Annotated in this window: 45 protein-coding genes and 3 pseudogenes; 43 read left to right on the top strand and 5 right to left on the bottom strand. The window is 68.9% G+C overall.

Annotated elements, in window-relative coordinates:
- The 37 genes and pseudogenes from CITRI_RS19690 to rplQ form a co-directional block, all read left to right on the top strand.
- A pseudogene (locus CITRI_RS19690) lies at positions 1 to 828 on the top strand (ATP-grasp domain-containing protein); the annotation flags it as partial.
- A 236-nt stretch (positions 829 to 1,064) separates the two neighbouring features.
- Positions 1,065 to 1,439 carry a 30S ribosomal protein S12 gene (gene rpsL, locus CITRI_RS0113115; protein ID WP_010145326.1) on the top strand — a complete coding sequence of 125 codons (375 nt, stop codon included), beginning with the start codon at positions 1,065 to 1,067 and terminating at the stop codon, positions 1,437 to 1,439.
- Positions 1,439 to 1,909: a 30S ribosomal protein S7 gene (gene rpsG, locus CITRI_RS0113110; protein ID WP_010145325.1), complete on the top strand. Its 471-nt coding sequence runs from the start codon at positions 1,439 to 1,441 to the stop codon at positions 1,907 to 1,909. The genes rpsL and rpsG overlap by 1 nt, the downstream gene beginning before the upstream one ends.
- Positions 1,910 to 2,003: 94 nt before the next feature.
- Positions 2,004 to 4,118 (top strand): elongation factor G, encoded by a 2,115-nt coding sequence (gene fusA, locus CITRI_RS0113105; RefSeq protein WP_010145324.1) that lies wholly within the window; start codon positions 2,004 to 2,006, stop codon positions 4,116 to 4,118.
- Positions 4,119 to 4,406: 288 nt separating this feature from the next.
- Positions 4,407 to 5,597, top strand: coding sequence for an elongation factor Tu (gene tuf / locus CITRI_RS0113100; protein ID WP_010145323.1), 1,191 nt, complete (start codon positions 4,407 to 4,409; stop codon positions 5,595 to 5,597).
- 119 nt (positions 5,598 to 5,716) lie between these two features.
- Entirely contained in the window at positions 5,717 to 9,472 is a 3,756-nt protein-coding gene (locus tag CITRI_RS0113095; RefSeq protein ID WP_010145322.1) for a hypothetical protein, read from the top strand.
- A gap of 9 nt (positions 9,473 to 9,481) precedes the next feature.
- Entirely contained in the window at positions 9,482 to 9,610 is a 129-nt protein-coding gene (locus tag CITRI_RS20425) for a hypothetical protein (RefSeq protein ID WP_255347901.1), read from the top strand.
- A 3-nt stretch (positions 9,611 to 9,613) separates the two neighbouring features.
- Positions 9,614 to 10,132: a DUF3817 domain-containing protein gene (locus tag CITRI_RS0113085; protein WP_010145321.1), complete on the top strand. Its 519-nt coding sequence runs from the start codon at positions 9,614 to 9,616 to the stop codon at positions 10,130 to 10,132.
- A gap of 346 nt (positions 10,133 to 10,478) precedes the next feature.
- The gene (gene rpsJ, locus CITRI_RS0113080) at positions 10,479 to 10,787 is read left to right on the top strand and encodes a 30S ribosomal protein S10 (RefSeq protein ID WP_010145320.1); all 309 of its coding nucleotides are present in this window, start codon (positions 10,479 to 10,481) and stop codon (positions 10,785 to 10,787) included.
- A 20-nt stretch (positions 10,788 to 10,807) separates the two neighbouring features.
- Positions 10,808 to 11,458: a 50S ribosomal protein L3 gene (gene rplC, locus CITRI_RS0113075; RefSeq protein ID WP_010145319.1), complete on the top strand. Its 651-nt coding sequence runs from the start codon at positions 10,808 to 10,810 to the stop codon at positions 11,456 to 11,458.
- Positions 11,459 to 11,463: 5 nt separating this feature from the next.
- On the top strand, positions 11,464 to 12,099 hold the full coding sequence (gene rplD / locus CITRI_RS0113070; RefSeq protein WP_029139315.1) for a 50S ribosomal protein L4: 636 nt from the start codon (positions 11,464 to 11,466) through the stop codon (positions 12,097 to 12,099).
- Complete coding sequence (rplW, locus tag CITRI_RS0113065; RefSeq protein WP_010145317.1) at positions 12,096 to 12,401, top strand: 50S ribosomal protein L23; 306 nt, start codon at positions 12,096 to 12,098, stop codon at positions 12,399 to 12,401. Before rplD ends, rplW begins: the two co-directional genes overlap by 4 nt.
- Positions 12,402 to 12,437: 36 nt before the next feature.
- Entirely contained in the window at positions 12,438 to 13,277 is an 840-nt protein-coding gene (rplB, locus tag CITRI_RS0113060) for a 50S ribosomal protein L2 (protein ID WP_010145316.1), read from the top strand.
- 12 nt (positions 13,278 to 13,289) lie between these two features.
- Positions 13,290 to 13,571: a 30S ribosomal protein S19 gene (gene rpsS / locus CITRI_RS0113055; RefSeq protein WP_010145315.1), complete on the top strand. Its 282-nt coding sequence runs from the start codon at positions 13,290 to 13,292 to the stop codon at positions 13,569 to 13,571.
- A gap of 46 nt (positions 13,572 to 13,617) precedes the next feature.
- The gene (gene rplV, locus CITRI_RS0113050) at positions 13,618 to 13,980 is read left to right on the top strand and encodes a 50S ribosomal protein L22 (protein WP_029139314.1); all 363 of its coding nucleotides are present in this window, start codon (positions 13,618 to 13,620) and stop codon (positions 13,978 to 13,980) included.
- Positions 13,981 to 13,983: 3 nt separating this feature from the next.
- On the top strand, positions 13,984 to 14,796 hold the full coding sequence (gene rpsC / locus CITRI_RS0113045; protein WP_010145313.1) for a 30S ribosomal protein S3: 813 nt from the start codon (positions 13,984 to 13,986) through the stop codon (positions 14,794 to 14,796).
- A complete protein-coding gene (gene rplP, locus CITRI_RS0113040; protein WP_010145312.1) occupies positions 14,796 to 15,212 on the top strand; it encodes a 50S ribosomal protein L16 in 417 nt (138 codons plus the stop codon). The genes rpsC and rplP overlap by 1 nt, the downstream gene beginning before the upstream one ends.
- Before the next feature lie 2 nt (positions 15,213 to 15,214).
- Positions 15,215 to 15,535, top strand: a complete 321-nt coding sequence (rpmC, locus tag CITRI_RS0113035; RefSeq protein ID WP_029139313.1) for a 50S ribosomal protein L29 — start codon at positions 15,215 to 15,217, stop codon at positions 15,533 to 15,535.
- Positions 15,532 to 15,834 carry a 30S ribosomal protein S17 gene (rpsQ, locus tag CITRI_RS0113030; RefSeq protein ID WP_010145310.1) on the top strand — a complete coding sequence of 101 codons (303 nt, stop codon included), beginning with the start codon at positions 15,532 to 15,534 and terminating at the stop codon, positions 15,832 to 15,834. Before rpmC ends, rpsQ begins: the two co-directional genes overlap by 4 nt.
- A 334-nt stretch (positions 15,835 to 16,168) precedes the next feature.
- Positions 16,169 to 16,537, top strand: a complete 369-nt coding sequence (gene rplN, locus CITRI_RS0113025) for a 50S ribosomal protein L14 (protein WP_010145309.1) — start codon at positions 16,169 to 16,171, stop codon at positions 16,535 to 16,537.
- A gap of 5 nt (positions 16,538 to 16,542) precedes the next feature.
- Complete coding sequence (gene rplX / locus CITRI_RS0113020) at positions 16,543 to 16,884, top strand: 50S ribosomal protein L24 (RefSeq protein ID WP_010145308.1); 342 nt, start codon at positions 16,543 to 16,545, stop codon at positions 16,882 to 16,884.
- Positions 16,884 to 17,480 (top strand): 50S ribosomal protein L5, encoded by a 597-nt coding sequence (gene rplE / locus CITRI_RS0113015; RefSeq protein ID WP_010145307.1) that lies wholly within the window; start codon positions 16,884 to 16,886, stop codon positions 17,478 to 17,480. Before rplX ends, rplE begins: the two co-directional genes overlap by 1 nt.
- Positions 17,481 to 17,551: 71 nt before the next feature.
- Positions 17,552 to 17,950: a 30S ribosomal protein S8 gene (rpsH, locus tag CITRI_RS0113010; protein ID WP_029139312.1), complete on the top strand. Its 399-nt coding sequence runs from the start codon at positions 17,552 to 17,554 to the stop codon at positions 17,948 to 17,950.
- A gap of 28 nt (positions 17,951 to 17,978) precedes the next feature.
- Positions 17,979 to 18,512, top strand: coding sequence for a 50S ribosomal protein L6 (rplF, locus tag CITRI_RS0113005; protein WP_029139311.1), 534 nt, complete (start codon positions 17,979 to 17,981; stop codon positions 18,510 to 18,512).
- A complete protein-coding gene (gene rplR, locus CITRI_RS0113000) occupies positions 18,512 to 18,886 on the top strand; it encodes a 50S ribosomal protein L18 (RefSeq protein WP_010145304.1) in 375 nt (124 codons plus the stop codon). The genes rplF and rplR overlap by 1 nt, the downstream gene beginning before the upstream one ends.
- Complete coding sequence (gene rpsE / locus CITRI_RS0112995) at positions 18,883 to 19,665, top strand: 30S ribosomal protein S5 (protein WP_010145303.1); 783 nt, start codon at positions 18,883 to 18,885, stop codon at positions 19,663 to 19,665. The genes rplR and rpsE overlap by 4 nt, the downstream gene beginning before the upstream one ends.
- Positions 19,658 to 19,897 carry a 50S ribosomal protein L30 gene (gene rpmD / locus CITRI_RS0112990; protein WP_010145301.1) on the top strand — a complete coding sequence of 80 codons (240 nt, stop codon included), beginning with the start codon at positions 19,658 to 19,660 and terminating at the stop codon, positions 19,895 to 19,897. The genes rpsE and rpmD overlap by 8 nt, the downstream gene beginning before the upstream one ends.
- Positions 19,890 to 20,347: pseudogene (rplO, locus tag CITRI_RS0112985) on the top strand (50S ribosomal protein L15). Before rpmD ends, rplO begins: the two are co-directional and overlap by 8 nt.
- A 162-nt stretch (positions 20,348 to 20,509) precedes the next feature.
- A complete protein-coding gene (gene secY / locus CITRI_RS0112980) occupies positions 20,510 to 21,817 on the top strand; it encodes a preprotein translocase subunit SecY (RefSeq protein ID WP_010145298.1) in 1,308 nt (435 codons plus the stop codon).
- 99 nt (positions 21,818 to 21,916) lie between these two features.
- Complete coding sequence (locus tag CITRI_RS0112975) at positions 21,917 to 22,546, top strand: adenylate kinase (protein WP_029139309.1); 630 nt, start codon at positions 21,917 to 21,919, stop codon at positions 22,544 to 22,546.
- Between the two features lie 10 nt (positions 22,547 to 22,556).
- Positions 22,557 to 23,399: a type I methionyl aminopeptidase gene (map, locus tag CITRI_RS0112970; RefSeq protein WP_010145296.1), complete on the top strand. Its 843-nt coding sequence runs from the start codon at positions 22,557 to 22,559 to the stop codon at positions 23,397 to 23,399.
- A gap of 190 nt (positions 23,400 to 23,589) precedes the next feature.
- Complete coding sequence (infA, locus tag CITRI_RS0112965; RefSeq protein ID WP_010080397.1) at positions 23,590 to 23,811, top strand: translation initiation factor IF-1; 222 nt, start codon at positions 23,590 to 23,592, stop codon at positions 23,809 to 23,811.
- Positions 23,812 to 23,860: 49 nt separating this feature from the next.
- Positions 23,861 to 23,974, top strand: a complete 114-nt coding sequence (gene rpmJ, locus CITRI_RS0112960; RefSeq protein WP_010145295.1) for a 50S ribosomal protein L36 — start codon at positions 23,861 to 23,863, stop codon at positions 23,972 to 23,974.
- A gap of 290 nt (positions 23,975 to 24,264) precedes the next feature.
- Positions 24,265 to 24,633, top strand: coding sequence for a 30S ribosomal protein S13 (gene rpsM / locus CITRI_RS0112955; protein ID WP_010145294.1), 369 nt, complete (start codon positions 24,265 to 24,267; stop codon positions 24,631 to 24,633).
- Positions 24,634 to 24,737: 104 nt separating this feature from the next.
- A complete protein-coding gene (gene rpsK / locus CITRI_RS0112950) occupies positions 24,738 to 25,142 on the top strand; it encodes a 30S ribosomal protein S11 (RefSeq protein ID WP_010145293.1) in 405 nt (134 codons plus the stop codon).
- A gap of 161 nt (positions 25,143 to 25,303) precedes the next feature.
- Positions 25,304 to 26,305 (top strand): DNA-directed RNA polymerase subunit alpha, encoded by a 1,002-nt coding sequence (locus tag CITRI_RS0112945; protein ID WP_010145292.1) that lies wholly within the window; start codon positions 25,304 to 25,306, stop codon positions 26,303 to 26,305.
- Positions 26,306 to 26,375: 70 nt separating this feature from the next.
- Positions 26,376 to 26,957 carry a 50S ribosomal protein L17 gene (gene rplQ, locus CITRI_RS0112940; protein WP_010145291.1) on the top strand — a complete coding sequence of 194 codons (582 nt, stop codon included), beginning with the start codon at positions 26,376 to 26,378 and terminating at the stop codon, positions 26,955 to 26,957.
- 162 nt (positions 26,958 to 27,119) lie between these two features.
- Here rplQ and CITRI_RS0112935 read toward each other — a convergent pair whose 3' ends face one another.
- Entirely contained in the window at positions 27,120 to 27,947 is an 828-nt protein-coding gene (locus CITRI_RS0112935; RefSeq protein WP_010145290.1) for a CPBP family intramembrane glutamic endopeptidase, read from the bottom strand.
- A 58-nt stretch (positions 27,948 to 28,005) separates the two neighbouring features.
- On the opposite strand from CITRI_RS0112935, the gene truA reads away from it, so the two are divergent.
- Positions 28,006 to 28,977 carry a tRNA pseudouridine(38-40) synthase TruA gene (truA, locus tag CITRI_RS0112930; protein ID WP_010145288.1) on the top strand — a complete coding sequence of 324 codons (972 nt, stop codon included), beginning with the start codon at positions 28,006 to 28,008 and terminating at the stop codon, positions 28,975 to 28,977.
- 35 nt (positions 28,978 to 29,012) lie between these two features.
- On the opposite strand, the gene CITRI_RS17710 is transcribed toward truA, so the two are convergent.
- Positions 29,013 to 30,347 (bottom strand): HNH endonuclease signature motif containing protein, encoded by a 1,335-nt coding sequence (locus CITRI_RS17710; protein WP_237709066.1) that lies wholly within the window; start codon positions 30,345 to 30,347, stop codon positions 29,013 to 29,015.
- Between the two features lie 955 nt (positions 30,348 to 31,302).
- Here CITRI_RS17710 and rplM point away from each other — a divergent pair.
- Positions 31,303 to 31,746, top strand: coding sequence for a 50S ribosomal protein L13 (gene rplM / locus CITRI_RS0112920; RefSeq protein WP_010145286.1), 444 nt, complete (start codon positions 31,303 to 31,305; stop codon positions 31,744 to 31,746).
- Positions 31,747 to 31,781: 35 nt separating this feature from the next.
- On the top strand, positions 31,782 to 32,279 hold the full coding sequence (rpsI, locus tag CITRI_RS0112915; RefSeq protein WP_010145285.1) for a 30S ribosomal protein S9: 498 nt from the start codon (positions 31,782 to 31,784) through the stop codon (positions 32,277 to 32,279).
- Between the two features lie 306 nt (positions 32,280 to 32,585).
- On the opposite strand, the gene CITRI_RS0112910 is transcribed toward rpsI, so the two are convergent.
- The 3 genes from CITRI_RS0112910 to CITRI_RS0112900 all read right to left on the bottom strand — a co-directional run bounded on the left by CITRI_RS0112910 (position 32,586) and on the right by CITRI_RS0112900 (position 35,975).
- Positions 32,586 to 33,605 (bottom strand): siderophore-interacting protein, encoded by a 1,020-nt coding sequence (locus CITRI_RS0112910; RefSeq protein WP_010145284.1) that lies wholly within the window; start codon positions 33,603 to 33,605, stop codon positions 32,586 to 32,588.
- 106 nt (positions 33,606 to 33,711) lie between these two features.
- Entirely contained in the window at positions 33,712 to 34,488 is a 777-nt protein-coding gene (locus CITRI_RS0112905) for an amino acid ABC transporter ATP-binding protein (RefSeq protein WP_010145283.1), read from the bottom strand.
- The gene (locus tag CITRI_RS0112900; protein WP_010145282.1) at positions 34,485 to 35,975 is read right to left on the bottom strand and encodes an amino acid ABC transporter substrate-binding protein/permease; all 1,491 of its coding nucleotides are present in this window, start codon (positions 35,973 to 35,975) and stop codon (positions 34,485 to 34,487) included. Before CITRI_RS0112900 ends, CITRI_RS0112905 begins: the two co-directional genes overlap by 4 nt.
- Before the next feature lie 592 nt (positions 35,976 to 36,567).
- On the opposite strand from CITRI_RS0112900, the gene CITRI_RS0112895 reads away from it, so the two are divergent.
- The 3 genes and pseudogenes from CITRI_RS0112895 to CITRI_RS19820 all read left to right on the top strand — a co-directional run.
- A complete protein-coding gene (locus tag CITRI_RS0112895; protein ID WP_141566112.1) occupies positions 36,568 to 39,297 on the top strand; it encodes a helix-turn-helix domain-containing protein in 2,730 nt (909 codons plus the stop codon).
- Between the two features lie 185 nt (positions 39,298 to 39,482).
- Positions 39,483 to 40,658 (top strand): type III polyketide synthase, encoded by a 1,176-nt coding sequence (locus tag CITRI_RS0112890; protein ID WP_010145278.1) that lies wholly within the window; start codon positions 39,483 to 39,485, stop codon positions 40,656 to 40,658.
- A pseudogene (locus CITRI_RS19820) lies at positions 40,655 to 40,849 on the top strand (hypothetical protein); the annotation flags it as partial. The gene CITRI_RS0112890 and the pseudogene CITRI_RS19820, both read left to right, overlap by 4 nt.

Genomic DNA, 40,849 nt, shown 5'->3' with positions numbered 1-40,849 from the left:
GCCGCCCTCGCCGGGTTCCTGGCGGGGCTGGGGGAGGACGGGCCGGCGTTCCCGGTGATCCTCAAGGCCGGGGACGGCGGGGCCTGGGCGGACGTGCGCTTCACCGGGCGGCGCAAGGTGCACGTGGTGCACGAGGCGCGGGAGCTCGGTGAGTTGATCGGCCGGGCGAGCGGGGCCGGCTACCGCGGCTCGCTGATCGTGCAGGAACTCGTCCCGGGCCCGGACTCGCAACTGGGCATCGCCACCTTCTTCCGGGACGGGGCCGGGACCACCCGGCTGGTGTCCTACGGCGAGGTGATCGTGGAGGACCACGCCCCGGGGACCGAGGGCAACGCCCGTGCGGTGCTGGCCGGCGAGCACGAGACCGTGGCCCGCCAGGGGACCGCGCTGCTGGAGGCGCTGGACTGGCGCGGTTTCGCGATGTTCGACATCAAGGTCGACCCGCGCGACGACCGGGCCCAGTTCCTGGAGATGAACCCGCGGCTGGGACGCAATCACTACTACCTGACCGGCGCCGGGGCCAACCCGGCCCCGTACCTGCTGGCGGAGTACCTGCCGGAGGTCGCGGACGCCGTCGGGGGACCGGCGCCGGCCGCCGGACGGGTGACCACGGACGGCCCGGTGCTGACCACCACCGTCCCGCTGTCCCTCGTGCGCCGTCACGCCTCGGCGGACCAGCGCGAGGCGATCCGCCGCGCGGCCCGGGCCGGGCGCGTCATCCGGCCCTTCGAGTACCGCGCGGACGCGGACCTGCGCCGCCTGGCCGGACTGCGGCTGGCGGAGCTCAACAGCCTGCGGGCCTTCCGCCAGTACCCTCCGCAGTCCTGATTTCACCGCACGTTGCGCCGGGTGGTAGTCTTTACTCAATTGTTTTGTGTGGCACGAGGGACACGGTCCGGGCTGCGGGTTTCTTGCGCAGCGAATGCCACACTTTTGCACGCCTACGGTCGTTCTCGTTGAACCCCCTGGGTGCGTAAGAAACGACCACCAAGCAGTCCTGGTTGACGCGGGCGATGTCCTGTACGCCCGCCGGACTGGAAGCCAACACTACGGAGAGACCAAGAGTGCCTACGATTCAGCAGCTGGTCCGCAAGGGCCGCTCACCGAAGGTCAAGAAGACCGATTCCCCCGCACTGCGGGGCAACCCCATGCGTCGTGGCGTGTGCACCCGCGTGTACACCACCACCCCGAAGAAGCCGAACTCCGCCCTGCGCAAGGTCGCCCGTGTCCGCCTCAACGGCGGCGTCGAGGTCACGGCCTACATCCCGGGTGAGGGCCACAACCTGCAGGAGCACTCCATCGTGCTCGTGCGCGGTGGCGGCGTGAAGGACCTCCCGGGTGTCCGCTACAAGATCGTTCGCGGCGCCCTCGACACCCAGGGCGTCAAGGGCCGCGGCCAGGCCCGCAGCCGCTACGGCGCGAAGAAGGAGAAGAAGTAATGCCACGTAAGGGCCCCGCGCCGAAGCGCCCCCTCGTCGTCGACCCCGTCTACGGGTCCCCGCTGGTCACCCAGCTGATCAACAAGGTGCTCGTGGACGGCAAGAAGTCCACTGCCGAGCACATCGTCTACGGCGCCCTCGAGGGCACCCGTGAGAAGAGCGGCACCGATCCGGTGACCACCCTCAAGAAGGCCATGGACAACGTCCGCCCGGCCCTCGAGGTGAAGTCCCGCCGCGTCGGTGGCGCCACCTACCAGGTCCCGGTCGAGGTCAAGCCCGGCCGCGCGACCGCCCTGGCCCTGCGCTGGCTGGTGGGCTACTCCAAGGCTCGCCGCGAGAAGACGATGACCGAGCGTCTCATGAACGAGATCCTCGATGCCTCGAACGGCCTGGGTGCCGCGGTCAAGCGCCGCGAGGACACCCACAAGATGGCCGAGTCGAACAAGGCCTTCGCCCACTACCGCTGGTGAGTCACGAGCGCCCGGGAACCGTAGCAGTATGGTTTCCGGGCGCCGTGCCGCCCAGCAGCACTGGACCCACACACCAAACCCCAAGGGAGACACCGTGGCACAGGACGTGCTGACCGACCTCACCAAGGTCCGCAACATCGGCATCATGGCTCACATCGATGCCGGCAAGACCACCACCACCGAGCGCATCCTGTTCTACACGGGCGTCAGCCACAAGCTGGGCGAGACCCACGACGGTGCCTCCACCACCGACTGGATGGAGCAGGAGAAGGAACGCGGCATCACCATCACCTCCGCCGCGGTGACCTGCTTCTGGAACAACAACCAGATCAACATCATCGACACCCCGGGCCACGTGGACTTCACCGTCGAGGTGGAGCGCTCCCTGCGCGTCCTCGACGGCGCCGTCGCCGTCTTCGACGGCAAGGAGGGCGTGGAGCCCCAGTCCGAGACCGTGTGGCGCCAGGCCGACAAGTACAACGTCCCGCGCATCTGCTTCGTCAACAAGATGGACAAGCTGGGCGCCGACTTCTACTTCACCGTGGACACCATCATCAACCGCCTGGGTGCCAAGCCGCTGGTGATGCAGATCCCGATCGGCTCCGAGTCCGAGTTCGTCGGCGTCGTGGACCTGCTGACCATGAAGGCCCTCGTGTGGGAGGGCGATGCCAAGGGTGACGTCACCATGGGTGCCGCCTACCAGACCCAGGACATCCCGGCCGACCTCCAGGAGAAGGCCGAGCAGTACCGTGCCGAGCTCGTCGAGGCCGTCGCCGAGACCTCCGAGGAGCTCATGGAGAAGTACCTCGAGGGCGAGGAGCTCACCATCGAGGAGATCCAGGCCGGCGTGCGCCAGCTGACGATCAACGCCGAGGCCTACCCGGTCTTCTGCGGTTCCGCCTTCAAGAACCGCGGTGTGCAGCCGATGCTGGACGCCGTCGTGTCCTACCTGCCGAACCCGCTGGACGCCGGTGCCATCAAGGGCCACGCCGTCGGTGACGAGGAGAAGGAGCTGACCCGCGAGCCGGCCCTGGACGCCCCGTTCTCCGCCCTGGCCTTCAAGATCGCCGCGCACCCGTTCTTCGGCCAGCTGACCTACGTGCGTGTCTACTCCGGCAAGCTCTCCGCGGGCTCCCCGGTGCAGAACACCACCAAGGGCAAGAAGGAGCGCATCGGCAAGCTGTTCCAGATGCACGCCAACAAGGAGAACCCGGTCGAGGAGATGACCGCCGGCCACATCTACGCGGTCGTCGGCCTGAAGGACTCCACCACGGGTGACACCCTCTCCGACCCGGCCAACCCGATCATCCTCGAGTCGATGACCTTCCCGGAGCCCGTGATCTCCGTGGCCGTCGAGCCGAAGACGAAGGGCGACCAGGAGAAGCTCTCCACCGCCATCCAGAAGCTCTCCGCCGAGGATCCCACGTTCACCGTGCACCTTGACGAGGAGACCGGCCAGACCGTCATCGGCGGCATGGGCGAGCTGCACCTGGACATCCTCGTGGACCGCATGAAGCGCGAGTTCCGCGTCGAGGCCAACGTCGGCAAGCCGCAGGTGGCCTACCGCGAGACCATCAAGAAGAAGGTCGACAAGGTCGACTACACCCACAAGAAGCAGACCGGTGGTTCGGGCCAGTTCGCCAAGGTGCAGGTGTCCTTCGAGCCGATGGACACCTCCGAGGGCGAGTTCTACGAGTTCGAGAACGCCGTCACCGGTGGCCGCATCCCGCGCGAGTACATCCCGTCGGTGGACGCCGGAATCCAGGACGCCATGCAGCTGGGCGTGCTGGCCGGGTACCCGATGGTCGGCGTGAAGGCCACCCTGCTCGACGGCGCGTACCACGACGTCGACTCCTCGGAGATGGCGTTCAAGATCGCCGGCTCGATGGTCTTCAAGGAGGGCATCCGCAAGGCGAACCCGGTCCTGCTCGAGCCCCTGATGTCCGTGGAGGTCCGCACCCCGGAGGAGTACATGGGCGACGTCATCGGCGACCTGAACTCCCGCCGTGGCGCCATCCAGTCCATGGAGGACGCCCAGGGCGTGAAGGTCATCAAGGCCGGCGTCCCGCTGTCCGAGATGTTCGGCTACATCGGCGACCTGCGGTCCAAGACTCAGGGACGCGCCGTGTACTCGATGACGTTCGACTCCTACGCCGAGGTCCCGAAGGCCGTGGCGGACGAGATCATCCAGAAGAACAGCGGCGAGTGAGCCCCGTTCTCTAGCACCACACTTGTCCGGTGACGTGGCGGGATCCGCGAGGATCCCGCCACCGACCCGGACAGGTGGCCCGGCCGCACTCCGGAGGCCGGTAGCCACCACAGGACGGAAGGTCCGGTCCGCGGAAAAGGCGGTCCGGGTGGCCTGATCCAGGACCGGTCCTGACGTAAGCCGGAGGATTTATCACCATCAGCCAGATCGAAGTAGACTTTTCCAAGTTGTCAGCACGCCACCCGCGGCTGAGAAGTCTCTTCAGATGAACAGTTCTAGGAGGAACCTGTGTCGAAGGCAAAGTTCGAGCGGTCCAAGCCGCACGTCAACGTCGGTACCATCGGCCACGTCGACCACGGCAAGACCACGCTGACGGCCGCGATCTCGAAGGTCCTGTACGACAAGTACCCGGACCTCAACGAGCAGCGCGACTTCGCGACCATTGACTCCGCGCCGGAAGAGCGTCAGCGCGGCATCACCATCAACATCTCCCACGTGGAGTACCAGACCGAGAAGCGTCACTACGCCCACGTCGACGCCCCCGGTCACGCCGACTACATCAAGAACATGATCACCGGTGCTGCCCAGATGGACGGTGCCATCCTCGTGGTCGCCGCCACCGACGGCCCGATGGCCCAGACCCGCGAGCACGTTCTGCTGGCCCGCCAGGTCGGCGTTCCCGCCCTGCTGGTCGCCCTGAACAAGTCCGACATGGTCGAGGACGAGGAGCTCCTGGAGCTCGTCGAGATGGAGGTCCGCGAACTGCTGTCCTCCCAGGGCTTCGACGGTGACGACGCTCCGGTCATCCGCACCTCCGGCCTGAAGGCCCTCGAGGGCGACCCGAAGTGGGTCAAGTCCGTCGAGGACCTGATGGACGCCGTGGACTCCTACATCCCGGACCCGGTCCGCGACAAGGACAAGCCGTTCCTGATGCCGATCGAGGACGTCTTCACCATCACCGGTCGTGGCACCGTGGTGACCGGTCGCGCCGAGCGCGGCACCCTGAAGATCAACTCCGAGGTCGAGATCGTGGGCATCCGCGACCTGCAGAAGACCACCGTCACCGGTATCGAGATGTTCCACAAGCAGCTCGACGAGGCCTGGGCCGGCGAGAACTGTGGCCTGCTGCTGCGTGGCCTGAAGCGTGAGGACGTGGAGCGCGGCCAGGTCGTCGTGGCCCCGGGCTCCATCACCCCGCACACCAACTTCGAGGGCAACGTCTACATCCTGTCCAAGGACGAGGGCGGCCGCCACAACCCGTTCTACTCGAACTACCGCCCGCAGTTCTACTTCCGCACCACCGACGTCACCGGCGTCATCACGCTGCCCGAGGGCACCGAGATGGTCATGCCCGGCGACACCACCGAGATGACGGTCGAGCTGATCCAGCCGATCGCCATGGAGGAGGGCCTCGGCTTCGCCATCCGTGAGGGTGGCCGCACCGTGGGCTCCGGCCGCGTCACCAAGATCCTCAAGTGATCTGACGTACCGCACAGCGACGACCCCCTTCGGCTCCGGCCGGAGGGGGTCTCCGCGTTAACCGGGGGATCCTGGGGACAACTCCCGACTGACCCGGTGCGCTGGCCTACGCTGACGGGGTGGGGATCGTCATCGTGCTGGTCCTGGGGATCGCGCTGGGAGCCGTCCTCGGGTACGTCGTCGCGCGGTCGCGCTCCGCGAGGCCGCGCCCCGGGGATCCCGAGCCCGTCGCGCCGGCGATCGGCCGTGCGGACCTGGCCCGCGCCTGGCAACAGGGGTACGACGCCGGCGCGGCCGCCGCCCCGGGTGTGCAACCCACCACACCGGGGCCCGCCGGACCACATCTCCCACCGCCGTCGTCCGCACTCTCATCGCCCGCACTGTCACCGCCCGCACCGGCGCCAGTCCCGTCACCACCTGCCCCGGCACCCCTCTCGCGGCCCCATCCCCAGCCCCAGCCCCCGCGGCCCACGGCCGAGGAGCTGGCCGCCGCCAAGGAGCGGCGGGACCGGCGCAACGTCAACATCACCCTCTACACCGCCTGCCTGCTACTGGTGGCCGCCGCCTCGCTGTTCATCGGTGCCGCACTCCCGGTGACGGCCCGCGTGTCCGGGCTGGCCGTCGTCGTGGGACTGTTCTACGCCGGGGGGTTGGTGGTGCACGCGGTGGGCCGGACGCTCCGCCCCGCGGCCGTGGCCTTCACGGGCACGGGGCTGGCCCTGGTGCCGGTCCTCGGCGTGGCGCTCGACGTGCTCGTCCTGGACGACCCCGCCCGGTCCTGGCTGATCACCTCCGTGCTGGGCACCGTCCTGTTCGCGGTGGCCGCCGTCCGGCTCGACAGCGCGGTCGTCGCGTACCTCACGGTGCCCTTCCTGCTTTCCACCGTCATGGCCTCGGGCGCCGTGGTCCAACGGGGGATGGTCTGGGCGCTCATCGCCTGGATCGGGCTGGCGGTGCTGATGGCCTGGCTGAGCGCGGACGCCGGCGCCGCGGCCGCCCGGCGTGACCGCCGGCTGCCCGGACCGTTCCGGACGGCGATCGCCCACACGCACCAGTGGATCACCCCGGGCGCGGTGCTGGCGGCCGTCACCGTGGGGCTGTGGGTGGAGCCGGTGCAGATGTTCCTGTTGCTGCTCGCCGCCACCGCCTACTACGCGACGGTCGCGGTCATCGGTCCACCGCGCTTCCGGCTGGCGTCCTGCTACGCCGTCCGTGCCGGGATCCTGCTGGCCCTGGCCGCCTGGGCCGCGATGGTGGACTGGCCGCTGCCGTTCACGCTCACCGCGCTGGTGACCTGCCTCTGCCTCCAGGTGCCGCTGACGTGGTTCGGGCGCGGACGCGGCGGGTTCCTGCCGACCGGGGCGGCCGCTCACGTGGACCGGGTCGGTGCCCTCGCGGCGGCGTGGATCCTGACCGCCGCGGTCCAGGCCGGCCCCCTGTTCGACGCGGGCGGTCCCTGGGTGGCCGGGGGGCTCAGCTGGGCGCTGGCCGTCCTCGTGCTCACGACGGCGGTGCTCGCCGTGGCCTCGGTCCGCGCCACGTCCGATCCGTCCGCCGGGCTCGGCTGGCAGGCCGCCACGCCGCTGGCCCTGGTCCCGGCGGTACCGGGCCTGGCCGCGGTGGCCGGTGACGGACCCGGTCCGTGGCTGGGGGAGGCCTGCCTCGCGGCCGTCATCGTGGTCCAGCTGGTGATCACCGCGGTGCTGCGTCGCGGCGCCGATCGGGTGGCGCGCTGGGACGGGCTGGTCGCCCCGCACGGCGCCGCCCTGGCCGCGGTGGCCCTCGTGTACCTGCTGGCGGAACGCTGGGTGGCGTCCGCCGGCTGGGCGCCGTCCGTGGTGGCCGGGCTGGCGGCACTGGCCTGGGGGACCGTCACCGCGCTGGTGCAGCGTCCCGCCACGGGTGGCGTCCCCGCGGTGATACCGCCCCTCGCCTGGTCCGTGGCCGCCGTGCTGTGCCTGGCCCTGCTGGGCAGCGCGGACACCGTGGCCGGCTGGTACACGGTGCTCGCGGTGACCGGTGGCCTCGGGCTGTGGTGGCTGGCCGGCCGGCCGTCGGGGGCCGGCGAACGGATCGCGGTGCTGGCCGTGACCGGGACCGTCCTGGCGGGGGCGCTCATCCTGCTGGCCGGCGCGGTGTGGGCCTGGCACGCCGACATCGCCCTGGCCGCCCTGACCGCGTGGCTGGTCGCCGCCGCGGTCCTGACCCGGGACCGGCTGCCGCGGGGCGTGCGGGCCTCCCTGCTGCTCCTCGGACAGGCCGGCTCCGCCGTGCTGGTGGCCGATGTCGTCGGCGTCCTCGGCGGTGACGGATCCGCCGTGCGCGGGGCGGCGGCGGTCACCCTGGCCGCCGGGCTGGCGGTCCGGTCCCGGCTCGCCGGGCACCTGGAGGGCCTGGGATCCGGCATCGCACCGTCCTGGGCCGTCACCGCGGCACTGGGCGGGCTGTGGCTCGTGGAGGGGACCGTCGGAGCGGACCGGGCGGCGCTGATGATCATCGCCGCCTCGGTGATCGGGGCGGGGCTGGTCCTGCGCACCGACCGCGGCGGGCACTGGGCCGTGCTCGCCGGTGCCCTCGCCCTGGTGCTGCCGGCCTCACCGGTCCTGCGGCTGCGGGGCGGATGGCTCCCGGACGCCCTGGTCCCGGCATCCGTCGCGTCGGCCCTGCTGGTGCTCCTCGCCCTCGCGGTGGCCGGGCTGGAGATCGCCGCGTCCGTGGCCGGGACGAGGGAGAACCCAGGGCGAGGGATGGCCGACCTGGACGCCTTCCGGCCGGTCGCCCTCGCCGCGCTGTGGCTTGCGGCCGTCCTGGCCGGGTCGGTCGCCGGGCCGGACCGGGGTCCGCACCCCGGGGTCCTCGGGATCGCGGGCGCGGCCGCGGCCCTGCTGTGCTATCTCCTCGCCCGCACCCGCGGGATCCCCGCCCTGGTCGCGGGGACGGTGGCGGCGACCCCCGTCGCCACCGTGCTGCTGCTCCAGTGGTGGCGGGACCGCGGCCTCTGGGCCCCCGGCGAGGCGTGGCAGCTGCCGGTCGTCGCGGTGCTCTCGGCCGGGGTCCTGGGACTGTGGGCGCGGTTGGACGTCGCCGCCCTCGCACCGGGCGCGGGGGAGCGACGCCCCCGTGCCGCCCGGTTCCGTCCGGCGGCGCTGTGGCAGGGCGGCCTGGCCGTGGCACTCGTGCTGGCCACGGTGTCCCTGCTGCGGGTCCCGCTGCACGCCGGCCTGCCGGAGGACGCCGTCGTCTGGGTGAGCTGCGCGCTGCTCGCGGTCGCGTGTTGGCTCGCGGTCGATGCCGGCGGGCGGACGCTGCTGTGGGGCGGGCCCGCGGCGCAGGACGCCGCCCGCGCGTCGTGGCTGCTGAACGGCCGGGACGTCGCCGTGCTCGTCACCTACGCGGCCGCCGCCCGGGCCTGGTGGCAGACCGCGGACCCGGAGCACAGCGGCCGGGCGCTGTGGTGGACGGTGCAGGTGCTGGTGGTCCTGCTGGTCGCGCTGGGGCTGTGGCATGGATACGGGCGGCACGGCCACCGGTCCGGCGGGGGACCGCGGCCGGGCCGCCGGCTCGGCTTCCACGTGGCGGCGGCCGCCGTGTTCACCCTCGCCGCGTTCACCGTGCCAGCCCACGGAACCTCCCTGATGCAGCTGGTCGTCCTGGCGGGCTTCGGGGCGCTGGTGGTCCTCGGCCTCGTCCAGCGGCACCTGGTGCTCACGTGGTGGGGCGCGGCCGGCGTCGCGCTGTCCGTGCTCTGGTACCTGCGGGAGTACACCTACGTGTACCTGGCGCTGCTGGGCGCGGCCCTGATCGGGCTGGCCGTCTGGCAGCTGCGGCGGCGGGGGAGGGGACGGGACGCGGAGCGCGGTTACGCGGACCGGTAGGCTGGGGGCATGGAGTTCCTCATCGCCCTGGTCATCATCGCGGCCGCGGTCTTCGCCGTCGTGCGCCTGCGCCGGACGTTCGGCCGCGAGATCGACCGCGCCAAGCGCATCAAGCGCGCGAACGACAACGGGAACTGACGCGTGGCCACGACCAGCTCCGCGACCGCTCGCACCAGCGGCACGATCATGCCCGGCCCCCACGCCCTGTACCGCACCTTCGCCACGGCCGAGATGTTCACCTGGGCGCTGCTGATCCTGGCGATGATCCTCAAGTACACCGGCACCACCGAGGCCCTGATGCCCCTCGCCGGTGGCCTGCACGGCTTCGTCTTCCTCTGCTACGCGGTCGTGTCCGTGGGCGTGTGGATCAACCAGCGCTGGAGCGCCGGGCGGGGGATCGCCGCCGTCGTGCTCGCCGTGGTGCCCTTCGCCACGCTGCCCTTCGAGCGGCACCTGGCCCGGCGGGGCGAGCCGGACGCCACGTGGCGGCTGGCCGGCGCCACCGGCCGCCCGGCCGAGGCGCCGCGCGGGTTCTGGGAGCACCTCGAGGCGTGGGTGCTGCGCAACGTGGTCCTGGCCGCGGTGGTGACCCTCGCCGTGGTGGGCGCGGTCTTCCTGCTCCTGCTCCAGGCCGGCCCGCCGGACCAGTGGTTCGGCTAGGGTGACCGGCCTCATCCCGGGGTGAATTCGCGACTGGCGCGCTGATCTGTCATACTGGATCAGTTGCTCAAGCGTCTGGGCGTGCGCGGGGCTGTCACCAGCGCCGCCGCCCGGGACCAAATACAACACCATCCCCACTGTTGGATCGGCGTATGCGTGCGCCTGCCCGTGACTGCGGAGCAGAGTACGACACGCCCGACCGCGTGGGTCGATGTCCTGGCAGGGCGAGGAACCCGGTTCTCCGGATTCGGCCTGTGCGGGTGAACAAGAAGCGCGGGACCGGTTCGCCGGGCCCGTTGCACACAGGGACAGGTACGGACAACAAGTACGAAAGAGGCATGACGCCATGGCGGGACAGAAAATCCGCATCCGGCTGAAGTCGTATGACCACGAGGTCATCGATACTTCGGCTCGGAAGATCGTCGACACGGTCACGCGCGCAGGCGCAACGGTGGTGGGCCCGGTGCCGCTGCCGACTGAGAAGAACGTGTACGTCGTGATCCGCTCTCCCCACAAGTACAAGGACAGCCGCGAGCACTTCGAGATGCGCACGCACAAGCGGCTGATCGACATCATCGATCCGACGCCGAAGGCCGTGGACTCGCTCATGCGCCTCGACCTTCCGGCCGACGTCAACATCGAAATCAAGCTCTGAGAGGGAGGTGCTGAGAAACTATGACCATCATGCGTAATGTCAAGGGCCTGCTGGGCACGAAGCTCGGCATGACCCAGGTGTGGGATGCCGACAACAAGCTCATCCCCGTCACCGTCGTGCAGGCAGAACCGAACGTCGTCACCCAGCTGCGCAATGAGGATGCGGACGGCTACGCCGCCGTCCAGATCGCCTACGGGCAGATCGATCCGCGCAAGGTGACCAAGCCGCTGGCCGGCCACTTCGAGAAGGCCGGGGTCACCCCGCGCCGCCACGTGGTCGAGCTGCGCACCGCAGACACCGCCGAGTACACCCTCGGCCAGGACGTCACCGTCGAGGTCTTCGAGGCCGGCCAGAAGGTCGACGTCGTGGGCACCACCAAGGGCAAGGGCTTCGCCGGTGCCATGAAGCGCCACGGCTTCTCCGGTGTCGGTGCCTCCCACGGTGCCCACAAGAACCACCGCAAGCCGGGCTCCGTCGGTGGCGCCTCCACCCCGGGCCGCGTCTTCAAGGGCCAGCGCCTGCCGGGCCGCATGGGCGCCGTTCGCCAGACCACCCAGAACCTCACCCTCCACGGCATCGACGTGGAGAAGAACCTGCTGCTGATCAAGGGCGCCGTCCCCGGCCCCCGCGGACAGGTCGTCCTGGTTCGCACCGCAGTGAAGGGAGCATGAGCTTCATGGCTACGAACTCTGAAGCCAAGACCGTGAAGGTCGACCTGCCCGCCGAGATCTTCGACGTCCAGTCCAACGTGCCGCTGATGCACCAGGTCGTGGTGGCCCAGCTGGCCGCCGCGCGCCAGGGCACCCACAAGGTCAAGCGTCGCGGCGAGGTCTCCGGCGCCGGTCGCAAGCCGTTCAAGCAGAAGGGCACCGGCCGCGCCCGTCAGGGCTCGATCCGCGCGCCCCAGATGACCGGTGGTGGCGTCGTCCACGGCCCCGAGCCGCGTGACTACTCCCAGCGCACCCCCAAGAAGATGAAGGCCGCCGCCCTGCGCGGTGCCCTCTCCGACCGGGCCCGCAACGGCCGTGTCCACGTGATCGAGGAACTGGTCGCCGCCGGCGCCCCGTCCACGAAGAGCGCCAAGGCCGTCCTGTCCTCGCTGACCGCGGGCCGCAAGAACGTCCTGGTCGTCATCGACCGCGCGGACGACTCGGCTGCGCTGTCCGCCCGCAACCTGGAGTCGGTGCACACCCTGTACTTCGACCAGCTGAACACCTACGACGTCCTGGTCAGCGACGACGTGGTCTTCACCCAGGCCGCCTACGAGGGCTTCGTCCAGTCGGCTTCCGCGAAGAAGGAGGATGCCCAGTGAGCGGCTCCATCAACAAGAACCCCCGCGACGTGGTCATTGCCCCGGTCGTGTCGGAAAAGAGCTACGGCCTGATCGACGAGGGTAAGTACACCTTCCTGGTCGACCCGCGCTCGAACAAGACCGAGATCAAGCAGGCGGTGGAGGCCATCTTCTCCGTCAAGGTTGACTCGATCAACACCCTGAACCGTGCCGGTAAGCGCAAGCGCACCAAATTCGGCTGGGGCTCCCGCAAGGACACCAAGCGGGCAGTCATCACGCTGAAGGAAGGCACCATCGACATCTTCGGAGGTCCGCTCGCCTGAGGCGGAGCGGAGACCACTTAATCGAGGAAATGACACATGGCTATCCGTAAGTACAAGCCGACCACCCCGGGCCGTCGCGGCTCGTCCGTGGCCGACTTCGCAGAAATCACCCGGACCACCCCGGAGAAGTCGCTGCTCCGCCCGCTCTCCAAGAGCGGCGGCCGCAACAACTCCGGCAAGATCACCACTCGCCACAAGGGCGGTGGCCACAAGCGCCAGTACCGCGTCGTCGACTTCCGTCGTCACGACAAGGACGGCGTGCCGGCGAAGGTCGCTCACATCGAGTACGACCCGAACCGCACGGCCCGCATCGCCCTGCTCCACTACGTGGACGGCGCCAAGCGCTACATCCTGGCCCCGGCCAAGCTGAAGCAGGGGGACACGGTCGAGGCCGGTGCCACCGCGGACATCAAGCCCGGCAACAACCTGCCGCTGCGCAACATCCCGCTGGGTACCGTCATCCACGCCGTGGAGCTCCGTCCCGGCGGCGGCGCCAAGCTGGCCCGCTCCGCCGGCTCGTCCATCCAGCTGGTGGCCCGCGAGGGCAAGTACGCCCAGCTGCGCCTGCCCTCCGGCGAGATCCGCAACGTCGACGTGCGCTGCCGCGCCACCGTCGGCGAGGTCGGCAACGCCGAGCAGTCGAACATCAACTGGGGCAAGGCCGGCCGCATGCGGTGGAAGGGCGTCCGCCCGACCGTCCGTGGTGTGGTCATGAACCCCGTCGACCACCCGCACGGCGGTGGTGAGGGCAAGACCTCCGGTGGTCGCCACCCGGTCAACCCCAACGGCAAGCCCGAGGGCCGCACCCGCCGCCCGAACAAGGAAAGCGACAAGCTCATCGTGCGCCGTCGCCGTACCGGCAAGAACAAGCGATAGGAGCCTGGAGACATGCCACGCAGCCTGAAGAAGGGCCCCTTCGTTGATCAGCACCTCTACCTCAAGGTGGACGCTGAGAACGAAAAGGGCACCAAGAACGTCATCAAGACCTGGTCCCGCCGGTCCATGATCATCCCCGACATGCTCGGGCACACGATCGCGGTGCACGACGGACGCAAGCACATCCCGGTGTTCATCACCGAGTCGATGGTCGGGCACAAGCTCGGCGAGTTTGCCCCCACGCGGACTTTCCGCGGCCACGTGAAGGACGACCGGAAGGGCAAGCGCCGCTGACCGCGGTGATTGCTCCTCCGATAGAGAATTCGAAAGAAGGAAAGCAATGGAAGCCAAGGCAATTGCGCGCCACCTGCGTGTAACGCCGATGAAGGCCCGGCGCGTCGTCGACCTTGTCCGTGGCAAGCAGGCGAACGAAGCGCTGGCCATCCTGAAGTTCGCCCAGCAGGGCGCTTCGGAGCCGGTGTACAAGCTGGTCGCCTCCGCGGTGGCCAACGCACGGGTCAAGGCCGACCGTGAGGGCCTGGCGTTCAACGAGGACGCCCTGTTCATCACCGAGGCCTTCGTCGACGAAGGACCGACCATGAAGCGATTCCAGCCGCGTGCCCAGGGCCGCGCCGGACGCATCAACAAGCGCACCAGCCACGTGACCGTGGTCGTTGCCACCGAGGAAGAGGAGGGGAAGTAACCCATGGGTCAGAAGATCAACCCGAACGGATTCCGCCTCGGCATCACCACCGACCACGTCTCGCACTGGTTCGCCGACTCCAACAAGGAGGGCCAGCGGTACAAGGACTTCCTCAAGGAAGACATCAAGATCCGCGAGCTGATGACCGACGGCATGGAGCGCGCCGGCATCTCGAAGGTGGAGATCGAGCGCACCCGTGACCGCGTGCGTGTGGACATCCACACCGCCCGCCCCGGCATCGTGATCGGTCGCCGCGGCGCCGAGGCCGACCGCATCCGCGGCGAGCTCGAGAAGCTCACCAAGAAGCAGATCCAGCTGAACATCCTCGAGGTCAAGAACCCCGAGGTCGACGCCCAGCTGGTCGCCCAGGGCGTGGCCGAGCAGCTCGCCTCGCGCGTGGCCTTCCGCCGCGCGATGAAGAAGGCCATCCAGTCCGCCACTCGCGCCGGTGCCAAGGGCATCCGGATCCAGTGCGCCGGTCGTCTGGGCGGGGCCGAGATGTCCCGCTCGGAGTTCTACCGCGAGGGTCGCGTGCCGCTGCACACCCTGCGGGCGAACATCGACTTCGGCAAGTTCGAAGCCAAGACCACCTTCGGCCGCATCGGCGTGAAGGTCTGGATCTACAAGGGCGACCTGACGGCCAAGGAACTGGCCGCCAAGGAAGCCGCAGCCCCGTCCGGCCGTGGCCGTGGTGGCGAGCGTCGTGGCCCGGGGGGTGGCGGTGACCGCCGTCGCCGTACCGACCGCGCCCCGCGCCAGGACGCCGGCCAGCAGACTGCGCCGCAGGGCGGCGCCGCTGAAGGAGGCAATGCCTGATGCTGATTCCCCGTCGAGTCAAGTACCGCAAGCAGCACCACCCCAAGCGCTCGGGTAACGCCAAGGGCGGCACCGCCGTCACCTTCGGCGAGTGGGGCATCCAGGCCCTGACCCCGGCCTACGTGACGAACCGGCAGATCGAGTCCGCCCGTATCGCCATGACCCGCTACATCAAGCGTGGCGGCAACGTGTGGATCAACATCTACCCGGACCGCCCGCTCACCAAGAAGCCTGCCGAGACCCGCATGGGTTCCGGTAAGGGTTCCCCCGAGTGGTGGGTCGCCAACATCAAGCCGGGCCGTGTGCTCTTCGAGCTGTCCGGCGTCAGCGAGGACGTGGCCCGTGAGGCGCTGCGCCTGGCAATGCACAAGCTGCCCCTGAAGGCACGTATCGTCCGCCGAGAGGGTGGTGAGTGATCATGGCTATCGGTTCGAAGGAACTGAACGTCGAGGCCCTGGACGGCCTGGACAACGCCCGTCTGGCCGAGGAGCTCAAGCGCTCCAAGGAGGAGCTGTTCAACCTCCGGTTCCAGTCGGCCACCGGCCAGCTGGACAACCACGGCCGTCTGAAGACCGTCAAGCGGGACATCGCCCGGATCTACACGATCCTGCGGGAGCGCGAGCTCGGCATCCGCGAGGACGTCGAGGCCCCGGCCGAGGACGTGGCGGCTGAGAAGACCGACAAGAAGGCCGCCCGCAAGGCTGCCAAGACCGAGAAGACCGAGGAGGAGGCCAAGTGACCGAGAACGCGAACACCGAGTCTGCGAACACCCAGACCGAGGCCAGCGCCCGCGGCTACCGCAAGTCCCTCCGTGGCGTCGTGGTCTCCGACAAGATGGACAAGACCATCGTCGTCGAGGTCCAGGACCTGAAGAAGCACGCGCTGTACGGCAAGGTCATGCGTACATCGAAGAAGCTCAAGGCCCACGACGAGCAGAACACCGCCGGCGTCGGCGACGTCGTGCTGCTCGCCGAGACCCGTCCGCTCTCCGCCACCAAGCGGTGGCGACTGGTCGAGGTCATCGAGCGCGCCAAGTAAGGCACGCTTCAGCCACGAGGGCCCCGGACTGCAATTAGCAGACCGGGGCCCTCGTGCGCTAGGATGACATGTCTGTGCGCCCTTGTTGGCGGGACTATCCACCCCGCGCGCCAAGGGTTTCGCAAAAAACCTCCCGACCAGCCGCCTCGGCCTTGCCCTGCGGACTGCGGGTCCTGGAACCACCGTTCCCCGTCTGAACCGGGGGAGCGGCACGGACAGGTCCGGCGGACCCGCCACCAGGGGCAGGGGTAAGCAGCCCGGGATGATCAAAATATCCGTTCCGCAAGGCTCGCCCGGCATCGGGGGAGAACCAGCGCGACGACAGGAGTAACTAGTGATTCAGCAGGAGTCGCGGCTCAAGGTCGCCGACAACACCGGTGCCAAGGAGATCTTGACCATCCGTGTTCTCGGTGGTTCCGGACGCCGCTACGCAGGCATCGGCGACACCATCGTCGCCACCGTCAAGGACGCCATTCCCGGCGGCAACGTCAAGAAGGGCGACGTCGTCAAGGCGGTCATCGTCCGGACCAAGAAGGAGCGCCGTCGTCCCGACGGTTCCTACATCAAGTTCGACGAGAACGCCGCCGTCATCCTCAAGACCGACGGCGAACCGCGCGGCACCCGCATCTTCGGCCCCGTGGGCCGCGAGCTGCGCGACAAGAAGTTCATGAAGATCGTGTCGCTGGCACCGGAGGTGATCTGACCACCATGGCAAAGATCAAGAAGGACGATCTCGTCCAGATCATCGCCGGCAAGGACAAGGGCAAGCAGGGCAAGGTCCTGCGGGTCTTCCCGTCCCGTGACCGCGTGCTCGTGGAGGGCGTGAACCGCGTCACCAAGCACCTGCGTGCCGGCCAGAACAACCAGGGTTCCACCGAAGGCGGCCTGCAGGTCGTCGAGGCCCCGGTCCACATCTCCAACGTGGCCGTCGTGGATCCCGAGACCAAGAAGCCGACCCGCGTGGGCTACCGCTTCGAGACCGTGGAGAAGAACGGCGAGACCAAGACCGTCAAGGTCCGGTTCGCCAAGTCCTCCGGAAAGGAGCTGTGATGACTGAGGTGCAGACTGCAGACACCACCGCTGCCCCGACGGTGACCCCGCGCCTGAAGACGAAGTACCGCGAGGAGATCAAGGCTGCCCTGCAGTCCGAGTTCCAGTACGGCAACGTCATGCAGGTCCCCGGCCTGGTCAAGGTCGTCGTGAACATGGGCGTCGGCGAGGCCGCGAAGGACTCGAAGATCATCGACGGCGCGATCCGCGACCTGACCCTGATCACCGGCCAGAAGCCGCAGGTCACCAAGGCCCGCAAGTCGATCGCCCAGTTCAAGCTGCGCGAGGGCATGCCCATCGGCACCCACGCCACGCTGCGCGGGGACCGCATGTGGGAGTTCCTGGACCGCCTCGTCACCTTCGCGCTGCCGCGCATCCGTGACTTCCGCGGCCTGAGCCCGAAGCAGTTCGACGGCAACGGCAACTACACCTTCGGCCTGTCTGAGCAGTCGGTCTTCCACGAGATCGACCAGGACAAGATCGACCGCGTGCGCGGCATGGACATCACCGTGGTGACCACCGCCAAGAACGACGACGAAGGACGCGCGCTGCTCAAGGCGCTCGGCTTCCCGTTCCAGACGACCGACAAGAAGTAAGTATCTACGTCGCAGGTCCCCACCGGTGAACCGGGAAGGGAAACCGTGACGAGGAAGGGCACGAAGCCCACATGACCATGACAGATCCTGTCGCAGACATGCTCACGCGTCTGCGCAACGCCAACTCGGCCTACCACGACTCCGTCGAGATGCCGTCTTCCAAGCTGAAGATCCGCGTCGCCGACATCCTCAAGGCCGAGGGCTACATCGCCGACTACAAGGAAGAGGACGCCCAGGTGGGCAAGAAGCTCGTCATCGAGCTGAAGTTCGGTCCTCAGCGCGAGCGGGCCATCGCCGGCCTGCGCCGCATCTCCAAGCCCGGTCTGCGCGTGTACGCCAAGTCCACCAACCTCCCGCACGTGCTGGGCGGCCTGGGTATCGCCATCCTGTCCACCTCCTCCGGTCTGCTCACCGACCGTCAGGCAGCCAAGAAGGGCGTGGGTGGGGAAGTCCTCGCCTACGTCTGGTAAACGGCAGACGGAAGAAAGGTAGAACAGCATGTCACGTATTGGACGTCTTCCGATCACCGTGCCGTCCGGCGTCGATGTCACCATCGACGGCGCGACCGTGTCCGTCAAGGGCCCGAAGGGTGAACTGAGCCACCAGGTGGCCACCCCCATCGAGGTCTCCCTCGAGGAGGGCACCCTGACGGTGACCCGCCCGAACGACGAGCGCGAGTCCCGGTCCCTGCACGGACTGACCCGTACCCTCATCGACAACATGATCGTGGGGGTGACCAACGGCTACGAGAAGCAGCTGGAGGTCATCGGCACCGGTTACCGCGTGCTGGCCAAGGGCTCGGACCTCGAGTTCGCCCTGGGTTACTCGCACCCCGTTCCCGTCAAGGCCCCCGAAGGCATCGCCTTCAAGGTCGAGGGCAACAAGGTGACCGTGTCCGGCATCGACAAGCAGCGCGTCGGCGAGACCGCCGCGAACATCCGCAAGCTGCGCAAGCCCGACCCGTACAAGGGCAAGGGTGTGCGTTACGCCGGCGAGGTTATCCGCCGCAAGGCCGGAAAGGCAGGTAAGTAATGTCCACGCTGAAAGTGAAGGGCAAGGGCAAGTACGTCTCCCGTACCCGCCGCCACCTCCGCGTCCGCAAGCGGATCTCCGGCACCGCCGTGCGTCCGCGCCTGGTCGTCAACCGCTCCGCACGGCACATGTTCGTGCAGCTCGTGGACGACACCCGCGGCGTCACCCTGGCCTCTGCCTCCACCATGGAGGCCGACGTGCGCGCCCTCGAGGGCGACAAGTCCGCCAAGGCCAAGCGCGTCGGCGAGCTCGTTGCCGAGCGCGCCAAGGCTGCCGGCATTGAGGCCGTCGTGTTCGACCGCGGCGGCAACAAGTACCACGGCCGCGTGGCCGCCGTCGCCGACGGCGCCCGGGAAGGTGGGCTGCAGCTGTGAGCGAGACCAACAACGAGAAGGGCACTCAGGTGACCGAAAGCACTGAGAACACTGCCGCCGGCACCGTCTCGGAGACCTCTGCCGGTTCGGCGAGCCAGTCGACCGAGGCCGGCCGCGGTGGTCGCGGTTCCGACCGCAACGACCGCGGTGGTCGCGGCGGCAACGACCGTGGTGGTCGGGGCGGCCGTGGCGGTCGTGACGACCGCGGTGGCCGCGGTGGACGCGATGACGACCGGGACAAGTTCCTCGAGCGCGTCGTGAACATCAACCGCGTCTCCAAGGTCGTCAAGGGCGGCCGCCGGTTCTCCTTCACCGCCCTGGTGGTCGTCGGCGACGGCGACGGCATGGTCGGCGTCGGCTACGGCAAGGCCAAGGAAGTTCCCGCGGCCATCTCCAAGGGCGTGGAAGAGGCCAAGAAGAACTTCTTCCGCGTCCCGCGCGTCGGCTCCACCATCCCGCACCTGGTGCAGGGTGAGGACGCCGCCGGCGTCGTGCTGCTGCGTCCGGCCTCCCCGGGTACCGGCGTGATCGCCGGTGGTCCGGTGCGCGCCGTGCTGGAGTGCGCCGGTGTCCACGACGTGCTGTCCAAGTCGATGGGTTCCTCGAACGTGATCAACATCGTGCGCGGTACCGTCGACGCCCTCAAGAGGCTTGAGGAGCCCCAGGCCGTGGCTGCCCGTCGTGGCAAGTCCCTGGACGAGGTCGCTCCCCACGCCATGCTCCGCACCATGGAGCAGGACCGTGCGAAGAAGAAGGCAGGTGTGGCGGCGAATGGCTGAGAACACCAACAACGGAAGCACCCGTAAGAACGTGGTGGTCAGCGACGCGACGCTCGCGATCACCCAGGTGAAGTCCGTCATCGGCGGAAAGCAGAACCAGCGGGACACCCTGCGGTCCCTGGGCCTGAAGCGGATCGGCCACACGGTCACCCGCAAGGCCGACCAGGTCACCGTGGGCATGGTCAACACCGTGCCGCACCTGGTGACGGTTGAGGAGGTCAACAATGCCTGACGAGATCCAGAACGCCATCAAGGTCCACGACCTGCGGCCGGCCCCGGCGCCAAGACCGCCAAGACCCGCGTTGGTCGTGGTGAGGCGTCCAAGGGCAAGACCGCCGGTCGCGGTACCAAGGGCACCAAGGCGCGCTACCAGGTGAAGGCCGGCTTCGAAGGCGGCCAGCTGCCGCTGCAGATGCGCCTGCCGAAGCTGCGCGGCTTCAAGAACCCGTTCAAGGTCGAGTTCCAGGTCGTGAACCTGGACAAGCTGTCGGAGCACTTCCCGGCCGGCGGCGACGTGACCGTGGACGACCTGGTCGCCAAGGGCCTGGTCCGCAAGAACCAGCCGGTGAAGGTCCTCGGGACCGGCGAGATCACCGTGGCCGTGAACGTGAAGGCCAACGCCTTCTCCTCGTCCGCGACCGAGAAGATCTCTGCTGCCGGCGGGTCCACCGAGACCCTCTGACCAGTCCTGATCAGTACCGAGGACGGCCCCCGGGCCGCTGTCGCCACCGTGCTTTCGGTGGGGACTGCGGCACGGGGGCCGTCCTGTGTCCGATAGACTCGCCCAGTGGTCCGTGCCGCTTCCCGGCACCACCACGCCACCACCCCACTTCCAGGAGGACGCTTGTTCAGCGCGATTGCCCGGGTTTTCCGGACGCCCGACCTGCGGCGAAAGATCTGGTTCACCCTCGGGATCATCGTCATCTACCGGCTGGGCGCGTTCGTCCCGGCACCCGGGGTGGACTACGGCGCGGTCCAGGTGTGCCTGGACCAGGGCAACACCTCCGGTGGGCTGTACTCGTTCGTGAACATGTTCTCCGGCGGCGCCATGCTGCAGGTCTCCATCTTCGCGCTGGGCATCATGCCGTACATCACCGCGGCGATCATCGTGCAGTTGCTGCGCGTGGTCATCCCGCGCTTCGAGGAACTGCAGAAGGAGGGTGCGCAGGGGCAGTCCAAGCTGACCCAGTACACCCGGTACCTGACCATCGCCCTCGGCCTGCTCAACGCCACCACGATCGCCTCCCTGGCCCGCACGGGCGCGCTGCTCGGCTGCAACCTGCCGATCGTCCCGGACGACAACCTGTGGACCGTGTTGCTGCTGATCGTCACCCTGACCACCGGCACGATCGTCATCATGTGGCTGGGTGAGCTGATCACCGAGAAGGGCGTCGGCAACGGCATGTCCCTGCTGATCTTCCTGTCCATCGCCGCCGGCTTCCCGGCCGGCCTGGGCCAGATCTGGACCACCCAGGGCTGGCGGGTCTTCGGCATCGTGCTGGTCGTCGGGCTGCTGACCATCATGGCCGTGGTGTTCGTGGAGGAGTCCCAGCGCAGGATCCCGGTGCAGTACGCCAAGCGCCAGATCGGCCGGCGCACGGTGGGCGGCACCACCACGTACATCCCGATCAAGGTGAACATGGCCGGCGTCATCCCCGTCATCTTCGCGTCCTCGATCATGATGCTCCCGGGCATCCTCATCCAGTTCAACACCCCGCAGGACGGCACTCCGCCGCCGCAGTGGGTCATCTTCCTCTCCGAGTACTTCGGCACCGGATCCCACCCGGTCTACATGACGCTGTTCTTCCTGCTCACCATCGGGTTCACGTACTTCTACGTGACGATCACGTTCAACCCGGTGGAGATCAGCGACAACATGAAGAAGTACGGCGGCTTCATCCCCGGCGTCCGCGCCGGCCGGCCGACCGAGAGGTACCTCGAGTACGTCATCAGCCGCATCACCTTCCCGGGCGCCCTCTACCTGGGCGTGCTGGCGATGATCCCCATGATCGCGTTCGTGCTGATCAACGCGGACCAGAACTTCCCGTTCGGGGGGATCTCCATCCTCATCATGGTGGGCGTGGCCCTGCAGACCATCAAGCAGATCAATGCACAGATGGAGCAACACAACTACGAGGGGCTGCTGCGCTAGCAGGTAGCATTCCCCGTGACCCCATCCGTCCTTCCCTGAAGGAAACTGAGCCGCGATCCGTCCGGATCCGATCCTCCGTATCGACAGTAAGGAACCACCATGACCCGAATGCTGATCATGGGCCCTCCCGGGTCCGGCAAGGGCACGCAGGCCGCTCGCATCGCGGACAAGCTCGGCATCGTGGCCATCTCCACGGGCGACATCTTCCGGTACAACGTCAAGGAGATGACGGACCTCGGCAAGGAGGCCAAGGTCTTCATCGACAACGGTGACTTCGTCCCGGACGACGTCACGAACCGCATGGTGGCGGACCGCCTGACGCACTCGGACGCCGAGCGCGGCTTCCTGCTCGACGGCTACCCCCGCACCGCGGGCCAGGTCAAGGCGCTGGACGCGATGCTGGCCGAGTCCGGCCAGGAGCTCGCGGTGGTCGTGGAACTGACCGTCCCGGACGAGGAGCTCGTCACCCGCCTGCTGCACCGCGCGGAGGTCGAGGGCCGCGCCGACGACACCGCCGAGGTCATCCAGCACCGCCTGGACCTGTACCACGAGGAGACCGCCGCCGTGATCGAGTCCTACGCGGACCGCGGCATCGTCACCCGCGTGGACGGCACCGGCCAGATCGACGACGTCACCGAGCGCCTGCTGCAGGCCGTGTACTCCGTGCGTGAGCGCACCGGCAGCATCCCGGCCGTGTCCAGGGTCGACGCCGGCGACGCCGAGTCCTGAGCGCCCACCCATGCTGAACCGCCGCCAGGTCGAGCTGAAGACCGTCCCGCAGATGCAGACCATGCACCGCGCGGGACTGGTCCTGCACCGGGCCCTGGACGCCGCCGTCGCCGCCGCCGTCCCCGGGACGACCACGGCCGCCGTGGACGCCGTCTTCGCCGGGGTCCTGGCCGAGGCCGGCGCGACGCCGAACTTCCTGGGCTACTACGGCTACCCGGCGACCATCTGCGCCTCGGTGAACGAGGAGGTGGTGCACGGGATCCCGGGCGACCGGGTGCTGCAGGCCGGGGACGTGCTGAAGATCGACGGCGGCTGCATCATCGACGGCTGGCACTCTGACTCCGCGCGGACGGTCATCCTGGGCAGTTCGGCGGCCGGGACCGCCGATCCCGAGGACGAGCGCCTCTCCGGGATCACCCGCCAGGCGCTGTGGGTGGGCATCGCGGCCCTGGCCACGGCCAAGTACGTGGGGGACATCGGGGACGCGATCGACGACTTCGTCAGCTCGCAGCCGGGTGCCCCGCTGGGCATCCTGCAGGACTACGTGGGCCACGGCATCGGCACCGCCATGCACCAGGCCCCGGACGTGCTCAACTACCGCTCGAAGCACCGCGGGCCGAAGGTCAAGCCGGGCCTGTGCCTGGCGATCGAGCCCATGCTGGTGCGCGGTTCGCTCGAGACGGACGTGCTGGAGGACGACTGGACGGTCGTCACCCGGGACGGCGCGCGCGCCAGCCAGTGGGAGCACTCGGTGGCTCGCCACCGCGGCGGCATCTGGGTCCTCACCGAGCCCGACGGCGGCGCGGCGGGTCTGGCCGCGCACGGCGTGGTTCCGGTGCCCCTCGGCGAGTGACCGGTAGATTCCTCCCCTTGGCCTGCTGATTTCCCTTCCTTCCCCAAAGCCAGTACCATAGATTGCTGGTTGTCTCTACGGTGCGTGTCCACGCCCCGATCGGGCAATTGGAAACATCCCCGTCCGTCCTCTCGCCGCCGTGGCCCCGTGTCACCGGTTGCGGGGAGCGGGCACAACGTAAGTGGAGGACATGGCTAAGAAGGAAGGTGTCATCGAGGTCGAGGGCACGGTCAGCGAGGCATTGCCGAATGCGATGTTCCGCGTCCGCCTGCAGAACGAGCACGTCGTTCTGGCCACGATCTCGGGAAAGATGCGTCAGCACTACATCCGGATCCTCCCCGAGGACCGGGTCGTCGTTGAGCTTAGCCCCTACGACCTCAACCGGGGTCGAATCGTGTACCGCTACAAGTAAACCCACCCACACAACTGCTAACTGAACAGCTAGCGCTGGAGGAGGAACCATGAAGGTTCAGCCGAGCGTGAAGCGGATCTGCGACAAGTGCCAGGTCGTGCGCCGTAAGGGCCGCGTTCTGGTGATCTGCGAGAACCCACGCCACAAGCAGCGCCAGGGCTGACCTCGTCTCACGACGGGATCGTCCACGCGCAGCACCGGTCCTGACGGACCTGGTCCATTCCGGACCGAACAGCAGCACAGCCCGCGTCATCCACGGATGACCACGGCAACCCCTGGACGCAGAGGCCGGGGACCCGAACCGCGTGAGACGCCGGTCGGCGGATTGAGAACCCGGAACTTCGCCGGGACCGCCGTACAGGGCACCGCAGGGAATCCACGTCATGGTGATTCCCGGGGGAGGGGACGTGCTGGTGCAGACCTCTGCTTCAGAAGAACGAGGAGGACGGCCATATGGCACGTCTAGCAGGCGTCGACATCCCGCGCGAGAAGCGCATCGTCATCGCTCTCACGTACATCTTCGGTGTGGGCCAGACCCGCGCCGAGCAGACCCTGGCAGCGACCGGGGTCGACCCGAACACCCGCGTGAAGGATCTCAGCGACGAACAGCTGGTGGCTCTGCGCGATTACATCGAGGCCAACTTCAAGGTCGAGGGTGACCTGCGGCGCGAGGTCGCCGCGGACATCCGCCGCAAGGTGGAGATCGGCTCCTACGAGGGGCTGCGTCACCGTCGTGGACTGCCCGTCCGCGGCCAGCGCACCAAGACCAACGCCCGTACCCGCAAGGGTCCGAAGAAGACCGTCGCCGGCAAGAAGAAGTAACGCTTCCCGGCTCTATCGCCTCGATCCGGGCCTGGCTGGCTGCACGGTTGTGCTGCACAGCGAGTCCGGGTCCCGCCCAGATCCAGCTTTCGTAGGAGACACACATGCCCCCCAAGACACGTGCTGCGGGTGTCCGCAAGCCTCGTCGCAAGGACAAGAAGAACATCACCGTGGGCCAGGCCCACATCAAGAGCACCTTCAACAACACCATCGTGTCCATCACGGACACCACTGGTGCTGTCATCTCGTGGGCCTCGGCCGGCGAGGTGGGCTTCAAGGGTTCGCGTAAGTCCACCCCTTACGCCGCCCAGATGGCCGCTGAGAAGGCCGCCAAGGCCGCTCAGGAGCACGGGCTGCGCAAGGTCGACGTGTTCGTGAAGGGTCCCGGCTCCGGCCGCGAGACCGCGATCCGTTCGCTGCAGGCCGCCGGGCTCGAGGTGGGCTCCATCTCGGACGTGACCCCCTCCGCCCACAACGGTTGCCGTCCGGCCAAGCGCCGCCGCGTCTGACCCCCGTGCCGAGCGCACGCCCCGGGCGTGCGGTCCTCACTCGAGTTCTCTCGTGAGGGCCGCCCGTCGCGGGGCGTGCGCGCCGGTGCTTCCAGCCCACCCCATTCGTTTCCACCCATCGTGTGCGTCATATGGCGGACGCTCGCCGAAAGGAAATGTCAGTGCTCATTGCACAGCGCCCCACGCTGACTGAAGAAGTCGTATCCGACAACCGCTCCCGATTCGTCATCGAGCCCCTGGAGCCGGGTTTCGGCTACACCCTCGGCAACTCCCTTCGCCGGACCCTGCTGTCCTCCATCCCGGGCGCTGCTGTCACCAGCATCCGCGTGGATGGGGTGCTGCACGAGTTCAGCACCGTCGCCGGTGTGAAGGAAGACGTCACCGAGGTCATCCTGAACATCAAGAAGCTGTCGGTCTCCTCCGAGCACGATGAGCCCGTCGTTGCGTACCTGCGCAAGCAGGGCCCCGGCGTCGTCACCGCCGCGGACATCACGTCCCCGGCCGGCGTCGAGGTCCACAACCCGGACCTGCACATCGCCACGCTGAACGGCAAGGGCAAGTTCGACATGGAGCTCATCGTCGAGCGTGGCCGTGGTTACGTCACCGCCGCCCAGAACAAGAGCGCGGATGCCGAGATCGGCCGGATTCCGGTCGACTCCATCTACTCCCCGGTCCTGAAGGTCACCTTCAAGGTCGAGGCCACCCGTGTGGAGCAGCGCACCGACTTCGACAGCCTGATCCTCGACGTCGAGACCAAGGAGTCCATGCTTCCGCGTGACGCCGTGGCCTCGGCCGGCACCACCCTGGTGGAGCTGTTCGGGCTGGCTCGCGAGCTGAACGTCGATGCCGAGGGCATCGAGATCGGCCCGAACCCGACGGAGACCGACATCACCACCGATCTGGCCCTGCCGATCGAGGAGCTGGAGATGACCGTGCGCTCCTACAACTGCCTGAAGCGCGAGGGCATCCACACCGTCGGCGAGCTGGTCGCTCGCTCCGAGGCCGACCTGATGGACATCCGGAACTTCGGTGCCAAGTCCATCGACGAAGTCAAGGAAAAGCTGACCGAACTGGGTCTGTCCCTGAAGGACTCCCCGGCTGGCTACGACCCCTCGCTGCACTCCCAGGAGTCGGACGAGGAGTCCTACGGCGCCGAGTACTGAGCCGCCGTACCACCACCCATAGCGTCCTGATGGCCGGCAGCCGTCAGGGTCCATCTGAGGAGAATCACCAATGCCTACCCCCACCAAGGGACCGCGCCTGGGCGGCGGCCCTGCCCACGAGCGGATCATGCTGGCCAACCTCTCGGCCAACCTGTTCGAGCACAAGAAGATCACCACGACGGTGACCAAGGCCAAGCGCCTGCGTCCCTTCGCCGAGCGCCTGATCACCTTCGCCAAGAAGGGTGACCTCGCGTCCCGCCGCAAGGTCCAGGGCATCATCTCGGCGAAGAACCGCACGAACAAGACCATCGTGCACGAGCTCTTCACCGTGATCGCACCGGCCATGGCCAACCGCGAGGGTGGCTACACCCGCATCACCAAGATCGGCAACCGTCACGGCGACAACGCCCCGATGGCCGTCATCGAGCTCGTCATGGAGCCGGTGTCCCCGAAGCAGGCAGTGGTCCAGGAGGCCGAGAAGGCCACCGAGACCGCCGCTCCGGCTGCCCCGGCCGCCGAGACCGAGGCCACCGAGGCTCCGGTCAACGAGGCCGAGACCGCTGAGGCTCCGGCTGCTGAGACCGAGGCTCCGGCTGCCGCCGAGGCCGACTCCACCGAGGCTCCGGCCGAGGAGAAGTCCGAGGACAAGTGATCCTCACCCGCCGTCCGTGACAGCCCCGCTGTTCGCGACTGCGTCGTTCCGACCCGCTTTCCCCACGTACGTGGGGGAGGCGGGTCGTTGCGTTGGGGGGTGGAGGCGGAGGCGGGCCAGGGCCGCGTGGGGTCTGGGGTGCGTGGGCGGGCGACGGGCGGGTCAGACCAGCCCCGACGCCAGCACGAAGATGGCCCCGCCGTGGGCGACCGTCGACCCGAGGACACCGTGCCGCAACGCCACGATGGCGCAGACGAGTCCTTCGAAGAGGGTGAACGCGACCAGCGGCCAACCGATGTCGGTCACGGTGTAGGCCAGGAACAGGTGTCCGGCGGCGAAGATCAGGCCCGACAGCAGGGCGGCCCTCCAGCGACCGGTCCGGCCTGTACTCTCGTCCTCCAGGTGCGCCTGGAGGAAGCCGCGGAACAGCACCTCCTCGAGGAGGTTGCCGCACAGGGCGAACACCGCGAGCACGATCAGCAGCCCGGCGGCGACGCTGCCGCCGCGGTCCTCGACGGGGATCACCGGCATTCCGCCAGACAACGCCGGGAACCACACGCCGATCGTGCCGTATAGCCACAGGAACGGCAGCACGATGACGGCCATGCCCAGCATGCCGGCCAGGACCGATGTCCACCACCGGTGTCCGGTCCACAGGACGGTCCAGCGCTGTTCCCGGCACGCCAGCACGGCGCCGGCCGCCAACGCCAGTGAGGCGACCGCCAGCACCAGCAGCGCGATCGGATCGTCGGTGAACCGCAACCAGAACCGCGGTATCTCGAACGGGGCGGCCTCGGAGGCGGAACCGACGTCCGTTGTGCCGAATTCCCAGAGTCCGTGGGTGGTCATCGCGTCCCGGGCGAAGATGAATCCCAGGATCAGCACCAGGACCCGTACACCGTGGGCCTGACGGGGGAGGAGCATCACGACGACGGCCACCAGGATGATGCCCGGCGTGACGGTCAGCAGGTACGACATCCAGGGTTCCATGCCTGTCATTCTGCCGTCCCGGCCGAACCGCTTCGGCCTCCGTCCTAGGATGAACCCCATGCCCTCGACGCCCGAAACCGTACCGAGCGACTCGGCGCTGTCCGGAGAAGCATTCTCCTCGGATCCCGCACTCGTCCGCGTCAGGCTGGATCTCGCCTACGACGGCACGGACTACAACGGCTGGGCCACCCAACCGGGGCTGCCCACCGTCCAGGGGGCATTGGAGGACGGCCTGGGGATGATCATCCGCCGTCCCGTGCGAACGGTCGTCGCAGGTCGCACGGACGCGGGTGTGCACGCTCGGGGACAGGTCGTCCACTTCGACCTGACCGAGGCCGAGTGGCTCGGGGTCACGCGCGGTCGCGAGGGCCTGGACCCGGCGTCGACGCTGGTACGGCGACTGTCCGGCGCCCTCAGCCGCGAACACGGGGCCCTGACCATCCACCGCGCCGCACGGGCCCCCGAGGGCTTTGATGCGCGATTCTCCGCCCTGTGGCGTTCCTACAGCTACGCAATCAGTGACGCGCCGGAAACCCGCGACCCCCTGAACCGCCGCTACACGTTCTGGCACAAGACGGCCCTGGACGTCGAGGCGATGCATGCAGAGGCGGTGTCCGTCCTGGGACTGCACGACTTCCTGACGTTCTGCAGGCCGCGCGACGGGGCCACGACCATCCGGGAACTGCAGGATTTCGCAGTCACCCGTGATGACCAGAGCGGCGTCATCACCGCCCGACTGCAGGCCGATGCGTTCTGCCACAACATGGTGCGGGCGCTGGTGGCCGCCGTCATCCAGGTGGGGGAGGGCCGTCACGAACAGGGCTGGGTCGCCAAGCGGTTGGAGGCCATGGTCCGTGACTCGCAGACCAAGCTCGCGCCGCCGCACGCCCTGGTGCTGGAACACGTCCGGTATCCGGACGACGGTGCAGACCCGGGTGCCCATGCTGCCCGTGCCGAGGGAACGCGCGCCAAGCGCCGCAGCCACGAGACGGCCGTGCGAGGACGGTCGAACGTCGGCAACGGTTCCTGAGTCAACCGTAGGGCCGACCACGTTCGCGGGGCCCACTACTGCCGCCAGTATCTGTTGCGCTGGGGCCGTTGCCGTGGATCCAGATAGGGGGCGGGGATGAACCACGGCCGCCCCGATCTCATGTCGATCTCCCAGGCGCCCGCGTGCACGGCGTGGTGGTGATGGTTGCACAACAACACCCCGTTGTCCGTTGACGTGGGTCCACCCCGTTCCCAGTGCTCCACGTGGTGGACATCGCACCACGGTGCAGGAATACTGCATCCCGGTGCAGCACAACCGCCGTCCCTGGCAGCGATGGCCTGACGGAGCCGTGCGGGGAAGAGCCGCTGGGCCCGTCCGACGTCAAGCACCTGGCCGTCACCGCCCAGGACCACCGGCAGGATGTCCGCGTCGCAGGCCAGGGTGCGGATGTTCTGTGGGTGGACCGTCCCGGTGAAGGCAGCATGCGACTGGAACCGGGTCAGGTCCTCCACGGTGATGGTTCCCGTGTCCACGAGATCCCGCAGCAGCGTCCGGTAATCGATGGTCACGGCCACCTGGGGGCGCATCCCACCCGTCCAGGGGAGGGTCTTGCTGTCGGCGACGGCGAGGCCTCCGGACAGGCAGGCAATCAGGCCGTCGAGCCGCTTCTGGTTGTCCGTGCGCGGATCGGTCGGTGGTTCGGTATCGCCGTCGTCGGCCTCCGCTCCATGCGCGGCCTGCCCGGGCTCGGGGCTGTTCTGCCGGGCCCGGGGATTGGTCGCAGCAGAGGCGATGGTCATGAGGATCTCGTGCTGGGCGTCGTTCGCGGACAGCAACCACTGATGGAAACCGTTGCTCTTGCCCTTGTGCACCAGCCCCTGGAGCCGTGGGGAATCGAGGTCGACCGGTTCCTTCCCGTCAGGATCCACTGCAGCCTCGAAGTGCTTCAACCAGTGATGGCACACCTTCTGCAGGTTGCGCGGGTCCATGGTCTGCCCCTGCTCGACCATGAGGTTCTCGCCCTGGCGGATCATGAGGTCCGCGGCCTGGGGCTCGATGCCTGCGCGGTCGGCGATCGTGCGAGCCTCGGCCAGGGTGTTGTTGACGTGGTCGATGGCGGATCGGTCCAGTAGGCCCTCGAGCACGGCGCCGGCGAGCTGGGGAAGCCGCGGAGGCAGAGTCTCGCCCGTCAGGGCCCGTGACTCGCAGAGAACGGCGGCATGGCGAAGCCTGCGCCTGCTCTCGGAGATGTCCACGCGAAGCACGCCCCGCAGGTAGTCGGCCGTGTCCCGGAATGCCGTCTTGCCCTCCGGCATCCCGAGCAGCCGAGACCGCTCGGCCGGCAGGTCGAAGACCTCCGCCGTGTGGCCCGCCAGGGACATCTGCGCCGCCGTGACGGAGCGGGCCACTGTCTCGAGCGCGTGGTGGAGGGCCGGCAGCGTGAGAGTGGCATCCTCGATGTCGACCCCCGGGAGAGGCCTCCTATCCATCACATCAGCACGGGCCGCGCGCGAGGATCGGGCGCAGGGAGTCGACGGCGGCAGGCGGTCCTCTGCGGTTTCCGTGCCTGACGAACCACCGGCGAGACACATGGCTCCCCAGTCGCCCGCACGCTCCTCCGGATGGAGCACGGGAGCGAGTTCGTCCAGTGACCGTGCTGATGAGAGCCTGCGCGTCAGCGACATGGATGCCGCAGAGGCGAGCCGAACGAGCTCCTCGAGGGACAGCAGGTCGAGGTCGTCGGCGAGAGGTGCCCCGGGAGTCTCCTGTTCCTGCGCCGTCATCCTGGCCTCCTCCCGGCCTGCTCCGGAGGCTGCTCACCCCGGTTGTAGAACTGATGTTCGAATACATCCATCCCATCACGAGCCTCTTGGAGAAGAAAGCGATCGAGAGAATCTGTGGACGACACGCGGTAAGTGGTCACCTGTGGAGTTCGGAGTAGGGGGCGGGCGTCACTCCCGGCTCCCAGCACTGACGCCCGATCTGCCAGTGTTCGGACCCGGTGCGAACACCGCGCCCGGGCGCCCGCCCCGATCCCATCCCGCCCCGGGCGCCCGTCGTCGACCCCGGACCTGCGCCCATCGGCGGCCGGGCGCCGTCCGAACCCACGCTTTGCCCGCCGTGCGTCGGTCCGGTAGTATGAATCTTCGTTGTGCGTGTCCTTTCCCGGATTCGCTGTGCCCTCGGGTGGCCTGGTTGCATGGTCACTAATGCCCGGAGCGCCGCCGGGAAGCTTTCGGACCCGGCCTCACATCAGTCCTCACCTGATGTACCGGTTGCGCACCGAAGAACTCAGTGCCCGCCCGCGGACTCACGCCCTGCGGCCAGGTCACTGTACCGACACCGAACACGAAGGCAAACACCGTGCGTACGTACACTCCCAAGCCCGGCGACGCCGACCGCCAGTGGCACGTCATCGACGCCACTGACGTCGTGCTGGGTCGTCTTGCCAGCCAGACCGCAACTCTGCTGCGCGGAAAGCACAAGCCGACCTTCGCCCCCCACATGGATATGGGCGATTTCGTCATCATCATCAACGCCGAGAAGGTGGCCCTGACCGGCGCCAAGCTCGAGAAGAAGCGGGCCTACCGCCACTCCGGTTTCCCGGGTGGCCTCTCGTCCGTGTCCTACGCGGAACTGCTGGAGAAGAACCCGGTCCGCGCCGTGGAGAAGGCCGTCCGCGGCATGCTCCCGAAGAACTCCCTGGCTGCTGAGCAGATCCACAAGCTCAAGGTGTACCGCGGTGCCGAGCACCCGCACGCCGCCCAGCAGCCGAAGACGTTCGAGATCACCCAGGTCGCCCAGTAACGGGTCAGCCCCACCACAATCTTTCAAGGAGAACCATGACTCTGAATGAGAATGAGTCGACCGAGGAAGTGGAGCTGACCAGCTACACCTCCGAGTCCACCCCCGCTGCCGAGGCCGTTGCGGTCTCCGAGCGCCCGGCCCTGACCGTCGCCGGCGGCGCCGTGGGTCGTCGCAAGCAGGCCATCGCCCGCGTCCGCGTGATCCCCGGCTCCGGCCAGTGGACCATCAACGGTCGCAGCCTCGAGACCTACTTCCCGAACAAGCTGCACCAGCAGGAAGTCAACGACCCGTTCAAGCTTCTCGAGCTCGAGGGTGCCTATGACGTCATCGCCCGCATCTCCGGCGGTGGCCCCTCCGGTCAGTCCGGCGCCCTGCGCCTGGGCGTGGCCCGTGCCCTCAACGAGATCGACCGGGAGAACAACCGCCCGGCCCTCAAGAAGGCCGGCTTCCTGACCCGCGACGCCCGCGTCATCGAGCGCAAGAAGGCCGGCCTCAAGAAGGCCCGCAAGGCCTCGCAGTTCTCGAAGCGCTGATCCTTCGCTGCCTCCCGGCAGTTCCCGACGGCGGCAGCTCGCCTGCCGCTCTCGGCCCGCGGAACCCCGTGGCCCGGTCCTCACGGACCAGGCTGCGGGGTTCCGCGGTTTAAGCCGGGACTCAGCCGGCGCGGTTTAAGCCTGGACTCAGCCGGCATGGATGAGCGGCGGTATCCACCGGGAGCGCGGTCGCCTGCAGCCGCGACAGTCAGGGACCGGACGGCTCCACGGTGGGGGCGACCCGGAGGCATCACGAGGACTGTCGCGCCATCAGGGCTGCAGCATGCCCGGGGACCGGGCGCGGGATCAGCTGCCCTCGGCGCGGCCCTGCTTCCAGTAGCCCATGAAGGACACGCACTTGCGGTCGATCCCGAGGTCCTTCACGAGGTGCCGCCGGATCGACGTGATCGCCCCGGCCTCACCGGCCAGCCACGCGTACCAGCGCCCGTGCGGCCCCTCGGTGGGCACGTCCCAGAGCGGGGCCTCGCTGTCGGCCTCGGCCTCGACGGCCACGGCTGCCTCGGTCCCGGCACCGGTCCCCGCAACGGCACCTGCCCCGCCGCCGTCGGGACGCCCGGTCGCGGTCACCATGCCGCTCCCCGCGACCGTGGCGCCGTGGTCCCGGCCCCAGGCGCGCAGGGCCTCGGTCAGCGCCTCGCCCTGGGGGCGGTCGTCGCGGGGCAGCCACTGCAGCTGCACGGAGGCGCGGGTGTGGACCGGCAGGGTGTCCTGGGCCGTGGGCACCTCGATGTACACGTGGCCGGAGTAGCGCTCGTCGAGGGTCTCGAGGATGGCGCAGATGGCGGGGGCGGCGGTCTCGTCACCGGCCATCAGCAGGGTGGTGGCCTCGCCCGGGTCCCACTCGATGCCCCCGCTGCGGCCTCGTCCGCCGGTCTCGGAGCGCTCGTCCGGGCCGATGACCACGAGCTCGTCGCCCACCGCCGCGGTGGACGCCCACGCCGAGGCGGGACCGTCGGTGCCGTGCAGCACGAAGTCCACGTCGATCTCGCGCTCGGCGGGGCGCACGGCGCGGACGGTGTAGGTCCGCATGGGGTTGCGCTCCTCCTCGGACAGGGACCGCCACCGCTGGTACCACTCCATCATCGGGGGAGCGGGGTCCTCGAACAGCCCGACGTCCGGCAGTGAGCCGTCGGCGCGCGGGATCATCAGCTTGATCCGCTGGTCCAGGCCCCCGGTGCCGAAGAATTGCAGGTCCTCGTCGGCCAGCGTGAAGCGCATGAAGTGCTCGCTGAGCGGGCTGATCCGGGTCACGTGCGTCCGGTAGGCACGCGTGGCGGGATAGGTCCGGGTGGCCGTCACGGTCATGGCAGGGGGACTCCGTCGGGTCGGGGACGCCTCGGGATCCTCGAGTGAGGTAAGGCTTGCCTATTAACCTACGGAGTCATGCCGTATTGCGCAACGACCTGCCCGGTCAGAGGACCTTGGAGAGGAACTCCTGCAGTCTCGGCTGCTGCGGGTTGTCGAAGATCTGCTCCGGCGGGCCGACCTCCACGATCTTCCCGTGGTCCATGAACAGCACCCGGTCGGCCACCTCGCGGGCGAAGCCCATCTCGTGGGTGACCAGCACCATGGTCATGCCCTCCACGGCCAGGTCGCGGATGACCTGCAGCACCTCGCCCACCATCTCGGGGTCGAGGGCGGAGGTCGCCTCGTCGAAGAGCATGATCTGCGGGCTCATGGCCAGCGCCCGGGCGATGGCCACGCGCTGCTTCTGTCCGCCGGACAACGACGCCGGCCGCGCGTCGGCCTTGTCCTTCAGTCCCACGCGGTCCAGCAACCGCTCGGCGGCCTGCCGTGCCTCGGCCTTGGAGACGTTCTTGACCTCGGTGGGGGCCAGCATGATGTTCTCCGCCACGGTCATGTGGGGGAACAGGTTGAACTGCTGGAACACCATGCCGATGTGGCGGCGGACCTTGTTGATGTCCACCTTGGGGTCCGTGAGGTCGAAGTCGCCGACCCGCACGGTGCCGCCCGTGGGCTCCTCCAGCCGGTTCAGGCAGCGCAGGAACGTGGACTTGCCGGAGCCGGAGGGGCCGATGACGCACAGTACCTCGCCCTCGTGGATCTGCCCGGTGATGCCCTTGAGCACCTCATGGTCGCCGAAGGACTTGGTGAGGTCCTGGACGTCCACCACGACCTTGCGGCCCGGGGCGGTCCCGCCGGTGCTCTCTACGGCCTGGGTGCTCATTTGTTGACCTTCCTGTCCACGTAGTTGGCGAGCTGGGTCAGCAGCGTGATGGCCACGAAGTAGATGACGGCCACGATCAGCAGCACCTCGGTGACGCGGAAGTTCGCGGCGTAGATCTGCTGGGCCTGGTAGAGCAGCTCGGCGAAGCCGATGGCCAGCAGCAGCGAGGAGTCCTTGAGCATGATGACCAGCTGGTTGATCAACGAGGGCGTCATCATCTTGAACGCCTGCGGCAGCACCACGCGCTGCATGGACTTGCCGTAACCCAGGCCCAGGGACCGCGAGGCCTCCATCTGGCCGGGGTCCACCGACTGGACGGCGCCGCGGACGATCTCGGCGATGTACGCCGCACCGTTGAGTGTCAGCGTCAGCACGCCGGCGACCCAGATGTTGACGTTGGTGCCGATCAGCTGCGGCAGGCCGAAGTAGAAGAAGAACGCCCAGACGAGGATCGGGGTGCCGCGGAAGATGCTGATGAAGGTGACCGCGATGCCCCGCAGGACGGGGTTGCGGGTGATCTTCATGAACCCGAAGAGCAGGCCCAGCACCATGGCCAGGGCGAAGGAGATGGCGGTGACCAGCAGGGTGTTGCCCAGGCCGGACATCAGGGCGGGGAACGAGGTGACGAGCAGGCCCCAGAAGGTGGAGCGGTCCACCCCGTCGTCCTCGCCCTCGCCGCCCAGGTAGCGGTTCACGATCTCGTCGTACTCGCCGGAGGCCTGCAGCTCGGCCAGGCCGGCGTCGAACATGGCCAGCAGCTCGGCGTTGTCGCCCTTGTTGACGGCGAAGCCGTAGTCACCCGTGGGGATCTGCTCACCGACCGTGACCAGGCCGGAGCCCTGCTCCACGCCGTAGGCGATGATCGGGTAGTCGTCCATCAGGGCATCGGCGTTGCCGGACTTCACGGACTCCACCATCGTGGTGGTCTGGTCCAGCGGGAGCAGTTCGAAGCCGAACTCCTCCTGGTTCGCCTTCGCCTCCTCCTCGGACAGGGACCCGGTCTTCACGGCCAGGGTCTTGCCCTCGAGGGACTCGAAGCCGGTGATCTCGCCCTCGTCGCCCTCGTTCACGGCCAGGGTCAGGGTGCCCGTGAAGTAGGGCTCGGAGAAGTCGAAGATCTCGCGGCGCTCGTCCGTGATGCCCATGCCGGCGATCACGCCGTCGGCCTGGCCGGACTGCACGGCCTGCAGGGCGGCGTTGAAGCCGAGGGACTGCCACTCGACCTCGAAGCCCTGGTCCTCGGCGATCGACTCCATGATGTCGATGTCGATGCCGGTCAGTTCCCCGGAGGAGTCGCGGAATTCAAAGGGCGCGAACGTGGTGTCCGTGGCGATCGTGTAGGTCTGGCCGGCTCCCGCGGGCGTCGCCGCAGCGGCCGACGGCGCGGTCGCCAGGGTGGTGACGCCCGAGAGTGAGGCGCCGCCGAAGACCAGGGCGGCCAGTGCGACGATCACCGCCAGGGCAGGCCTGTTCTGGATGGATCTCACAAGGATGTCCCCTTCTTCTGTGTCTCCTCCCCGCCGTGGTGGGTGCGGCGGGACGGTGCGATGCCGGCCGGACTCCCGAACGGATCGGGCGGCCCGGCGGGCGTGATGTGACAGTGGAGACCAGCCTACAGAACGCGTGATCCACGCCTCAGAGGTGGCCTGCGACGAGGCCGGGGACGCCAACATGACGTGTTCTGGGTCACGGCGTCCCCGGTCCGGCGTACGATGCGAACACCGACGTGGAGGGGGAATCTCATGGGGGTCGGCTCGACCTATCCGCACACAGGCGCAGGCATCTCGCCGGGCAGCGCCGGAGCGGGCATTGCGCCGGGGTGCGCCGGAGCGCAGATCTCGCCGGGGTGCGCCGGAGCGCAGATCTCGCCGGGGTGCGCCGGAGCGCAGATCTCGCCGGGGTGCGCCGGAGCGCAGATCTCGCCGGGGTGCGCCGGACCAGGCGTCGCGGGCGTCTCGCCGGGCAGCGCCGGGTCCTCCGGATACGCGGCCCCCGCCGGTCGACCGCCCCGGGACATCCGCCGTACGCCTGTGACACGCTGGTCTTTCCCCGTGCCACTAGCCCTGATCCGCCAGCGGAATGACTGATCCCGGACCCGAGCCGATGACGCCGACGCCACTCTTCGAAGACCCCGGAGCCTCCCACCCGGCCCTCCACCGGTTCCTCCGGACTCCCTCCGGCGAGGAGCGACTGCTCATCGTCCGCGCCCCGATGGGCACCGGTGCGCCCTGGCTGGCCGCCGGCTGGGTCGCTGCGTACGGGTCCACCCCGGCCGCCACCCGTGCATCCGCTCCCGAGCCCACCTCCGAGTCCGCCTCTACGCCCACCTCCGACTCAGAGCCCGCGCACGAGCCCACCTCAGCGCCCACTCCCGCGTCCGCCCGCACGCCCGCCCCGGCGCCCGCCTCCGGACAGCCCGACGACGGCCACTCGACTGCCCGGCCCGACGACGGCCACCCGGCTGCCCGGCCGGGCGTCGCTCCGGCTCCGGGTGCCGCACACGGCCCGTTGGGGGAGCTGTACGGCCCGGAGGTGCGCCGGCGCATCTTCTCCTGGGAGCAGTCTGGCGGAGAGGTGCAGGCGTTCATCGACCGGGTGGGATCCCTCCTGGACGATCCCGACGGCGGCCGGGTCGCCGTCGTCGGGGGGCACGAGGTGCCCGTGGCCGCGCTCGCGGCCGCCTTCCCCACACGGCTGGCGGGGCCGGACGACGTGCTGTTGACCGTGGACGAGATCGAGGCCTACGGTGCCCCCGATCCGGCGCGTCAGCCGGCCGGCGTGCCGGTCCAGGTTCCCCTGAGGGGTCAGGTGTCTGCGCAGCTGACCCGGCGGGCGGCCACCAACGGCTACTCGCCGAAGCCGCTCACTCCGCTGCAGATCCACACCCGGACCGGTGGCTGGCTGCGGGCGGTGCGGATCCTCCTGGACGATCCGCTCGGCAACCACGCGGCGAAGCTGGCGGTCATGTCCTCGCTGATGCGCTGGCTCGGCGGGCGCGAGGACCGGGAGGTCGTGGAGATGGCGGCGTTCCTGCCCGAGTTCACGGAGGAGATCCTGGCGGCGTTCAGCGCACACCCCGCGGTGCCGGGCCCCGGGCCGTCGCTGCAGCAGCTGCAGGAGCTGGGGCTGGTGGTGCGGTGCTCGGACGGTCAGCGGCGGATGCCGACGCTCGTCCGGGAGGCGCTGCAGATGTCGGTCATCGACGCGGACCCGCAGCGGGCCCGGGAGCTCAGCGAGGCCGCGGTCGATGCCACCACCCTGAACGTGGGGGTGGAGACCGCCGTCGAGACGGCGTTGCGGGACCGGGCGTGGAAACGCCTGGAGGGGCTCATCCTGGACCACTGGGTGGACCTGTACATGCGGAACGCGCCGATGCTGGCGCAGGCCGTCGGCCGACTGCCCAGCCAGGTCATCTCCGGTCTCGGTGTCACCGGGATCGTCTCCCGGTTGATGGCCGTGACCCGGGCCGACGGCATGGACTTCATGCCGGCCGTCACGAAGCCGGACTACGCCCGGGACGAGACCGCGCAACGACTACGGGTCCGCACGGCACGGATGCCGCTCGACCCCGACCGCAGGACGCTGACCCTGGGCATCGCCGAACTGGCGCACCTGCGGCTGTCCGGGCACTTCGCAGAGGCGGCCGAGGCGGCACAGCGGGTCCGGGCGACGGTGGACGCCGCCGTGGACAGCCTGCGGGTCAGCCCCGCGGTCGCGGGATTCGCCGACCTGCAGGCCGGCATCGCGCTGCACCTGGCCGATCGGCAGGTCGAGGCGAAGGCCGCCTATGAGGCAGCCTACTTCTGGGGTAGCAGCGGTGAGGTGGACTTCATCAAGGCCGATGCCGCCGGCAAGCTCGCGCTGCTCTCGGCGCACATGGGCAACCTGTACCAGACCCGGCGGTGGCTCGAGAAGGTGGACGAACCGCTCGCCGCCGTGCGGTGGGGCCGCCCCATGCTGGCCCGTGCGGCCATCCTGGCCCGGATCCACGTGGCGACGGCCGAGCTCGAGCACGACAAGGCCCGGCAGCTGCTGGCAGAGCTCCCGTTCGAACCGGATTCCAACGAGTTCTGGGCCGCTCATGCCAGCGCCATCGCGTACTGCCTCACGCTGGACGGGCGCCTGGGGGAGGCGGAACACCGGATCGAGGAGTGGCGGCAGCAGCGGCCCTATGCCTGCCGGGCGCCCCTGGCGGACCGGCTCCTCCGCGAGGTCTCGAACCTGGCCATGCTCGTCGGCGGTCGGGGCGGGGCGGTGCCGGACTGGGACCGCAACCCGATGCTCGCCAACCTCGAGGCCATGCGCTGCCTGTGGAAGCAGGACTTCGACGGAACGCTGAGGGCCCTGCACGAGCCGGAGCGCACCAACATGCGGCACCGCGCGCTCGCGGACTTGGCCGAGGTCATCGCCCGGGCCCAGGCCACACCGGAGACGGCGGACGAGTCCGTGCTGCGCCAGCTGCCCCTCATCGCCCGCCAGGGTGCCGAACTGGCGGACCTGGCCTACTTCCATCCCTTCGGCTGGACACCGGTCTTCGTCCGTCTCGGCATGATCGACGACGACGAGGCCGCCCGGATCGCCGCCGTGACCCACCCCGCGGGGGCCGACGCGGAGGTCGTGCCGGAGCTGACGCCGCGCGAGCAGGAGGTGCTGCGGATGCTGCGGGAGGGCATGACCCGCAAGCAGATGGCCGCCTCGACCTTCCGTGCCGAGAACACCATCAAGGGGCAGTTGCGCAGTCTCTACGCCAAGCTCGGTGCCTCGACGTCCGAGGAGGCCCTGGAGGCCGCCCGCCGCTACGGGCTCTGACCGGCTACCCACCGGGGTCTTCCGCCGGGGTGTTCCTGCGGGGTGTTCCTGCGCAACGGTCCAGCGGGGTGTTCCTGCGGAACGGTCGCCCGGGCCGCTCCTGCGGGCTGTTCGGGCGACCCGTATGCCCGGACTCTTCGTACGCGGTGGTTGTGCCCGAGGCATGACGACTGTCACGATGAGGCATGCCTGCTCTGATCCGGTCCCTGCACACCGCCGTCCCACCCATCGTGCTGGAACAGGAGATGGTCAGGGACGTGCTGGTCGCCCAGCCCGGACTGAACCGGCTGGGGAAGCGGCTGGTCCCGGCCGCGTTCAACGCCTCGGGCATTGAGCGCCGGCATACGGTCGTGGAGGACTGGCGCGACGCCGGCCGGGGCGCCAGTGGGCCGATCGGCACCTTCTTCGACCCGGCCACCGGCCACGTGCTCAATCCCAGCACGGGCACCCGCAACCTCGTCTACACCCAGCACGCCGCCGACCTCTACGAGGAGGCCGGCCGCGGTGCCCTGCAGGCCTGTCCGGACCTGGAGCCCGAGGACGTCACGCACGTCATCACCGTCTCCTGTACCGGGTTCTTCTCCCCGGGCCCGGACTACCAGTTGGTGCGCCGGCTCGGGCTGCCCGCCACCACCAAGAGGACCCACATCGGCTTCATGGGCTGCTACGCCGCCCTGCCGGCACTGCGCGAGGCCGCGGCGGTCTGCGAGGCGGACCCGTCCGCCGTCGTGCTGGTGGTGAGTGTGGAGCTGTGCACGCTGCACGTGCGGCTGGGCAACGACCAGGACACGATCGTGGGGGCGTCCCTGTTCTCGGACGGCGCGGCCGCCGCGGTCGTCACGGCGGACACCGCAGGCACCACAGCCACCACAGGGTCCGGTGGGACCGGCGGCCTCGGTCCCTCACGCCCGCGCGGGCTGCGCCTGGACGCCTTCGCCACGGTACTGACCCCGGTGGGGGAGGAGGCCATGGCCTGGAACATCGGGGACAACGGCTTCGAGATGATCCTGGGCACCTACGTCCCGCACATCATCGACGAGCACATCACCTCCGCCCTGGAACCGCTGCTGGCCACCGATCCGGAGCTGGCCGCCCGCCCCTACGCGGAGCTGGAGCACTGGGCCATCCACCCCGGTGGACGGTCCATCCTGGACAAGGTCCAGGCCCGGCTCGGGCTCAGCGTGGAGCAGCTGTGCCCGGCCCGCGAGGTGCTGCGCGATTTCGGGAACATGTCCTCGGCCACCGTGATGTTCGTGCTGCAGCAGATCATGGACTCCCCCGGTGAGGCGGGGGAGCGGGTCTGCGCGATGGCCTTCGGTCCCGGCCTGACCGTGGAGTCGGCCCTGATGACCCGGGCATGAGCGCCGCGGCCGCGCACCGGAGGATCACGCTGCCGGGCGTGCCGGACCTCTCCGTCCGCCGCCCCGAGGTGCCCGAGCAGATGGACAGTCCCGACTGCGACCTGGCCGCCCTGCACCGCACCTACGCGGGGTTCCGGGCCGTCAACACGGTCGTCGCCGGCTGGCAGCTCACCTACCGCACCCTGATCCGG

The sequence above is a fragment of the Citricoccus sp. CH26A genome, assembly GCF_000224415.1.
Classification (GTDB): Bacteria; Actinomycetota; Actinomycetes; order Actinomycetales; family Micrococcaceae; genus Citricoccus.
Note: the sequence above shows the minus strand (reverse complement) of the source record. Positions and strands in the feature narration are given on the sequence as shown.

Excerpts from the sequence above, each read along its gene's own strand:
- rplE (WP_010145307.1), top strand. The coding sequence starts at position 16,884 with ATGACTGAGGTGCAGACTGCAGACACCACCGCTGCCCCGACGGTGACC.
- rplQ (WP_010145291.1), top strand. The coding sequence starts at position 26,376 with ATGCCTACCCCCACCAAGGGACCGCGCCTGGGCGGCGGCCCTGCCCAC.
- rplD (WP_029139315.1), top strand. The coding sequence starts at position 11,464 with ATGGCTACGAACTCTGAAGCCAAGACCGTGAAGGTCGACCTGCCCGCC.
- CITRI_RS0112935 (WP_010145290.1), bottom strand. The coding sequence starts at position 27,947 with ATGGAACCCTGGATGTCGTACCTGCTGACCGTCACGCCGGGCATCATC.
- rpmJ (WP_010145295.1), top strand. The coding sequence starts at position 23,861 with ATGAAGGTTCAGCCGAGCGTGAAGCGGATCTGCGACAAGTGCCAGGTC.
- rplF (WP_029139311.1), top strand. The coding sequence starts at position 17,979 with ATGTCACGTATTGGACGTCTTCCGATCACCGTGCCGTCCGGCGTCGAT.
- rplV (WP_029139314.1), top strand. The coding sequence starts at position 13,618 with ATGGAAGCCAAGGCAATTGCGCGCCACCTGCGTGTAACGCCGATGAAG.
- CITRI_RS0112905 (WP_010145283.1), bottom strand. The coding sequence starts at position 34,488 with ATGAGCACCCAGGCCGTAGAGAGCACCGGCGGGACCGCCCCGGGCCGC.
- rpsI (WP_010145285.1), top strand. The coding sequence starts at position 31,782 with ATGACTCTGAATGAGAATGAGTCGACCGAGGAAGTGGAGCTGACCAGC.
- rpmD (WP_010145301.1), top strand. The coding sequence starts at position 19,658 with ATGGCTGAGAACACCAACAACGGAAGCACCCGTAAGAACGTGGTGGTC.
- CITRI_RS0112975 (WP_029139309.1), top strand. The coding sequence starts at position 21,917 with ATGACCCGAATGCTGATCATGGGCCCTCCCGGGTCCGGCAAGGGCACG.
- CITRI_RS0112895 (WP_141566112.1), top strand. The coding sequence starts at position 36,568 with ATGACTGATCCCGGACCCGAGCCGATGACGCCGACGCCACTCTTCGAA.
- rplR (WP_010145304.1), top strand. The coding sequence starts at position 18,512 with ATGTCCACGCTGAAAGTGAAGGGCAAGGGCAAGTACGTCTCCCGTACC.
- CITRI_RS20425 (WP_255347901.1), top strand. The coding sequence starts at position 9,482 with ATGGAGTTCCTCATCGCCCTGGTCATCATCGCGGCCGCGGTCTTCGCC.
- CITRI_RS0112910 (WP_010145284.1), bottom strand. The coding sequence starts at position 33,605 with ATGACCGTGACGGCCACCCGGACCTATCCCGCCACGCGTGCCTACCGG.
- rpsS (WP_010145315.1), top strand. The coding sequence starts at position 13,290 with ATGCCACGCAGCCTGAAGAAGGGCCCCTTCGTTGATCAGCACCTCTAC.
- rplP (WP_010145312.1), top strand. The coding sequence starts at position 14,796 with ATGCTGATTCCCCGTCGAGTCAAGTACCGCAAGCAGCACCACCCCAAG.
- rplB (WP_010145316.1), top strand. The coding sequence starts at position 12,438 with ATGGCTATCCGTAAGTACAAGCCGACCACCCCGGGCCGTCGCGGCTCG.
- truA (WP_010145288.1), top strand. The coding sequence starts at position 28,006 with ATGCCCTCGACGCCCGAAACCGTACCGAGCGACTCGGCGCTGTCCGGA.
- rpsH (WP_029139312.1), top strand. The coding sequence starts at position 17,552 with ATGACCATGACAGATCCTGTCGCAGACATGCTCACGCGTCTGCGCAAC.
- rpsC (WP_010145313.1), top strand. The coding sequence starts at position 13,984 with ATGGGTCAGAAGATCAACCCGAACGGATTCCGCCTCGGCATCACCACC.
- infA (WP_010080397.1), top strand. The coding sequence starts at position 23,590 with ATGGCTAAGAAGGAAGGTGTCATCGAGGTCGAGGGCACGGTCAGCGAG.
- CITRI_RS0112890 (WP_010145278.1), top strand. The coding sequence starts at position 39,483 with ATGCCTGCTCTGATCCGGTCCCTGCACACCGCCGTCCCACCCATCGTG.
- rpsK (WP_010145293.1), top strand. The coding sequence starts at position 24,738 with ATGCCCCCCAAGACACGTGCTGCGGGTGTCCGCAAGCCTCGTCGCAAG.
- rpsG (WP_010145325.1), top strand. The coding sequence starts at position 1,439 with ATGCCACGTAAGGGCCCCGCGCCGAAGCGCCCCCTCGTCGTCGACCCC.
- map (WP_010145296.1), top strand. The coding sequence starts at position 22,557 with ATGCTGAACCGCCGCCAGGTCGAGCTGAAGACCGTCCCGCAGATGCAG.
- rpsJ (WP_010145320.1), top strand. The coding sequence starts at position 10,479 with ATGGCGGGACAGAAAATCCGCATCCGGCTGAAGTCGTATGACCACGAG.
- rplX (WP_010145308.1), top strand. The coding sequence starts at position 16,543 with ATGGCAAAGATCAAGAAGGACGATCTCGTCCAGATCATCGCCGGCAAG.
- rpmC (WP_029139313.1), top strand. The coding sequence starts at position 15,215 with ATGGCTATCGGTTCGAAGGAACTGAACGTCGAGGCCCTGGACGGCCTG.
- rplC (WP_010145319.1), top strand. The coding sequence starts at position 10,808 with ATGACCATCATGCGTAATGTCAAGGGCCTGCTGGGCACGAAGCTCGGC.
- rpsM (WP_010145294.1), top strand. The coding sequence starts at position 24,265 with ATGGCACGTCTAGCAGGCGTCGACATCCCGCGCGAGAAGCGCATCGTC.